Here is a 57,671-nt window from a genome sequence, read left to right on the forward strand (position 1 = left end):
TGACAAAGAAGCGCTTTTTGCTTCTGCCGGCGGAGTTGAAGTTTCGGAGTTTCTAGGAGGCGACACTAGACAAGCGGCTCGAGGCGCTAGGCGCTGGAGCTGGATTAAGAAAACCTGGATAGTTATCCACATTGAAAATATTTTATAATTTCCTATTAAACAAAAAATACCATGCATCCGCATGGTATTTGATTACGTATGTAGGAAGAGTCCCAATCGTGCCGTCGTGTTGGTTGCCTTCGTCTTGAACCCGCTCTCAGCAGGTGGGTGTCCTGTCCCGGGTTTCTGTAAGTCCTCTAGCCAGAGGCATTTACGCGGCCCAGAAACGCGAACTCCCGAAGGATAGATGTTAGGTCAAAACTTCAGGTTAAACAACGAACACATCAGGACTCTTCATCTCTTGTTATTATATTACCACACGCCTGAATGAACTTCAAGGATCTGGCTAATGGATATTACTGGTCTTTTTTAATATTTAATGACAAATGCAGTTCATCGAGCTGCGCTCCGCTTACCTTGCCAGGAGCGTCTGTGAGCAGGTCGCTTGCGCTTGCCGTTTTCGGGAAGGCAATCGTATCGCGAAGATTAGTTCTGCCAGCAAGGAGCATGACCATTCTGTCAAGGCCCAGGGCGATTCCGCCATGTGGAGGCGTTCCATATTCAAATGCCTCAAGAAGGAATCCAAACTGCTCGACTGCCTGTTCCTTTGTAAAGCCAAGCACTGAGAACATTTTTTCCTGGACATCTCTTTCGAAAATCCTTAGAGATCCGCCACCTAGCTCATAGCCGTTGAGAACAAGGTCATATGCCTGTGCCTTAACACTTGTTGGATTGCTCTCCAGCTTAGCAAGATCTTCGCGCGCCGGCATCGTGAATGGATGGTGTGCCGCGAAATAACGGTCTGCTTCCTCGTCGAACTCCAATAGTGGCCAATCTGTAATCCACAGGAAGCTGAATTTGCTCTGGTCAATCAATCCGAGCTCTTTTCCAAGCTTCAAGCGCAACGCTCCTAGCGCATTTGCTACAACAGACTTCTTATCGGCAACGAACAGAATGAGGTCACCAGCTGAAACTTCTAACTTCGCCTGAATTGCTGCCTGTTCTTCTTCTCCAAAGAACTTCGAGATTGGCCCTTTCAAGCCGTCCTCTTCCGATTTCAACCATGCAAGCCCTTTGGCACCGTAAACAGAAACAAACTCAGTCAAACCATCAATATCCTTGCGTGAATAGTTTGTTGCGGCACCTTTTACATTGATTGCTTTCACCTGGCCGCCGTTTGCTACTGCAGAAGCAAATACCTTGAAGCCAGAATCTTTAACCGTTTCTGAAAGATCGACAAGTTCCATTCCAAAACGAGTGTCCGGTTTATCTGAACCAAAGCGGCTCATTGCTTCTTCATAGCTCATGCGAGGAAACGGCTCAGACACATCCATGCCTTTAACATCCTTCATGACCTTTTGCATCATTTTTTCAATCAAGCCCATGATCTCTTCCTGGCTCATGAAACTTGTTTCAATATCGATTTGCGTGAATTCCGGCTGTCTGTCAGCTCGGAGGTCCTCATCGCGGAAGCAGCGGGCAATCTGGTAATAGCGTTCAAAGCCGCCAACCATCATCAGTTGTTTAAAAATCTGCGGCGATTGAGGAAGAGCGTAGAATTCACCTGGATGAACACGGCTTGGCACCAGATAGTCACGTGCTCCCTCAGGTGTGCTCTTTGTTAAAATCGGAGTTTCTACATCAAGGAAGCCTTCGCCATCAAGGAAGTCACGAATCGCTTTTGTTACCTGATGTCTCATCTTAAAAGTTTCGAACATTACCGGACGACGGAGGTCGAGATAACGATATTTCAAACGAACATCTTCTGATACATCTGTTTTGTCAGCAATCACGAAAGGTGTCGTTTTCGCTTCATTGATGATTGTCAGTTCCTCAGCCTGGACTTCAATCCTTCCAGTCTTAAGATTTTCATTGATGCTTCCTTCACTGCGGCCGATGACTGTCCCTTTCACATCCAGAACGTATTCAGTACGGACTTTTTCAGCGAGCGAAAGCGCTTCTGTTGAAACGTCAGGATTGAAAACAATCTGGACAAGGCCTGTCCTGTCGCGCAGGTCAATAAAAATCAGGCCACCCAGGTCACGACGCTTCTGGACCCAGCCTTTAAGCGTTACCTTTTCACCAATTGCTTCTTCTGTTACTTCACCGCAAAAATATGATCTCCCAAACATCTAAACTCCCCCTCTACTTACAAATCTCCTTGAATTTTTCAATAAAACTCTCTAGCGGCAGTTCTGTTTGTTCCCCGTCCGCCATTGATTTCAGGTTGATTTTATTAGCTTTTAATTCATCTTCACCCAGCACTGCCACATATCTAGCATTCATCCGGTCAGCAGCCTTGAATTGGGCTTTGATTTTACGTTCCTGATAATCTCTTTCCGCAGAGAATCCGGCCATTCTCAGATTGTGGAGCAAGCCAACAGTATAATCTTTGGCTTCATCCCCTAATGAAACGAGGTAGCAATCAATTCCTTCATTGACTGGAAGCTCAACTCCCTCTGCTTCCAATGCTGCAAGCAATCTTTCAATGCTTAATGCAAATCCGATACCAGGTGTTTCGGGTCCGCCGATTTCTTCGACAAGGCCATTGTATCTGCCTCCGCCGCAAAGAGTGGTGATGGCTCCAAAGCCTTCAGCATCACTCATGATTTCAAAGGCTGTGTGATTATAATAATCCAATCCGCGCACCAGATTGGCGTCAACTTTGTATTCAATCCCTAAATCAGTCAAATACTTAGTCACTTTACTAAAATATTGAGCTGAATCATCTGTCAGATAATCGATGATCGATGGTGCGGACTTCATCAATTCGTGTTCACGGTCTGCTTTGCAATCCAGGATTCGCAGTGGATTTTTTTCAAGACGGTTCTGGCAGTCGCTGCAGAATTCCCCGATCCGGGGCTGGAAGTGGCTAACTAAAGCATCCCTGTGAGCTTTTCTGCTTTTCTTATCACCCAGGCTGTTCACAACAAGCTTGAGCTTTTTCAATCCAAGCTCCTTATAAAGTGACATGGCAAGGGAAATCACTTCGGCATCAATCGCAGGGTCTGCACTTCCCATTGCCTCAACACCAACTGCACAAACTGGCGGAAACGGCCTGCCTGCGGGCGTTCATAACGGAACATCGGTCCCATGTAGTAAAGTTTCACTGGCTGATTAGGACTTCCAAACATTTTATTTTCGACAAACGAGCGAACAGCCGCTGCTGTGCCCTCAGGACGAAGCGTCAGGCTGCGGTCACCCCTGTCAGTGAAGGTGTACATTTCTTTTTGGACTATATCTGTTGTGTCACCAACGCTTCGTTTAAACAGATTTGTATGCTCGAAAATCGGAGTTCTTAATTCCCGATATTGATATCTTTCACAAAGTTCTCTCGCCTTCGCCTCGATGAGCTGCCATTTCTCTGTCTGGCCTGGCAAAATGTCCTGTGTTCCGCGAGGGATATTGATTTGATTAGCCACAGTTCATCCTCCTCCATTCATTTAAAATCATTTAATAAGCTCTTACTTATAACTGGCCCTGGAACATCGCAAATCTAACAACATTCCGATGAAAAGCTAGCCTTATGAAAAAAAGAATACAAAAAAGCCCCCAATCCCTTGCTATAATAACAAGGGACGAGAGCTTTGAATTCCCGTGGTGCCACCCTAATTGAAGCGCATGAATGCACTTCCTCTTTAACAGTTAACGCCTGAATACGTCATCTCCTAATGATGGAATTACCCATGTTCAGAGAAAATCCTACGGAGTGTTCATTCACCAGGTCATCATGCAGAAATGCTTTCAGCCACGGCATTTCCTCTCTTTTCACGTGTATCAAGGCTACTATGCTCCATCAACGGTATGTTTTCTATATAACATTTTATTTATATTATAATACGGAGTAGAAATGGCAATGTCAAGCACTATTCAGGAACGTTCAATCTGTTTTTTCAGTTTTCTTACATCACGGAGAGACAGCCCAAATTCTGAAGCTAATTCTACAGTGTTTGTGCTTTGTTCCTTTTGGATAAAATCGTGGAAATCCACTCCGAATAATTGATTCTCCCCAAATGAAGCAGATCTTCCTTTATCACTGAACCGCATGGTATCACCTTCCAATGTTTTATTGCTTACTATTCTTCCCAGTCCATATGATAATTTTTCATGAATTTACGATATTCTTTTTACACTTGAATTTTCTCGTTCTATACCGATATAAGAGAAAAGTCCTCGTGATTTTACCGGAAAAATCCGGTAATATATTTTTATAGAGATTAAGAGAGGGAGGGAGATCATTGCCCCAAAACAGAATGGTTCCTATCATCCTTTGCTTGATGCTTATTTTTGGGAGCCTTCCAGCTTTAGAATCAGCTCGGGCAGATAATGGAAGTGTCTCGATAACTGCAACAAGTTTGAATGTAAGGACTGGACCGGGACTAAGTTACCCGATATCAGGTTCAGTTAAAAAGGGGGAAAAGTTTTCAATCGTCAAGGAGGAAGGCGATTGGATCCAGATTAGCTTAGGAGGCAGCAAAAAAGGATGGGTAGCGCAATGGTTTACTGCCAAGGAAGCTGCAAAAACAGCTGTTTCACCAATTGTCTCGCCAAATGCCCAATCCTCAGGCAGTGTCACAGTGAATGGTTTGAGGGTAAGGAAAGGACCGGGCACCAACCACCAGGTAATAGGGTCGTTTAACAGTGGACAAGCTGTCGAAGTCCTTAGCTCCAATGGTAATTGGGCAGAAGTGCGTACGAAAGACTTACGAGGCTGGGTCTCAAAGGAATACATAACTTCAAAAGAGAGCAAGGAAAAGGATACTCCGCCTGTCATTACCAAAACAAGCGGAACGGTCAACGCTACTTCCTTGAATGTCAGGGAAAAGCCATCATTGAACTCTGGCAAAGTTGGTCAATTAAGTTATGGATCTGCAGTTACAGTCCATTCCCAGTCAAATGGCTGGGCGGAGATATCTTACGCAGGGAAAAGCGCCTGGGTAAGCGCTGAATATTTGAAAATCGGTGAAAAACCAGCGGCTGACAGTGGAAAGTCTCCTGCGCCGGTTGATCAATTCACTGGCACAGTAACCGCTTCCCAGCTGAATGTCCGGGACAAGTATTCACTGGATGGCCGCGTCATTGGTTCTGTATCAAAGGGACAAAGCTTTAAAATCCTTGATGAACAAAATAATTGGGTCAAGGTTGAATTCCAGCCTGGCAAAACAGGTTGGGCTGCAGGGTGGTTTTTCGTTAAAAAGAAAAACGGGCCAGTCGCTGCACCTAGCCAGTCTGTGAAAAACAGCAGTGTCTCCATGCTTCATAACGGCACAAACATACGTAAAGGTCCAAGCACCGGCACAGCCGTCATTTTTCGTGCCAATCAGGGGGACAGCTTTGAAATCATAAGCGTCGAAAAAGATTGGTATAAAATCGCACTTCCAAACGATGCTAGCGGATTTGTAGCTGGATGGATTGTTTCTGTACAGGGAACTGCCCCGCAAATAGAGCGGCCGGGAGCAGAAAAGCATACAAAAAATAAAACAGTCGTCATCGATCCAGGACACGGCGGCAGAGATAATGGGACAACTGGTGTAAGAGGAACATTGGAAAAATCACTCACCCTGAAAACAGCCCAGCTTTTATATGACAAGCTAAGAGCCGCAGGAACAAACGTTATCCTGACAAGAAACAATGATCAATACATTTCACTAGGATCAAGGGTCAGCAGCTCCCACTACCATAATGCCGATGCGTTTATCAGCATTCATTACGACAGCATTAATGATAGGACTGTCAGGGGGATGACGACTTACTATTACAATTCAAAACAAAAGCCATTGGGTGAACAAATCCATTCTTCGGCTGTAAGCAAAACAATGTTGAAGGATCGGGGCACTCGGTTTGGAGACTATCATGTCATCAGGGAAAACAAACGAGCAGCCGTCCTCCTGGAACTAGGTTATCTGAGTAATCCCGCGGAAGAGATGCTTGTTAATACACCTCAATATCAGGAAGCGGCAGCTAACGGGATCTTTGAAGGACTTGCCCGATATTTTAAAAATAATTAAGCAGACCATTAATACTTTTGAAAATTCCCGACTGAAGACAGTGCAACTGTCTTCGGTCTTTTTTCTTGTAAAAGTACCCTTATAGCCTCGAAGACTGACGTATAAGGGTGTCTTTCTTCACGAAAGGTACCCTTATCTCCTCGCAAACTAACACATAAGGGTGTCTTTCTTCGCGAAAGGTACCCTTATCTCCTCGCAAACTAATGCATAATGGTGTCTTTCTCCACGAAAGGTACCCTTATGTCATTGAATCCCTCCCCAAAAGGGTATCTATAGGCACAACAAGTGCTCTTATACTAAAAAGAAGGTATCCACAATGGGATACCTTCTTTACATTCGGCTTATTTACTATCGATTATCAATGTAACTGGCCCGTCATTTGTCAATTGAACGTCCATCATGCGCCAAATACACCGGTTTCAACCTTAATTCCTTTTTCAGCAAGGAAGCTGTTGAATGCTTCATAGACAGTTTCTGCATGGTCTGGTTTCGCTGCATCCATAAAGTTCGGGCGTCGCCCTTTGCGGCAGTCACCAAACAGGGTAAACTGCGAAACGGAAAGAATCTCTCCTTTTACATCGAGAAGGGACAAGTTCATCTTTCCTGTTTCATCTTCGAATACCCTGAGATTCGCTGCCTTCTCGGCAAGAAAGGCAGCATCTTTTTCTGTATCATCATGGGTAACGCCCACAAGGATGACAAATCCCTTGTTAATGGAGCCTGTTATCTTTCCATCGACTGTCACTTTAGCTTCTTTGCTTCTCTGTATCACTAAACGCATCGCGAATCTCCTTACACACTATCTCTTAGTGGTTCATTGAAATCAGCCTAACTCATTACCCTTCTGACAGCATAGATGTCCGGGATTTGCTTGATCCGATCCACGACCTTTTGCAAGTGGCTGACATTATGGATGGCGATTGACATATTGATGGTCGCCATCTTATTTTTGTCGGATTTCCCGGATACCGCGGTAATGTTTGTCTTCGTTTCATTTACGGCCTGCAGTACTTCGTTCAGCAATCCCCTGCGGTCATAGCCGCTGATTTCAATATCAACATTGTATTCTTTGCGGTCATTCAAGGCAGTTTCCCATTCTACCGGAATCAGCCTTGCCTGCGCATCCTCTGTATGGATATTCGTGCAATCAGAACGGTGAACAGATACTCCCCTGCCTTTTGTGATAAAGCCAACAATATCGTCTCCAGGTACAGGGTTACAGCAACGGGATAGCCTGATCAGCAAATTATCAATACCAGACACCCGGACGCCAGACTCACGCTTCTTGGCAGGTGAAAATGATTTAAGCTCGGAAACAGCATTTGAAATGTCCTTTTCCTGTTCCATGTCACGCTGCTTGCGCAATTTTTCTGTCAGTCTGTTCGCGACCTGCAGCGCTGTTATACCGTTATAGCCGATTGAAGCAAACAGATCTTCCTCATTGGTGAAATTATACTTCTCCGCAACCTTTTTCAGGTTCTCAGATGTCAAAATTTCTTTAACATCAAAATCCATATTGCGGATTTCTTTTTCGAGAAGTTCACGGCCCTTTTCAACATTTTCGTCTTTCTGCTGCTTCTTGAAGAAATGGCGAATCTTGTTTTTAGCCTGGGAGGTCTGGGCAAGCTTTAACCAGTCTTTGCTCGGTCCATAAGAATGTTTTGAAGTTAGGATTTCTATGATATCCCCCGTTTTCAGCTGGTAATCCAGCGTCACCATCTTGCCATTGACCTTGGCGCCAATCGTCTTATTGCCGATTTCAGAGTGGATCCGGTAAGCGAAATCGATTGGAACTGAACCTGAAGGCAATTCGATGACATCGCCTTTTGGGGTGAAAATAAATACCATATCCGAGAAAAGATCAATTTTTAGAGATTCCATGAACTCTTCTGCATTCGCAGTATCATTTTGGAATTCAAGGATTTCACGGAACCATGATAGCTTCGTTTCAAAATTGGAGGCGTCAGTTGGTTTGCCCTCTTTATATGCCCAGTGGGCTGCAACCCCGAATTCTGCGATCCTGTGCATTTCATCAGTCCTTATCTGGACTTCCAGCGGATCGCCTTTAGGCCGATTACTGTAGTGTGCAGTGACTGATACATATTAGGCTTTGGCATCGCGATATAGTCCTTGAATCTGCCTGGCATAGGTTTCCAGCATGTATGGATAATCCCCAGGATTGCGTAGCAGTCTTTGATGCTGTTGACGACGATCCGGACAGCCAGCAAATCATAAATTTCATTGAACTGCTTGTTTTGCATAACCATTTTACGATAGATGCTGTATATGTGCTTCGGCCTTCCGGAAATTTCAGCCTTGATTGAAACTTCACTCAGCCTTTCCTTCACTTCGTCAATAACTTCAACAAGATATTGCTCACGTTCCGCTCTTTTCTTTTTCATCAGGTTGACGATACGGTAATACTGCTGCGGATTCAGATAGCGTAAAGCTGTATCTTCAAGTTCCCATTTGATTTTTGAAATACCGAGCCTGTGAGCCAGCGGCGCGAAAATTTCAAGCGTTTCATTCGATATCCTGCGCTGTTTTTCACTCGGCAGATGCTTCAAAGTCCTCATGTTATGAAGGCGGTCAGCCAGCTTGATCAAGATGACACGGATATCCTGCGCCATCGCAACAAACATCTTCCGGTGATTTTCGGCCTGTTGCTCTTCATGCGACTTGTACTTTATTTTGCCAAGCTTCGTGACACCGTCAACAAGCATTGCCACTTCGTCATTGAAGGCCTCTCTTATGTCATCAAGAGTCACATCCGTGTCCTCGACGACATCATGAAGAAAACCTGCTGCAACCGTAGCCGGGTCCATCTCAAGGTCAGCCAGGATCCCTGCCACCTGGATTGGGTGGATGATGTACGGTTCACCAGATTTCCTGAATTGGTCATGATGAGCCTGTCTGGCGAACTCATATGCCTCTCTTACCATTTCAACATGTTCATTATTCAAATATGATTTTGTACAGTCAATGACTTGTTCTGCGGTCATTACCTGGTCATTCGCCATAGGATCACCTAATTTAAATTTCTTTATATTAACCCGCATTTTCTCTCCAGCGGGAACCAAGGAAAGAGTCGACTAAAAATGAAAATCCTTATATACAATAATTATTCTTATAAAGGATTGTTACTATTATCAAAGAAAAAATCGAAGATGTAAAGAGAAAGGAAGAGATTTTACAGCAGAATTCAAAAAAATTGTCGAAAGATATTTTATTTCATTAAAATAAAGTGTTATTTTTGCAAACCTGGATGCCTTCGAATGAATTTGCTGATTATAAGAAAAGGGCACTTCACAATGAAGCACCCGGTCAAATTTAATATTGCATCAAGGTTAAAATATCATAGCCATCCAGCTTTTTGCGGCCATCTAGATAAGTAAGTTCAATCAGGAAGGCGATACCTGCCACGATTCCTCCTAGTTCTTCAACCAGCTTGATCGTTGCATCAATCGTTCCGCCAGTTGCCAGCAAGTCATCGGTAATCAGGACTCTTTGTCCTGGCTTGATCGCGTCTTTATGGATTGTTAAAACGTCACTGCCATATTCAAGTCCGTAATTGACCTTGATTGTTTCGCGCGGAAGCTTTCCTTCCTTCCTGACAGGAGCGAAACCTACGCCATGTGCATAGGCAACCGGACAACCGATGATGAAGCCGCGAGCTTCTGGACCGACTACAAGGTCAATTTGCTTTTCACGGGCATAGGCTACGATTTGGTCCGTTGCATATCTATAAGCCTCGCCATTGTCCATTAAGGTTGTGATGTCCTTAAATTTAATGCCGGGCTTTGGCCAATCGGGAACGATTGTTACAAATTGTTTCAAATCCATTGAATAATTGCCTCCTCATTTTTCACCGACTCTTGAATGAATTGATCAAACCAATTCTTCAATTGCTCATACGATGAATAGAGCAATTCGTTTTCAAGAGCGAATGCATGCACCTTGTGCTGATATGTTTTGGATTCAGTTAAATCCCTTTTCGGGACATCTTTTTCTAGTGAAATAAACCCATTGTTTATTTTAACAAAATCTAGTTCAAAAAACACCTGCGACATGAAATCTATTGTTTCTTTTGTCCACCCTCTGTGCTTGGCCAATTCGCCGCCATAACGTTTAAGATCGAATGGCCCTTTCTTTGCGAGGAAAGCGTAAAACCATTTGAAATGCTCCCTGGTTGGCATAGTCGTGAAGAAATCGCTGTTTTCTTTGTAAAAATGCACATAAATCCTTCCTGGATTTTTCCGGCAAATAATTTCTCCAGAATATCTTTGGAAGGCGGCAGATCCATCAGCACGACATAGGATTGGTCTAACTCGATTTGCTCAGCTTTCTCATCTGTGGATACCAGTTCCAATGAGTCTCCGAGAATAGGAGAAAACTTATTTTTCAAATCGGAATTAAAGAGGATCCACTTAATATTACTCCCTGGAATCATTTCTGGAAGCTTTTCCAATCTTTTAAGCCCGCGGAAATCGAATAGCTGCCAGGACTTGACGGCTATGTCCCTGAGAAAAATCTGCGGCTTCTTGATATTGTTCCATTCATTGATCGACAGTTCGCCGATGACCGAAATCTTCGAGCTCGGCGAGATATGGTCATGGAGATGTCCAAAGCCGAATCCGATTCCATCTATCACAGTACCTTCCTCTTCAAGTGCCAGCTTAAGATGTGACTGATCTGCACCTATCTTTCTCAGGGTTGAAATATTAGCTCCATCAATCAGCACTTTCGGTTTAGGATTGCTCACACCATAAGGAGAAAGCATTCCGAGTTCATTTATCGTTTCAATGGTAATCTCTTTAAGTTCAATCCTGGCATCGATATGGGACACAGGAATCAAATCTTCTCCTTTAAGTTGTTCTTTCGCCAAGGCATTCAACCTTGACCTTAATTCGTCAACATCATTAAGATTTAATGTCATGCCCGCTGCCATTGGATGGCCGCCAAAGTGCGGAAGGATATCTCTGCAGGTTGATAGATTCTTAAAAAGATCGAACCCAGCGATACTGCGTGCAGAACCCTTCGCAAGCCCCTTCTCTTTATCAAAACTAAGCACAATCGTTGGACGATAATATTTTTCAACGAGCTTGGAGGCTACGATACCAATGACTCCTGCGTTCCAGCCTTCTTTGCCGACGACAAGGACAGAATTATCTTCTATTGGATAATACATTTCCACTTCTGCAACTGCTTCTTCGGCAATTTGTGAAACAATGTTCTGGCGTTCTTTATTGACTGAATCAATCTCTTCCGCAAGCATCATTGCCTCTTCCGGATCATGAGTCATCATCAATTGAACGGCAGGGTCAGCGCTGCCGAGTCGTCCGGCTGCATTAACCCTCGGGCCAATCATAAAGCCGATTGTTTCTTCATCAATGGCTGTCCTGTCTGTTTTAGCCAGTTTAAGCAGTGCATTCAAACCAGGCGTCTGGGTCGACTTCAATTTCTCAATTCCCCTAAGAGCAATCAGCCTGTTCTCTCCCATTAGAGGTACAAGATCAGCAATTGTCCCGATAGCCGCAAACTCCAACAAATGCTCCGGTACTCTCCCAAGCAAAGCGTGCGCAAACTTAAAAGCGACACCTACACCAGCTAAATCCTTGAAAGGGTATACACTATCGTCCAGCTTTGGGTGGATGATAGCAAATGCATCCGGCAGGACTGGACCTGGTTCATGATGGTCCGTTATGATCAGGTCGACACCTAGGTCTTTGGCAACCTTTGCTTCATGAATAGCTGAAATGCCCGTATCGACAGTAATGATCAAGCCAACTCCGCTGTCTGCGGCACTCCGAAATGCTTTCCCATTAGGACCGTACCCTTCTGTGAAACGGTTCGGTATGTAATAGTCGGCGTTCGCTCCGAGTTCAACCAGGGCTTTCATCAGGACCGTCGTACTGCTTACACCATCTGCATCATAATCGCCAAATACCAAAATCGGCTCTTGCGTTTCTATTGCCTTATTGATCCGCCCAACTGCCTTATCCATATCTTTAAGCAAAAACGGATCGTGAAATTCACTTTTTTGCCCAAATAAAAAATACCGGGCATCTTCCACGGTATCCAGTCCGCGATTGACTAACAAGGAAGCAGTCAGATGATTTATGTTCAGATCTTTAGCGAGTGAATCTATTATTGTCTGGTCAGATTTTTTAACAATCCACCTTGATTTTGGCTTTAACATACGTTCACCTCTCAGCTTTTTCATTATACAAAAGCAAAGAGTCCGTTTCAATGACAATGAATGCTAATAAGGGGCTTTTAATTTAAGAAAAGTAAAGATTTATACAAATAAAGTAAAATGGCAGCATATTTTTATGCTGCATTTTACGGTTTAATGAATATCTTCTATTTCATGCTGGGGTGCTGTTTCCTCCGGAAGAGTTTCCTTTTGGGCCAGCTGAGCTTCTAGTGAATTGTTTTTCTTCTTCAAAGTCTTTACTTCCCTTTGAAGCACAAACATCCTGAATAGACCGACAGAGCCAACAATGATTCCGCCCATCAATACTGAGCCTAAAATGACCAAAATTAACGGCCATTCTGATTCCCCAAATAAATAGTTCACTGTTACTGGATCGACATTTATGACTGCAAAAACAGCGACAATCAATGCAAATGCAAGTCCCAGCAGCAATGTCCATTGAAACTTCACGCTATCTCCCCCCTGAGGCTTATTGAATATCTACGTCATCTTCAGTACTTCCACTTCCACTGTATGGGTTTATATGGACCAGAACGTTTTGGACATTTTTGTTTTCCATCAGTTTCTTTTTCACGGTTTTTCCAATCCGATGGCCCTGTTCTACGGTAATATGTGGATCAACAGATATCTTCAAATCAATGATAACATAGTGGCCGTGCTCTCTGGCATGTAATTCATCCAACTTTTTCACTTCTGGTATGGACTGTACCACCGTCCTGAATTCCTTAGTATCCTCTTCATGAAGCACATGGTCAAGTGTGTTGTGGATTGATTCCTTGCCAAGCTTCCATGCCATCCTGATGACCAGCAATGCTACAAGCAGTCCGGTCACCGGGTCGGCATATTCCAGCCAGCCTATTCCAAAGATGCCGCCCAGCACGGCAGCGCTGATCCCTATAAGTGCTGCTATGGAAGAATAAACATCCGATCTATGCTCATACGCATTGACGATCAGCGCATCACTTTTCAATTGCTTACCTAATTTGTATTTGTACCTGAACATTCCCTCTTTAACTATAATTGAAACGACAACCGCCACAATCGCGATTGATTTGGGAGGTTCAATAGGATGAAAGAACGCCTCGAACGATGACCTGCCGATTTCGACACCCACTAGCATCAATAAGACTGCAACAATGATTGCTGCAATTGATTCGGCCTTTCCATGGCCGTAAGGATGGTCTTCATCCGGCGGAGCTTTCGCTGCCTTGAGGCCTATGTACACTGCTAAAGACCCGACCACATCAGAGGCAGAATGCACAGCATCCGCTACAAGCGCTTTACTGTTCGCATAAATGCCTACTCCCCACTTTAATCCTGCAAGTAAAATATTTCCAACAACGCCGACCATTGCCGCAAACTCAGCTTTCTTAAATCGATCATCTTTTTCCAATAGCAAAATCCCTCCCTGTACAAAGCTTTTATCCGCATTCTGTTTTTTCCACCATATTTAGTCTGTCGGCATTCCTTTTATTTTATCCTGAAAAATGGCTTTTCTAACCATAGACGAAAAAATACCACGGGGTAACCCCGTGGTATTTTAATTATGCTTTTATGAAATTAAACTTGCGGCTCATCTGAGTAAACTTTCTTTTCCTTGTAAGTCTTGATTGTGCCTTTTTTCTTAAGCTCTTTATTTTTCCATACATACCAAAGCTGTGCTGCAATGAAAATGGAAGAATAAGTACCGGCAATCAGGCCAATAAGAAGGGCGAAAGAGAAATTCCAGATTGATGTACTTCCGAAGATCAACAGAGCCACAACTGTTATGACAACAGTCAGGATTGTGTTAACCGAGCGGCCAAGTGTCTGGCGAAGAGCAGAGTTCACTACATCCGCAATATCTTCAGGTGTCTTCAAGCGTTTCTTCTTCACCATATTCTCACGCATCCTGTCGAAAGTAACAATCGTATCATTGATTGAATAACCGACAATTGTCAGGACGGCTGCGATGAAGGTAATATCACTTCGAGCCTTGTCAGACTGAATAGAACGATAATAAAGAAAGCATCATGAAGCAGTGCGATTATAGCGGCCAGCGCCATGTATATCTCGAATCGGATCGTTACATAGATAATGATCCAACTGAGGCAATGGCAATAGCAATCATGGCATTTTTAGCCAGTTCCTTACCGATTGTAGGTGAAACTGTACCGACGTTTGGTTCAGCTCCGAACTCTTCTTTAAAGTGGGATTTCAGTTCGGAAATTTTGTCCTTTGTTAAAACCGTTTTAAATCTTGCAACGCCAATTTCTCCATTATCACCAGAAATGACAATATCGTTTGTTTCAAGATCAACTTGCTTAAGTTCTTCCTTCAATTGTGCCGCAGTAAGTTTGCTGTCAGACATGACCTCTACCCTTGTCCCAGCCGCAAAATCAATTCCAAGATTCAGGCGGAACACTAGTAGGGTAATCAAGCCTATGCCGATTAAAACTGCTGAAGCAATAAAGAATTTATTGCGACCTTTGATGAAATCAAAACGGTCAAATTTAGTTTTTAAATCCATTGAATCCAAGCCTTCAGAAATATCATGTACTTCACTTTGCTTAACACCGAATAAGCCTGGTTTATTTTTGAACAAACCGCTATTCACAAGCAGGCCAAGGAAAAGTCGTGCTCCGAAAACTGCCGTGATGAAGCTTGCCAGGATACTGATGATCAGCATGGTCGCAAAGCCTTTTACAGAGCTTGTACCATATGCGAATAATACGATTGCCGCTAGCAAAGTCGTGATGTTGGCATCAAAGATCGTAGACAGTGAGCCTTTGCTGCCCGCGTCAAACGCCGCTTTGATATTGCGGCCAACCTTCAATTCTTCTTTAATCCGTTCATACGTGATGATATTCGCATCCACTGCCATACCAACACCGAGGATCAACGCCGCGATACCAGGCAGTGTAAGTACCCCATTCATCCAGTCAAATACAAGCAGGATGAGGTAAACGTAAATTGATAACGTAATGACTGCGACTATACCCGGGATACGATATAAAGCAAGCATAAATAAGAAAACAGCAAGAATGCCGATGATTCCAGCAAAAACTGTTTCATTTAAAGCCTGTTCACCGAACTTGGCTCCAACCGAAGTAGAGTAGGTTTCTTCAAGATTAACCGGTAACGAACCTGCATTAAGCAGGGAAGCTAGCTGTTGGGCTTCTTCAATTGTAAAGGTGCCTGTGATTTCAACATTTTTTTGATTTAAAATCTTATCAACATTTGGATTGGAGAGGAACCTAGGTTCAGGCTTCATCCTTTCTTCCTTATAGGAATCCTTGCCTTCCTCGAAATCCAGCCAGATAATCAGCTGATTCTCCGGATACATATCACGGATTTCCTTTGTGATCTCCCCGAATTGGTCCCCATCTTTAAGAGTAATCGATATGCTTGGCTTGTTTTGCGGGTCGAAGCTTTGCTTCGCTCCGTTTTCCTCCAAGTCACTTCCATCCATCATGACGCGGTCGTTTACGTCACGGAAGGTAAGATTCGCTTCGGTAGATAGAATCTCACGCGCTTTGTTCTGGTCTTTTACGCCAGCGAGCTGAACGCGAATGCGGTCATCTCCTTCAATTTGAATATTCGGTTCACTGACACCAAGGACGTTGACCCTTCGTTCAAGCGCTTCAGCAGTGCTCTTTAAAGTTTCACGGTCAACTTTCTCGCCCTCTTTTCCATTTAAAGGTGTGACTTCATAAAGAACCTCAAAACCACCCTGCAGGTCAAGGCCAAGTTTGATATCTTTCAATATATTCTGGGTTGTTGCACCCATGGCACTTCCGATTAAAATAACCAGCAAAAAGAAGGCCAAGATGCGGCTGCGTTTTACCATTATGTATAAATCCTCCTTATTCTTTGCACACAACATGCTGCCAGACAAATAAAACATTAGACTAAGAAAATAAACAGTAGCCAATTTATAGCATTCTAATTATGTAACAGTTTAAAAAAACTGTCAATTAAGCTTTTTCCGTTAACTGAATAAAGAAAGTCTCTCACTTGAAAAATCCGGTTTGTGGCTTTTTCGGATATTATCTCGAAAAAGCCCTTAAGGTAAGATTCAGAGGAAATGCCCTTTATTCTCAAACTTACCTTCATTTAAAAAGTTCTTTCCGTTCTTCTTCATTATCAAGGGCAAAATCTCCTATTTTGAAGGCTTCAACGGTGGTGAAATTCATTACTTCCCCAATTTTTGCTGATAAAATATCAGCCACGATTTCATACATTTGTACTTCTTCTTTCGGTTTCTTCCACTTTTTCTTCGTAAGATAATCCCATAATTCTTTTTCTTTAACCTGTTCATAACCGAATATTCCGAATTCTTCGACTTTACTTTCCAATGCCGGCTTCACTTGCCTGTAAAACCGTCCGTATTGATGGCTTGGATTCATCCACTGGCCCCCTCGTCCAATTTTCTAGTCTGAATGTTCTAACCTTGTCATGCTTTGTCCACTTTCTCGCATATAGTTAATTGTATATGAAATATGCATTTTTGAGAAGGCAGGGAGCGGAATGTCGAAGTTTTTAAAAGGAACCTTTATTTTGTTAATGGCCGGGCTCGTCACAAGAGTGCTTGGTTTCATAAATCGAATCGTCATTGCCCGCTTCATTGGTGAAGAAGGTGTTGGTCTTTACATGATGGCCTTCCCTACTTTGGTGCTTGTCGTGACGATTACACAGCTGGGTCTCCCGGTTGCGATTTCAAAAAATGTGGCTGAAGCCGAGGCAAGAGGCGACTTCCGAAAAATCAAGAAAATCCTTGTCGTTTCGCTTGCATCCACTATATCTCTATCTATTGTCTTTACACCGGCTCTTATTTTCCTTGCCCCATACTTGTCTGAAACATTGTTCACGGATTCCAGGACGCAATGGCCGCTGCTTGCCATCGCTCCGATCGTACCAATCGTTGCGATATCATCGGTGCTCCGCGGCTACTTCCAGGGAAGGCAGAACATGAAGCCTTCAGCCACTTCGCAGGTTATTGAACAGCTTGTACGGATAACCTTGATTGCCGTACTGACAAAGGCCTTCATGCCATACGGTATAGAATATGCTGCTGCCGGCGCAATGATTGCTTCTGTAATTGGGGAGCTCGTTTCATTAATTTATTTAATGACCACCTTTAAGCTTAGGAAGAAGTTCCCTCTGCGGAAAAACTTTTTTCAATTCGTCAACTCTGGAAAATCGACCTTTAATGATCTGATGAAAATCGCATTGCCAACAACTGGTTCGAGAATGATCGGCTCGGTTTCATGGTTCTTTGAACCGATTGTTGTTGCGCACAGCCTGGCAATCGCTGGCGTTGCGGCCGTTGCGGCAACAAAGCAATATGGAGCATTGACTGGCTTCGCCATGCCATTATTGTTACTGCCATCATTTATCACCTATTCCCTGTCGACCTCTCTCGTCCCGGCAATCAGTGAAGCAAACTCTAAGAAAAATACAAAAGTAATCGAACACCTTTTACAGCAGTCTCTTCGCTTTTCACTTTTAACAGGCGGCCTTGCTGTCGTCGTCCTTTACATACTGGCCGAACCGTTAATGACGTTAATGTATGGATCTTCAAATGGTGCACATTTTATAAAGCTAATGGCACCCTTCTTCCTTTTTTATTACTTTCAAGGGCCACTGCAGGCAGCATTGCAGGCTCTTGACTTAGCAAGGGCCGCAATGATTAACAGCCTGATCGGGAATCTTGCCAAGACTGCTCTCATTTTCCTGCTGGCAAGTCAGCCTGCGTTTGGCATCAATGGTGTAGCACTTGGGATGGTAATGGGAATTGTTCTAATCACGCTTCTTCACTTCGCTACAATGCTTAAGGCTGTTTCCTTCACCTTTTATATAAAGGATTACATTAAGATGTTCGCGCTTATCATACTTTCAGGTTCTCTCGGATTCCTTCTCTGGGGCTGGTTGGATGCAAGCCTTGGACTTACTGTCAAAGTATTGGCAAGTACAGTCTTGATGGGGGGAGTATATATTGTTCTCGCTATTGCTCTTGGCTTGATCAGGAAGAATGAACTTCTCCGCATCCGGTCTGTCATATCTTCTTTTTTCAAGAAAACTCATATGTAAAAGGCTGAAACTGCTAATTTAAAACAACACCACATAAAAACGTGGAATTCATGTCCACGTTTTTATCTGTCTTTCATATCAATATAGAATTCACCGTTCTGGAAACTGCAAAAAGAAATGTCCTTAGTTTCCTCATATCCATTTTTCTTTAATTCCTGAAGCAGCCAAACTCTTGATTTGTCAATCATATCAAGATTGTCTTCCTGTATTTCTCCGTCAACGATTAATGGCAGGGCCAGACTTCCATTGTCCTCTTGTCCATCCTTGTTCCCCTGACTTTTTTGGAAAATAGAAAGTGTCCCTGATGGCTCAAGGATTGCATATTTCACATCAGCTATATTCCCTACATCCTTTTCACGCAATTGAAGTAGCAAATCATCAAAGTTATACCTTTGAGATCTCATCGCCTTCTCGTCTATTTTCCCATTATTAATGATTATTGTCGGCTTTCCATCCACGATATCCCTGAATTTTTTGCTTTTAAGCGAAAGGATTGCCAGTGTAATTTGAATGATGACAAGTATACTGATTGGGAGAAGAGTGTCGACCAAGGGATCTTTCGTATTTTCTATGGCCATGGATGCCATCTCAGCAATCATGATATAGACAACCAAATCCAGGATACTCAATTCACCGATTTCCCTTTTTCCCATTAAACGAAAAATCAAAAGGATCAATAAATAAAGGAGAACTGTCCTAAAAAGGATGATGAAATATTGTTCCACTTTCCCCCCGCCCTTCACACTGCATTCCTCTTTAGTCTTTTACGCAGAACTAAATTAATACTTATTGTTTCAGGAATTTTTTAATAAGTTCCTGAATAAAAACTGATTCTATTTGTCCATTTTCATGAATATGCTTGTACTAGGCAATTCCCGTTTAGAGGAAATAGATTAGAGAGGAGAGGGGTTAATGGAATCCAAAAGTTTAGGCAGGGCCGTCCTGTACGGGGTGATTGCAATATTCCTATTGGCAATCATGAGCAGTTTGATATTTTCTCTTCTTTTAAGGTTCACTTCCGTCCAAGAGTCTTCGCTTCAATACATCATGACATCTATATCTTTTTTATCCATTTTCATCGGCGGCTTTATCACTGGCGGGAACGGAAAAGAAAAAGGCTGGATGATCGGAGGAACTACGGGGCTGGCTTATTCTCTGATAATTTTTCTGTTCCAATACCTGGGTTATGACAGTTTATTCACACTTGAACAAGTTATCTACCATATTTGCTATATACTTACGGCAATGATGGGAGGTATCCTCGGGGTAAACATCGTCGGCGGTCCATCGAAGGCATAAAAAGAAGCGAACAGAGTTCGCTTCTTTTTTCGTTAGATAAGAACGTTTATTTCACTTCGATAACTTTCTAGCTCCAGCGCCTAGCCCCTCGAGTCGTTTCGGTCCGCCCAATGAAGTCAAAGAACGACTTCACCGGTCGGCCCTCCAACGCTTGTCGGGGCTGGACAAGGCGCTTTCGCTTTTAGTTATATTCCTGCTGATTCCTTGACATCGCGAATCGCCGCGCGGTCATATGTAAGACGGCTTCCGTCTCCACATTTGATGACAACAGTGCCTTCATCAAGTGCATCAACAAATCCATGCAAACCGCCTATTGTTACTACCTTATCACCTTTTTGCAAGTCGCGTTGCATTTGCTGAACCGCTTTTTGCCTCTTTTGTTGAGGGCGGATCAGTAAAAAGTAGAACAATACAAACATCAGCAATAGCGGGAATACTGTACCTAATAATCCTTCCATTCATTTTTCACTCCTTTCATTGGTTGGCATTGTCCGCATAGCGAAACAGCCTTATTAAAAGCAGTTTATTTAGAAGTTTTTGGCATTCGGCTTATTGTAGCCATATTGCTCAAAGAACTCTTCTCTAAAATCCCCCAGACGGTCTTCACGGATTGCCTGTCTGACCTGCTCCATTAATTTTAACAGAAAATAGAGATTATGGTAAGAAGTAAGTCGAATTCCAAACGATTCATCCGTTTTAATCAAGTGGCGGATGTACGCCCTGCTGTAATTCTTGCACGTGTAGCAATCGCAGTTCGGATCTAATGGTCCAAAATCACGCGCGAATTTCGCGTTCTTGACGACCAATCTTCCCTCGCTCGTCATCAATGTGCCATTCCTGGCAATACGAGTTGGCAGCACACAATCAAACATATCAATTCCGCGGATGGCACCATCAATCAATGAATCTGGTGAACCTACCCCCATTAGATAGCGCGGCTTATCCGTTGGCAGCCATGGTGTGGTGAATTCCAGCACTCTGTCCATGACATCCTTCGGTTCGCCGACTGAAAGGCCCCCGACAGCATAGCCAGGGAAGTCCATTGAAACAAGGTCCTTCGCACTCTGCTTTCTTAATTCCTCATATTCTCCGCCCTGGACGATTCCAAATAAACCCTGGTCCTGTGGACGCTGGTGCGCTGTCAGGCAGCGCTCTGCCCAGCGAGAGGTCCGTTCTACCGACTTTTTCATATAATCATATTCAGCAGGGTATGGCGGGCACTCATCGAATGCCATCATGATATCTGACCCGAGGGCGTTCTGGATTTCCATTGCTTTTTCGGGAGAAAGGAAAAGCTTGTCCCCGTTCAAATGGTTGCGGAAGTGGACGCCTTCCTCTTCGATTTTCCTGAACTCGCTCAAAGAGAACACCTGGAATCCGCCTGAATCTGTAAGGATGGCTCGGTCCCAGTTCATGAATTTATGCAGGCCGCCTGCCTCCTTGACTATTTCATGGCCTGGCCTTAACCAAAGATGGTAAGTGTTACTCAGGATGATTCCTGCACCCATCTGGACCAATTCTTCAGGTGACATTGTTTTAACGGTAGCCAATGTGCCTACCGGCATGAAGACAGGAGTTTCAAAGGACCCATGAGGCGTATGTACACGCCCGAGCCTTGCTCCTGTTTGCTTACAGGTCTTAATTAATTCGTAACGGATTGCGGACAATGTTTAAGCTCCTTCCAGAAGTACAAATTCACTATATGTTTCTATTTTACGAAAAGCTGTTTTCGTAAAGATTGTTGTTAAAATCCTAAAGCCGATTTTAACGTAATGCATACCCATTTTGCAGGTCGTTATTAAGTTTGCATGTTCTTTTCTCAAAAGAACCGTCAACTTTACGAAGGAATATAGGTAATTCAATTCAATTTTATATTTAATATCAACAAAGTTTGAGAAAAGAGCGTTACGAAAAGCATGAGAAAACTATAATATCAACATTGCATCGCCGAAGCTGAAAAAGCGATACCTTTCCTCTACTGCATTATTATAGGCATTAAGGACATTATCGCGTCCAGCCAAAGCACTCACAAGCATGATTAACGTCGATTTGGGAAGATGGAAGTTGGTAATCATCCCATCAATTGCTTTGAACTCATATCCAGGATAAATAAAGATATTGGTCCAGCCAGTTTCAGCGACAAATTTACCATCATTGGCAGTGGCAATGGTTTCAAGCGTACGCGTTGAGGTTGTTCCCACGGTAATGATACGTCCGCCCTGCTCGCGTACAGAGTTCAACAGCAATGCCGTTCCTTCTGTCACCTGGTAAAACTCTGAATGCATGTCATGCTCTTCGATCGAATCAACACTGACAGGCCTGAATGTTCCCAAACCCACGTGAAGAGTGATAAAGCAATATGGATGCCCATTTCCTTAATTTCCTCAAGCAGTTCCTCCGTAAAATGCAAGCCAGCCGTCGGTGCCGCTGCAGAACCTCTTTCCCTTGCGAAAACTGTCTGGTATCTGTCCTTATCCTCCAGCTGCTCCTTGATATAAGGAGGCAGAGGCATTTCACCAAGCTGTTCCAGCACTTCATAGAAAATACCGTCATATGAAAATTTCAGATTCCTGCCGCCATGTTCAGCTTCCCCTGTGCATTCTGCGGTCAATAATCCGTCTCCAAAGACGATTTTTGTGCCTTCCTTCACTCTCTTCGCCGGCTTGATAAGCGTTTCCCACTCATCTCCATCTAGCTGTTTCAGGAGTAGGACCTCAATTTTTGCTCCCGTGTCTTCTTTCATGCCAAAAAGCCTTGCCGGAAGAACTTTTGTGTCATTCAGGACGAGGCAGTCACCCGGATTGAGATAGTTTTTGATGTTCTTGAAAACATCATGTTCTATTTTGCCCGATTCTTTATTTAAGATCATCAGCCTGCTTTCCGCTCTTTGTTCAAGCGGAGTCTGGGCAATTAGTTCCTCTGGCAAATGGAAATCAAACAAGTCTACTTTCATGTTGTCACCCTTACTAAGTTTTCTTTATATTTTGTTGTTTTCATCTTAATCGTCCAATAAAGTAAAAGATCGCAGATAAGATAATGCTTGCCAGGATGGACGTCACGATTGGAAAGTAAAAGGTCGTGTTGCCTTTTTTAATGACGATGTCTCCTGGCAGCCTTCCAAAATTGACAAACTGCATGATGAACCCAATGATGAAAATGGCTGCTCCCGCGATCATCACGAATTTTGCCGCTCCTGTCATCGTTCAGGCACCTCCATTTGAAAATGTCGGTAAACTGCCTCCGTTACAATTCTTCCCCTTGGAGTTCTCTGCAAAAAACCGATCTGCAATAAATATGGTTCATACACATCTTCAATCGTCTGCGATTCCTCTCCAATGGTTGCAGAGATAGTCTCTAACCCGACGGGACCGCCGCGATATTTTTCGATGATGCCTTTGAGCAATTTATGGTCAATATGGTCTAGCCCCAAGCGGTCTACCTGCATCAGTTCCAATGCTTCCTGGGCAAGAGTTTCCTCTACGGCGCCATTGCCGCGCACCTGCGCAAAGTCGCGTACTCGCTTCAATAGGCGGTTGGCGATCCTCGGTGTCCCTCGGGATCTCCTTGCTAGCTCCTGAGCAGCCGGCCAGTCGATGTCAGTTTCCAGAAGCTCAGCTGTCCTGACGACAATATCAGTAAGCTGTTTCTCATTATAGTATTCCAAACGGCTCAAAACTCCAAACCTGTCTCTTAATGGAGCTGACAGCGAACCAGCTCGGGTTGTCGCACCAACAAGCGTGAACGGGGGAAGGTCAAGCCTGACAGATCTGGCACTTGGCCCTTTCCCAATGACGATATCAAGGCAAAAGTCTTCCATGGCAGGATAGAGTACTTCCTCGATCGTTCTAGGAAGCCTGTGAATTTCATCAATGAACAGGACATCGCCAGGTTCCAATGCCGTCAGGATGGCTGCCAGGTCACCAGGCCTTTCGATCGCAGGTCCGGATGTGGTCCTGAGGCTGACGCCCATTTCGTTGGCGATAATTGCCGCCAGCGTTGTCTTACCCAAACCAGGCGGTCCATAAAGCAGCACATGGTCCAGTGTTTCACGCCTCATTTTAGCCGCTTCGATAAACACTTCAAGATTTGCTTTGACTTTATCCTGACCGATATATTGCCTCAGTGTCTGCGGTCGCAGGCTCTGCTCAAATGAAACATCCTGGTCGCCCGCTTCACTGCAGAGGATTCGTTCTTCCATCTGTTTCTCACCCTTCTAATAAGCTGGTTAACAGATCATTTTTAACACAGCGTTACTTTAATAGCTTCTGTAATGCTTTCTTGATATATTGGTCTGTCGTCAACTTTTCTTTCTTCAACTCTGGAGTGATTTTGCGAATTTCTTTTTCTGAGTAGCCAAGTGCCTTCAGTGCCAATACAGCTTCATCAAACTCGGTCGACTGGCTTATGGTGGCAGCAACCTCGTCCGAATTGAAAAGGTTAGGGAAATAATCCGGCACAAGATCATGCAGCTTTCCCTTTAAATCGAGGATCATTTGTCTTGCAGTCTTCTTCCCAACACCAGGGAACTTTACCAGGAAAGACTCATCTTCACTTTCAATAGCCTGAACCACTTGTCCTGGTTCTCCTGAGGCAAGGATGGCCAGTGCCCCTTTTGGACCGATTCCCGAGACATTCAAGAGTCTTGTGAAAAGTGCTTTTTCCTCACGATTTTTGAATCCATAGAGGGCCATCAGATCTTCTCTGACATAATGATATGTAAAAATACAAATCTCTTTACCTGCTTCTTTTGTGAATGCAAATGGATTTGGTGTCATGATTTGATACCCAATCCCGTTGTTTTCAATGACTATATATTCAGGACCGACGAAATCGACGGTACCTTTTATGAATTCATACAATACACTCGCCCCTCTGCTTTGCTGTAACTCATTTTAACATACTCTTTTAAAAGGTATGAATAAAAATATGCGGAAAAGCGAACGTATGATCATTTTTATAAGAAAAGGGCAAGCGCCTTGGTCAGCCCCGACAAACGTTGGAGGGCCGACCGGTGAAGTCGCTTTTTGACTTCATCTGGCGGACCGAAACGTCTTGAGGGGCTAGGCGCTGGAGCTAGACACTAATCAAAGTGGATAAATTTATACTTTCTTAAACAATAATAAAATCTCTCCGAAACCTTAAGGAAACACAAATAAGAGCCAGTCAGCCCGGCTCTTCACTGTTTTCCCTCACCGTATATGGTTTAAAAGTCTCCAATACATCTTCATAGCATTGTTTATTCCGGATTGGAATCCCTTTTTTCAATTGATCTCGTTTAATGCTTTCAAGTCTGCCAAGGTCGATTTGAAAGAACGATTGAATGATATTCGAACCATCAGGCCTTCCATTAAAAATAGTAAGTACCCCTTCATCTGACAATCCGAAATATCCGTTTGCTTTCAATAACGGCGATATATCATCATATTCCTGTTTGAACACAGCCTTATTCGCTTCCATATCTACTAGCTGCCATTCGTCATATTTGGCCCAAAAGTCTTCCATTGACCAAAACGTTTCTTCAATACGTTCCTCACTCATTTCACCATCAAGATAAACCCTTTGCAAAATGATTGTGACCTTAAGAGGTTCATGGATTGCATGGACTGCTTCTTCAGGCTTCTCAGCAAAAACCGGCTCTGTCTGAAGTACCAAACTGTATCCCGATAGACCCATTAGGAGTATAACAGCTGTACTGAACGTTTTTAATAATTTGATTGAAGCCATTGCTGTCCACCTCTCTTATTTGCTAAAATTTGTTCAATTTCTTTTCCACTAATAGTTTAGCCAAAATTATCTTATTTATCCTTTCTAGAAAAGGGCATAACAAAAAGCACAAGCCCCTCGTTCAGCCCCGACAAGCGCTGGAGGGCCGACCGGTGAAATCGTTCTTTGACTTCATTGGGCGGATCGAAATCGAAATGTGTAGCCGATTGTCCAGAAACGCAGAAACTGGAGACTCCGACAAAGAAGCGCTTTTTGCTTCTGCCGGCGGAGTTGAAGTTTCGGAGTTTCTAGGAGGCGCCACTAGACAAGCGACTCGAGGGGCTAGGCGCTGAAGCTGGATTAAGAAAACCATATATATTTATCAACAAAAAATTATTAAATAATTCTTTTAAGAATGAAAATAGAAGGCAAGATATGACTCTGCTTCTATCTGTGATTATGGGTTGAAGTTTATGCTTTCTCTCGGATTCCCATTCTTCCGGTCATAATCAATATTCCTTGATCTGCTGAAGGTTCCTTCATCCTCGATGATTCGCAGCTCTCTGCCTTCAATATATGGAAGAACTGCCTTCCTGATTTTCTTGTCTGTTTGTTTTTTCAATGACTTATCTTTATAAGTCACGGCAACTTCAACTTTCCGGCCAAACAAAACAGATCTCACTTTATCGACATTTTCGACGGACTCTGCAGCAATGCCTACTTTCCGAGCCAATTTGTTATCTTGTTCGGTATTATTGTAGATCCTTGCCTGGCCGCTTCCCCTGTGCTCGCTTAGATGTCCATGGTAATTCAAATCACCGCGGCTATATTTATTATCTCTTTGGAAAAAGTTATGGTCATGATCGGAGCGAGGGACGGTTGGATTCGGAGGGTTGCCATTTTCATCACGCGACTGGAGCATCCTCCGCTTCCGGTTTTCGGCAGCCATTCCCTCTTTCCCAAAATTATGGTCAAAAATTTCCGTGATCGCACCCTCTCGATCATCCATCACATCAATTTCATTTCCTCTTTCATTCGAGTAATAGCCAAGTGGCTGCGCACCATCGGCATTTTGGCTTTGAACAGCGGCATCATCATTTCCGTTACATGCTGTCAGCCCTAAGGTGAGCAAGGAAGCCAAAGGTACGAATAACATCCTTTTGTTCAATCGAAAAACCCCCATCCTAGCTAAAATGAGCACTTTTTTTCATGCTCATTATTAGAGTGTGGTTGGGGCTGGGTTTTCATTCTGACAGATACGTCCAAAAACCTAATCATTCAATCTTGATTTAACTTCTTCCTGGAATTGTTTCCTTTGCTGAAACTGACCGACAGTCATTTCAACGATTGGTGCCAGGCTATAAGGATGTGTCTGGTTTCTGTTCCTTAACAAGCGGTTCCATTCCCTTAAAATATCTGCAGGATACAATAGCCCGTATAAAAAGGCGTCAGAATCCAACCATTTATTCAAATAGGATATTTTTTCCAGTGATTCAAACTGCCAATCCAAATATGGCAGGATACGGTTTGCATACTGCAGCATATCATATCCTCTTGAACCAGAGCTGATCAAATCAAAATCAATTAAGTGCAACTTCCCTTCCTTTGATCGAAGAAAATTATGATGAGCAACATCTCCATGGAGGATAACTGGTAGCCCTGTTTCAAGCTCACTTTTCAATCTCACGAAATTCCCAAGTGAAAAATCCGCCCATTCGAGCACCTCTTCGATTATGGCTTTTTTTACATAGAAATTAACTCCTGAGAGGTTTTTTGCAAATTCGGTTTTTCGATGTCGCCATTTTCTCGCTAAATCTGTTTTCGGCAGCATCCCAGCATATGAAGGAACAAGAACAGAAGTATGGTCATGGAACCTATTCAGAAGTTCAACGCCTTTCTCTCTGTCAGCTTGGACACCGTAATCAAAACGCATTTCATTATGGTCTATATATTCAATACAACCATAGTATGAACCATGGAAATGAAGAGGATCTTTATTCTGATTATAAAATCGATAAGAATGGTCAAAACCGGTTTTTCGTAAAGATGAAACAAATGCTTCTTGAATCTTTAACTTCCGCAGATCTTTATACCCTTTTAGGATAAAATGCCTTTCCACTGTTTCAACGAGATAGACATTTCCTCTTAATTGAGTTATCTCTTTGATTTCAACTTCGAGTTCGCTTGTTAAATAAGAGAAGAGACGATTGAGAAAATAATCGTCTCCACCTCTCTTGATGTTAATATTCATTGCTCTCTTCATCTTCGTAACGCGGCCTCGGCATACCATATCCACCCATTGGACCTGCTCCATAAGGATTCATGAACCCCTGCGGGCCCATGCCCATCTGATGTGGGTGAAGCTGCATGCCTGGAGCCCCTTGATAAGCGTGATGCATGTGGTGTGGATGCATACCTGGAGCACCTGGATATCCATGATGCAGGTGGTGTGGATGATGCATACCCGCTCCCATCAAACCATAAGGATTGCCCATCTGACCTTCGCAGCCACAATCATAGCCGGCACCCTGCACTGCCTGCTTAGGCATCATTGGCTGCTTCATCATTCCGCCCACCTGTGGCATTTGATTATCCATCATTCCGCCTACCTGCGGCATCATCGGCATTTGATTATCCATCATTCCGCCTACCTGCGGCATCATCGGCATTTGATTATCCATCATTCCACCGACCTGCGGCATTTGATGCGGCATCTGGCCCTGCATCATTCCGCCTACCTGCGGCATTTGATGCGGCATCTGACCCTGCATCATCCCGCCTACCTGCGGCATTTGATGCGGCATCTGACCCTGCATCATCCCGCCTACCTGCGGCATTTGGTTACCCATCATGCCACCGACTTGTGGCATCTGCGGCATTGGCATTTCTGATGATTCATCATCCATCATGCCACCGACTTGTGGCATTGATTGATTATCCATCATTCCGCCCACCTGTGGCATGTGCTGATTATTCATCATTCCGCCAACTTGTGGCTGCATTGGCATCTGATCCTCCATCGCACCTGCTACCTGAGGCATGTATGGCATCTGTTGCGGATATCCCTGCTCATACGGCGGGCAGTAGCCTGGTCCAGGCATAACCGGCGAAATCGGCATACCATGGAAGACTGGACCTGTCATTTGTGGTGCAGCTTGATGAGGCATATTTTCTCCCATACCCGGCTCAAAGGCATCTGGGCAAAGATGATGATTCCATATCTTCGGCTGGCATTGCCATATTTGGCATCATTCCCGGGTACTGGGACATTCCCTGTACCTGAGGGTATGGCATTTGCTGTCCTGGATAGCCATATGCGGGACCAGTCATGGAAGGCGCACCTGGATAACAGTTATAAGGATAAGGGATCATCGGCTGCTGGTAACCTCCTTGAACGAATGGCATCATTGATGGTGATTCATCCATGAAATCATTCTTTTCAATTTTTATCTCGGGCTTAATTTCTGGTTTCACATTAGGTTTCATCTCAGCTTTTGGCAGCTGAGGCTTTACCTCTTGCTTAACCTGTGGTTTGACCTGCTGCTTGACTGGAGCCTTGACTTCAGGCTTTACCTCTGGTTTTACTTCCGGGAAGATATTGTCTGGCTTAGGCGGTAACTTCGGTTGTGGTTTTGGCTGTGGCTTTGGCTGCGGCGGCATCTGCATATTGGCCATATTCATCATATAGTAATTGTTGATATCAATCTCCGGTTTAATTTGCACTGGCATCTTAGGTTTATATGGTTTAACAGGCTCTTCCTTCTTAACCGGTTTAGGCATTTCCTTTTTCGGCTGTTCCTTAACTGGAGCCTCTTTCGGAACTTCTTTCTTCATTTCTGGCATTGGTTTCTCTTTGGCAATCGGCATTTCCTTTTTGCCACCCATATTGATTTTTGCTTGAGGCGTGCCACCTGCGATTGGAGCTTCTTTTTTTACTGTTCCTCCAGCAGTTGGAACTTTTATTTTCATACCGGGCATAATCATATCAGGGTTGCTGAGCTGCGCGTTCATCTTTTTCAGCTCTTCAAAGTTCACGCCGTACTTCTTAGCGATCTTCCAAAGAGTATCCCCTTTCTGTACGATATGGATTTTCACTCTGATTCCCTCCTATGGCATAAGTCCATATATTCTATGTTGGTGTGGGCAAATTGCTAACAATCTTCAAAAAAACTTATGCTTCTATGTAAATAAATATGTTTTTCAGCAGGAGATTAAGCTTTTCCCATAAAAAAATCCTCCCCGGCCTGGGAAGGATTCCAATTTAAGATTGCTCAAGCATGCGGTTTAGGGCAAGCTTCGCATTAAATGCTGTTTTTTCATCCACTTTTATAAGATTAGTTTCCTGCCCCTGGACAACTGAATCAAGGCTCCAGGCAAGATGCTGCAGGTCGATTCTATTCATTGTCAAGCATGGGCACATATGTGGGTTCAAAGAAATAATCTGCTTATCCGGGTGTTGTGAAATCAGGCGGTTAACCAGATTCATTTCTGTCCCGACCGCCCAGGATGAGCCGGCAGGAGAAGCTTCGATCTCTTCAATAATATAATTAGTTGAGCCTGCCATATCAGATAGAGCAACAACCTCACGAGTGCATTCAGGGTGGACAATGATCTTCATGTCCGGGTAAGCTTCACGGACATGAGCGATATTTTGCACTGTAAAATTCTCATGAACAGAGCAATGCCCTTTCCAGAGTATCACCTTCACTTTTTCAAGCGGGCCGTCATACTCAAGAATATTTTCATTCGGATTGTAAATAGCCATTTCATCAAGCCCAATCCCGATATTAAAAGCCGTATTCCTTCCTAAATGCTGATCTGGAAGGAAGAGCAAGCGTTCCTTTTTTGAAAAAGCCCAGCGGACCATCTTCTCAGCGTTGGAGGAGGTCACAGTTGCCCCGCCATTCGCTCCGACAAATGATTTGATTGCTGCTGTGGAGTTCACATACGTCAACGGCAAAATCGTGTCCCCAAACAGCACCTGCAGGAACTCCCAGGCTCTTTCTGTCTGGTAAATATCTGCATATCCGCCATCGAACAGCCCGCCCTCATATCTGGAAGGTAGACCTTCTGGCTTTCGGTTGTTAAAATATCTGCCGTCTCAGCCATGAAATGGACGCCGCAGAACACAATATGTTCCGCTTCCCTGTTCTCTGCCGACAGCTGGGCTAATTTCAATGAATCCCCTGTCGCATCGGCGAATTGAATGACTTCATCTTTTTGATAATGATGACCTGGGATAAAAAGTTTCTTCCCCATTTTCTCCTTAATACCCTTGATCATGTCCTCCAGTTCCTGTACCGACATATTTTTATACTTATCAGGAAGCATCTTAGATTTCGCTTCGAGCGCCTCCAATATATTCATATGCTACAGCCCCTTTCGTTTCAGCCATCACTTTTGCACTAATATCCAATGATTTTACAGAGTGCGTGAGGAATCCGAGAGAAATATAATCCACACCGCAATCTCTATAGCTATGGAGGTTATCGAGCGTAATGCCTCCAGATGCTTCTGTTAAAATCCCTGCTGGAACATTGCCGATCCATTCCTTGATTTGTTCAGGCGGCCTGTTATCGAACATGATGCAGTCAACTTTTGAGGCAATCGCTTCAAGAAGCTGATCCTTAGTTTCAATCTCAACCTCGACCTTCACCATATGCCCAAGATTGGACCTAACTGCTTCAACAGCATTGCTGATTGAGCCTGCGAATGAGATGTGGTTATCCTTGATCATCACAGCGTCATACAACCCGTAACGATGATTAAAGCCTCCGCCGCACCGAACTGCATACTTCTCAAGCATCCTCAGACCCGGCGTAGTTTTGCGTGTATCACAGATTCTCGTTTTTTCGCTGTTCAATACTTTGACAGCCTCATTCGTTTTCGTCGCAATCCCGCTCATTCGCTGTACAAGGTTTAGGACGACCCTTTCTGCTTTCAGCAAATCGGAAACCCTGCCGGTGACCAAGGCAAGTTCTTGCCACTTAACAACTTTCTCTCCATCTTTCACATTCAGGGTAATCTGACTGCTCTCATCAAGCAGCTTGAAGCCTGTATGGATGATTTGCTCACCACAGAAAATCCCTTCATCCTTGGCGATTAACACGAGACTGCCTATATTTTCTTTTCCGAAAATCAGTTCACTGGTGACATCGCGTTCACCAATATCTTCAATAAAAAATTGTTCAAGTAGCAAGCGCAGTTTGATTGAATTCATGCTTACCATCCTTTACGTTTTTTCGTTGATGGATGATTTGTTTCTTCATCCAATTGGCGTTATCTTCATGGGGAAAATCTCTCCGATAGTGCCCTCCCCTGCTTTCTGTCCTTTCCAAAGCCGCCTTTGTAATCAAAGATGCGGTGATATACATGAACAGCCTGTTTAGTTCAGAGGGCTCCAAGCTGTCCAGCCGAGCCTCTAGCCATTGGTCCAGGCTGAACTGGGCGAGCCAATCATCTTGTAAGGTCAGCAATTCCTTTGTACGGACAATCCCTGTCCGGTCCATCATTGTTTGTTTTAGGGAAGAAATATCTGGGAGCACGCCGCTGAATACGATTTGATTACGGCTTTCCAGCATGTTGTCTGCGGTTATAAGAGCTTGATTTTCTATAATACTTACTTCTTCTCGTTTGGCGTTTTGTTTATGGATGCCCGTAATCTTTGCTTCTTCTCGTTTGGCAAATTGATGGCTGTTGAGCCAATCAGCAAGATTTCCGCCAACAAACATGCCTTCTAACAAGGAGTTGCTCGCCAGTCTATTTGCTCCGTGGATTCCTGTACATGCCGCTTCACCAATCGCATACAGTCCGGGGATACTGGTTCGGCCCTGCAAATCGCTCTTTATCCCGCCCATGATAAAGTGGCTCCCAGGCACAACAGGGATCAGGCCTTTTCCAATAGCTATCCCATGCTTCGTACAAAGCTTGCTGATCGTTGGGAAGCGGCTGCTGAAATCAGGGATAGTTGTGATATCTAGATAGATTTGAATTCCTCTTCGCGAGTAGTCATAAATGGTTTGCGAGACAATATGCCGCGGTGCCAGGTCCTTCAACGGATGAATTCCTTCCATGATCCGCTTTCCTTCAGCGGTAACAAGAACGGCACCTTCACCTCTTACCGCTTCAGATATGAGGCCTCTCGTCTTTCCATCCACATAAAGAAGTGTAGGATGGAACTGAACAAATTCCATGTCGGCAAGCTCGGCACCTGCCTGTATGCCAGCGCCATTCCATCCCCGGTTGCCGTCTCGGCATTAGAGGTGAAGGCAAAGACCTGCCCGCAGCCGCCCGTAGCAAGAACAACGTGGGGAGCAAGATAAGTTTCATTCGTTCCATCCATGCGCTTAGATTTAACACCGATACAGCGAGTTGCATCACTGTCTAAAATCAGCTCATATACAAATGTGGATTGTTCAATTGAGATATTGGCATCCAGGTTCGAGAGCAAAAAGTCGACCATATGCTTACCGGTCGCATCGCCTCCGCTGTGGACAATCCTTTTTTCACTATGAGCCCCTTCCATCCCCAGAAGCAATTTTCCATCTCCGTCTTCATCAAAGCGGCAGCCTGATTCCCATAATCCTTTGATCAACTCCGGTGCTTTTTTGGTAATTTCAAGTACAGCTTCAGAGTTATTATGGTGAGCCCCCGCTTCAATTGTGTCGAGATAATGCAGGTAAGGATCGTCGCCCGGTGCAACCGCTGCAGCGACCCCACCCTGGGCAAGATAAGAATTCCCTGCTGTCAGCTCCTTCTTTGTGAGAATAATCACATTTAAACTCTTTGCTAATTTATTGGCCAATTGTAGTGCGGCAATCCCGCTGCCAACAATGATTACATCTAATTGTTTCATATAATGATAGCCTCCTGGTTTAACAGGTGTCTTGACATCTATATTTACACACATTTACACTGTTGACAAGAACTTTTATTTTGACAGGGAGAAACTGCACTGAGTCTCTGATTGTGACTGTAATAGGAGTGGAAGTCAGTTTTCGGGCACATGTTGGAACTTCATGTGACCGTAAACCAAGAACAATCAAATTTTCGGGCACAAGCAAGCTATGAATATTGAATAGGAGTGAACCCATGAAATATTTCGATTACGCGGCAACTTGTCCGCTTGACCAGGACGCGGCAGAAATTTTTATCCAGGCATCGACAAAGTATTTTGGGAATAGTCAGAGCCTCCATGAAGCAGGCAGTGCTTCTGCTAATCTATTGGAAGGCTGCAGACAGGAATTCTCGAGCTTGCTCGATGTTAAGGAGAACGGGATTTATTTTACAGGTGGAGGATCTGAAGCGAATTATCTCGGGATTATGGCGCTCCTCTCTGGTAAAAGAAAAACCGGCAATCATATTGTTACCGGAGCAGCTGAACATTCCTCCGTCTACAATCTAATGAAAAAACTTGAAGGAGAAGGATGGGAAATCACATTCCTCCCTTTGAACTCAAATGGCAGAATTGAGCTTACGAGTTTTATCGAAGCTGTCCGACCCGAAACTGTGCTCGTTTCGATTCAGCATGGCAACCCAGAAGTTGGAACAATCCAGCCGATCATCAATATAGCTGAATATTGCAGTTCAAATGGAATACTCATTCACACGGATTGTGTACAAACCTTCGGAAAAATTCCCGTTGCCCCACTGGCCGGCTGGGTAGATGCCCTTTCGATATCAGGCCATAAGTTTTACGGGCCAAAAGGAACTGGAGTGGCCTATGTCAATCCGAAACTTGCCTGGAAGCCTTACATTGATGGAACTGTACATGAAAAAGGCTTCAGGCCTGGCACGGTAAATGTCCCGGGAATCGCTGCAATGACAGCAGCGGCGCAAAAAGCATATTCCCTCATGGATACAGAAACGAAAGGAATTAATAAACTGAGGGAAGCTCTTATCGATTCCCTTTCAGAAGTCAGGGATTCAATCGAGATTTTTGGAACAGAGGGTGATGAACAGCTTGCAGGTATCATGGGAATGGCGATAAAGGGATTGGAAGGACAATATGTACTGCTTGAATGCAACCGTAAGGGCTTTGCGATTTCCACCGGAACTGCTTGCCATACAGGCATGCTGTCACCTGCGAAAACCATGACCGCAATGGGGATCAAAGGAAAACAGGCCAAGGAATTTTTCAGAATATCTTTCGGGAGGGAAACTCAGCAGGAAGATGCAGTTAATCTTGGGAAAATGCTTGCTGCAATCACCGCACAGGTGTCCGCCGTTTAACTTCAAGCTGATTTTATGGTAAAATTTTCGAATGAAGAAGTCGAAGGAGAGATCGGATTATGAAGGAACCTACGAAAATCCTCGGAGATGAACGCCGGGCCTATATCCTGAAAAGTCTGCAGGAAAGCAGTGAGCCCATCACCGGAGGCGAGCTTTCGGCGATAACGAATGTAAGCAGACAAGTCATTGTTGGCGATATTACCTTGCTTAAAGCCAAAAATGAACCAATCATAGCCACCAGCCAGGGATATCTATATATGCATGCATCTCGTCCTTCAGCAGCGGAAAGGATCATTGCCGTCTCCCACGGCCCTGAAAGGACAGAAGAAGAACTTCTGCTTCTTGTCGATCACGGAGTAACTGTTAAGGATGTAAAAATTGAGCATCCCGTGTATGGGGATTTAACAGCTTCCATCATGGTCTCAAATCGAAATGAAGTAAAGCAATTCATGGAAAAAATCAGGGCAACTAACGCTTCCTACTTATCTGAGTTAACGGACGGAATCCACTTGCACACAATCTCCGCTCCAAGTGAAAAAGCGCTGGATGAAGCAGAAGAAACGCTAAGAAAAGAAAAGTTACTTATTGACCTGGAATAGTGATATAAAAAAAATCCATCAATTGATGGATTTTTATATCTTATGGCTTGAATAGCTTCCAAGCAGTTTAACTGTGCATCCTAATGCCTCTAGTTCAGCAATGGCTCCGGGAATTAATACGTCATCCATTTTCAAATTAATATCGATAATGAAAAAGTATTTTCCTAAACCAGTTTTCATTGGGCGTGATTCAATTTTGGACAGATTGAGCTTCCGCCATGAGAAAGCAGATAAGACCTGGTGCAGTGCTCCTGCCCGATCCGAAGGCAGTGTAATCATCAAACTTATCTTGGACTCTTCGGTTGGAGCCATGTAAATGTCATGACCTTCCTTCGCGAGCACAGCAAATACGGTATGGTTATAGCTGTAATCATGGACATTTTGCTCAGCAAAGACTAATCCATACTCCTCCGCAGCAAGGCTATTCGCGATTGCCGCGATGTTCTGTTCCGGATGGTTTCGTACATGTTTAGCCGCTGCGGCTGTTGATGACATATATTCAAGAGGAATTCCTTTGAATTTCCTATGTAAAAATTTATGGCACTGTGCTAATGCGTGTGGATGGCTGCAAATCAATTCTGCTTCCTTCCAGTTTTTGATATTGTCCCGATGAACCAGCAAATGCTGCCTGATTGACACCACTGCTTCACCAACAATCTGAAGGTCTGTTTCATGGACTAAATAATCAATCGTGATATTTACTGAACCCTCAATGGAATTTTCCAATGGAACGATTGCTGCATCAATTTCACCTGCTGAAGCAGCATCCATGCATTCTGGTATACTCACAAATGGAATCCTCTTAGCCTCTTTAAACAATTGCCGGGCAGCATAGTCCGTAAATGTTGCTTCCGGTCCAAGGTAACCAATATTCAAGCCCATCTCCCCCTGCTACAAATCACTCTCTTTAAGCACCTGATCCCAGTACTTCCACTTTTTCTACGAATTCCAGTCTTTTCAGCCTTGCGAGCATCTCATCCATTTCGACTCTCATTTCGGTGACATTCAAGCTTAGCGTTACATTCGCCCTGCTTTGCAGAGGAATCGTCTGATGGATGGTCAGAACATTGCAGCCAGTAGCAGCAACTGTACTCAGCAGTTCAGAAAGCGTACCAGACCGATCTTCAAGCTGGAAAAACAGCGTAATGATCCGTTCCTTCACAACTGTATGGAACGGAAAGACCGTATCACGGTATTTGTAAAATGCACTCCGGCTCAAATCGACCCTTTGAACAGCATCCCAGACCGACTCAGCTTTACCACGTTCGATCATTTCCTTTGCCTCAAGCGTTTTCTTCATTGCCTCGGGCAGGACATCTTCACGAACAAGGTAAAACTTCCTATCTTGATTTTGCTTCATCTCCATCACCCCATCAGTTTGCCAGCTTTTTTTTGCTTTTAAAATTGCTGAAAACACCATTTTTAAAGAGGAAAGCCGATTAACCTGATGCTGGCTAATCGACCTTCTAAAATCATTTAAGCCTATTCCACAAATTCAAATTCATATTCAAGCAACTTGACTGTATCGCCATCTTTCGCGCCTCGTTCACGAAGAGCATCATCAATGCCCATGCCGCGCATCTGGCGGGCGAACCTTTGGACAGATTCATCCCTTGAGAAATCAGTCATCTTGAACAGCCTTTCAATACTGTCACCCGAAATGACAAATGTTCCATCCGATTCTCGGCTAATCTGGAATTCCTGTTCTGCTTTTTCATGCTTGTACATCACGCGGTTTTCATCTTTTTCTAATTCCTCTTCATCAATGAGAGGGAATTCCGGAGTCTTTTCAATCAGGTCAGCTACCGCGAACAATAATTCACGCAGACCTTCTCTCGTAACAGCTGAGATAGGGAAAACAGGGTGTTCGTCCCCCAGCTTTTCCTTGAACACTTGCAGATTTTCTTCCGCATCTGGCATGTCCATTTTATTGGCTACAATTACTTGTGGTCTCTCAGTCAGCCTCAAGTTATATTCTTTCAATTCATTGTTGATTGTTAAATAATCCTCATAGGGATTGCGGCCTTCTGTTGCAGCCATGTCGATTACATGGATGATTACTCGTGTGCGTTCGATATGGCGCAGGAACTGATGTCCAAGGCCGACACCTGAATGCGCACCTTCGATAAGACCTGGCAAGTCCGCAAGAACAAAGCTTCTGCCGTCTTCTGTTTCGACCATCCCCAGGTTCGGTGCAATCGTCGTGAAGTGGTATTCCGCGATTTTCGGTCTAGCTGCTGAAACAACAGACAACAACGTCGATTTCCCTACGCTTGGGAAGCCTACTAGTCCTACATCCGCAAGGAGTTTCAACTCCATGATGATTTCTCTTTCTTGCCCTGGTTCACCTTTTTCGGAAAGCTCTGGTGCCGGGTTAGCCGGTGTTGCGAAACGTGAGTTGCCACGTCCTCCGCGTCCGCCCTTTGCGATGACAGCCTTCTGCCCATGTTCTACCAGGTCAGCAATGATCGCGCCAGTCTCGGCATCGGATACAATTGTCCCTGGTGGAACCTTTACGACCATATCCTTTGAATTTTTACCATGCTGGTTTTTAGACATTCCGTGCTCGCCGCGCGGTGCCTTGAAGTGGCGCTGGTATCTGAAATCCATTAGCGTGCGCAGTCCCTCTTCCACCTGGAAGACTACATTTGCACCGTTACCGCCGTCGCCGCCAGCCGGGCCGCCCTTCGGAACATATTTTTCACGTCGGAACGCGACCATTCCATCGCCGCCGTCCCCGCCTTTTACATAAATCTTAACCTGATCGACAAACATTATGTCATTACCACCTGTCTGAAATTTGTTATCGCTTCTATTTTTCCCTAGAGTGATTCCAAGAAAACTTCTATCGTCAATTCCCCGTCGACCACGCCATCCGATATGACTTTCATATTGTAACCGTGTTGCTGGTCAAGGAACCTCATCAAGCAATTTTTATCATTTATTATTCCGCTAAAATCAAAAAAGAACCCGATTCCTTTCTCCTGCGGTTCAATTGTGATGGAGAGATGGTTTTCCTGATATGGTTCAATCGAAGAATTCAATGCATCAAAAAGCTGCTCTGTCCAGCGAGTCAACAGCTGGTCATCTAATCTGTGGAAGTTCTGGGAGTCCATTACTTCATATTCCAATTGGAAATGATGATTCTCCCAATTGCAGGTTAACAATGTAGAGGCAAACTGAGGAAGATGTAAATTAGATAGCTTTGCATCCTGCCTGGCTTCCATGATAATTTCTTCAATGATCTCTTTAGCCCGGTCCACTTTATTCAGCGATATATTCCCTTTAATTAGTTGAAGCTGATTCATCCAATCATGGCGTGCATGGCGCAAAACCTCGATTGTATCCCAATCTTTTTTCATACACATACTCCTACTCATAAGACTGCTTGGTGTAAGTATAACAAAAAAGCCATTCTGCGTAAGCTAATTATGTATATTGTTTAGTATTGAAATAAGTTTAATTATCAAGAGAAGGCCATAAAATACAAGAAAACCCTAACCGCAGTGGTTAGGGTTTCTCTTTGGCTTACGCTTCTTGAGCTGCAGGATAAACACTTACTTGCTTGCGGTCACGGCCAAGACGTTCGAATTTAACGACGCCGTCAACCTTAGCGAATAGAGTGTCATCTCCACCTTTACCCACGTTTACACCTGGGTAGATTTTAGTTCCACGCTGACGATATAGGATAGAACCACCAGTTACGAATTGACCGTCTGCACGCTTAGCGCCAAGACGCTTAGAGATTGAGTCACGTCCGTTCTTAGTAGAACCTACACCCTTCTTAGAAGCGAAGAATTGAAGATCTAATCTTAACATTTTGTTCCACCTCCTACTTTTTGAAGGTTAATTTTATGTGCTTTCCGTACTCTTTTTCCATCGATTGCAATGTAATGACCATGCTTTCAAGGAGTAATTGGATTTTCTCCTGTGTATCCTCAGGCAAATTGTCCGGAATTTCACAGCGGAGAAAACCATCAGCGCCTTGTTCAATGTCCGGGGTGACCCCTGTCAATCCAATGATGGAATTGACTGTCCCAATTGTAATGGCGGAAACACCTGCACAGACAATGTCACTGCCATGGGCAGCGAATCCAGCGTGGCCGCTAATTGTAAACGATCGGATGCTTCCGGATTTTGTACGATTAATCGTTGCACGAATCATGGTAATCCGCCTTAATTAAGCGTTAATCTTTTCGATAACAACTTTAGTGTAAGGCTGACGATGACCTTGCTTCTTACGATTGTTCTTTTTCGCTTTGTATTTGAAAACGATGATTTTCTTTTGACGGCCATTCTTTTCAACTTTAGCTGTAACAGTTGCGCCTTCAACTACTGGGCTACCAACTTTAACGTTATCGCCACCTACAAAAAGAACCTTGTCAAAAGTTACAGTTTCGCCTTCAGCTGCGTTTAGCTTTTCAATGTAGATTGCTTGTCCTTCTTCTACCTTTACTTGCTTGCCGCCAGTTTCGATAATTGCGTACATTCCATTGCACCTCCTCATTAGACTCAGACTCGCCATCAGCAGGCGTTGCAAAAAAAGCAAATCTTAAATACCTGATGCGTGCGGTTGTAGCACGGGTGCTACAAACAATAACATTAAAATACTATCATATGCCGAGCAAAAGTGTCAACATATTAATCAATGTTCTTTTAATGGCCAGCTTTGGTTCAACCGAGTTCTGTCGAAGCACCAACCTTAAGGATTTCATAGAAAGGTTTCGCCGCGTCTAACACCGAGAATTTTATCTTAAATCCTAATGCTTTTTCAAGCCTCAATTTATGGATATCAGCTTCACCGGAAAAATGGCGGATGACCTCATTCGTCGCGGCTATATGAATTTCTTCGTAATCGGAGTTTTTGAACTCCCAAAGCGCGCGCTCTAGTCTGTATGCGACGGATTCCGTGCTCAGTACCTGTCCTGTACCTCCGCATGTCCAGCATTTTTCAGTCAAAGTCTCGGTCAGCGACTGCTTCGTCTTCTTTCTTGTCAGCTGGAGGATGCCAAGCTCGGTAAAGCCGATGATCCGTGTCGTGCGCTCATCCAAGTGCAGCTCTTTTTGAATGAGTTTCAGCACCTTGTTCCGTTCACTATCAGTCTTCATATCAATAAAATCGATCAGAATGATGCCTGCAAGATCCCTGAGCCTGATTTGCCTGGCAGCTTCTACTGCCGCATTCATGTTGGTCTTCATGACAGTGTCACGCAAATCGGTTTTGCCGGAAAACTTGCCTGTATTCACATCGATCATCGTAAGTGCTCTCCCTGGTCAATGACCATATAGGCTCCTTTTTCCAGCCAAACGACCCTTTTAAGCAGCCGCTCGATTTCCTGTTCGATTTTATAAAATGAAAAAATATCATCTTTCCCATTATAAAACTCTATCTCTATACCTTCTTTGATATAGTGCTCCATTCTTTTCTTAAAATCGAGGCAATCCGTAATCACTTCTCCATTTGTAAAAGAAAGAAGCACTGCCACAGCCTGCTCAAAAAAATAATCACGTCTGTGAACGATTCCGGGCTTCTTCATTCCCGACATGGTCTTTTTTAATTGAGCGTATTGAACGCGCTGGTGCTCAAGCTCACGCATGATTGCTTCCTCGGTCTGGTTCAGGCTTTCGGTCCTGAAAATGAGACCTTCCTCGGGCGTTTTGACCTGGCTGGCGAATTCTCTCCATTTATTCCTGATCTCTGGTGATTCAGCCTTTTTAGTAACAGCTATGTATTTTCCCTGCGGCATATAGACAAGATTCTCACCCTGCAATTCAATGACTCCCGTCAGCCTCGCCCCTTTTGTCACGGCTGCATCTTTTTCAACCTGGACTAGCAGCTTTTCACCTTGATGGACATACGAAGAGATCGAGCGATTTGCTTTATCTTCGTCGTCAGATTTGACATAGGATGCCAGCTTATCTTTTTGAAGAAAGCCGCTTAATTCTTCGCCGAAATTGATGAATGCTGCATTCATCCCTGGTATCACTTTTTCAACGATCCCAAGATAAATATTCCCGACCAGTGATTGCTGGCCTGGCTGTTCAATATATATTTTTTCGACTTCGCCATTTTTGAGCAAAGCGAAGCGCTTCTCTCTCGAATTTGCGTTGATAATTAACTGGTTCATTGTTTCTCCTTAACCACTAGAAATGCGCAAGCGCTTGATCAGCCCCGCCAAGCGCTGGAGGGCCGACCAGTGAAGTCGCTCTTTGACTTCATTGGGCGGACCGAAGCGACCTCGAGGGGCTAGGCGCTGGAGCTAGACACTAATCTTAGTGCAAAAGATTAATACTTATAAAGTAATAAAAAATGCAGCGCAATGGTTTCTGCGCTGCATTCATTATCCTATTTTAGAAGGTGTAAAGCAAATCTCCTATTTTCGCCGATAATAACTTCTCACTGAAAAATGCATGTAGCAATTCATTCTCGTCCATGACCATTTCCTTGCCGTTCTGCTGCTTGACGATGATTGGATGCTTGCAGCCACGCTGGAACTTTTCAAGGACCTGGCCGACCATTTCATTCTCGGTCGCATTGATCGGCTTGAGCTCTCGCAAATCTACCTGTTTTCCATAATGCCTTTCCATCAAAAAACGCATGAAGATAAACCGCCGCTGCTTCCATTCATAGTAAAGCGAAAACGCCAGGAAGCCGATGATGACCCAGACATTCAAGGTCGACGGGGCGATGATGATAAGGACCGCCGAAAAGATAATCAATGTTCCGGCTGAAACATATATCGTCCGCAAGTGGGCTTCCTGAAAGGATTTTTTCATTGATAACAAAATGAACACCAGCTTGCCTCCATCCAATGGCCAGATCGGGATAAGATTGAACAGGAGGATCATCATATTATATTGAATGAACAGCATATGCCATTTTTCCGGAAGGACCCCTGCGATAAACAGGATATAGGATAGTGTTATCATCCAAACATGCTGAAGGGGCCCAGACAGAACAACAATCAGCTCTTCTTTTAACGGCCTGTTCCCGTGCTCATCCATTTCAGCGACTCCGCCGAAGGGAAGCAGGGCGATTTTCTTGATTCTCCACGAAAAAAAAGAAGCTGCAGCACCATGTCCCATTTCATGAACAAAAATAATCAGCAGCACCATCATCAGCTCTATAAAATGCGCGGTCGCAACAGCAAGGGCGATGATCACCCACAACAAAGGATGGATGTGTATTTTTCGCAATAACGCAATGGCTTTATTCAAACTTGATCACCTGGACGGGATCTACGAAGTCATCCCCTTTTTTAATGGCGAAATAAAATGAACCTTTTATTCCATCCGTACTATCCATTGCCGTACCCACCTTCGCTCCTTTAGAAATATACTCATAGAGGCTCACTTCGATTTCATCGAGGTTTCCATACCATGTTTCACTCTTGTCCGCATGCTGCACAATGACCGTTTTACCGAACCCTTCTTTCATGCCGACAAAGTGCACTAGCCCTTCATCCATGGCTTCCACGCCGGCACCTTTGCCGGTTTCAATCTGAATTCTCTGGCCATTGTCACCAAAATCTTCAAGGATCCTTCCTGAGGCAGGGAGTGCATACTGGTTGTCTGGAGCCAGATCCTGTTTGTTTTCTTCATCAACACTTTTTTTGGCAGGAAGCAATGCCAGCGGTTTGCCAAATTGGTTTTCATACCAGTCCGAAACGGCGGCAAACTGAAATTCCTGCTCCATCGTCTGATTCACATATTGTTGGATCGTTTCTGCTTTTTCAGAGGGACTCCGGTAAATGATCGCAATGATCAAAACAAGGCAAGCGGAAGCAAGTACCTTGAACAGGAATACTTCCTTTTTGAATAAAGGATGTCCGCCTTCCCCTGGACCCATGTCATAAGATGAAATCCTGTCAAAACCATGCCGTTCTTCCTCCGTCGAGAAAAAGCGGTTATGGCTCATTTTCTCCATTCTTTCCCGCTCTCTTTTCCTTTTCATCACCCTTCTGCGTATATCATCAGCTCTCGAGTTCATCCAATCCCCACCATTCCCCTTGTACTCTAAGTTAGTACAAGTCTATGACCTGTCCCACAAGAGTATGACAATTTCACTTATTTGAAAGTGAGGATTAAATAGAAAAGGCATCTGTCCTCGTATAAACGAGAAGTAGATGCCTTTTAATCAGCGAACTCCGAAGAACTTCTTAATCTTTGAAAATACGCCTTTATTATCGTTGTCTAATTGCTGCAATGGAACTGACTCGCCGAGAATCCTCCTGGCGATGTTCCTGTATGCAATGGATGCTTTGCTATTTGGATTCAGTGCGATTGGCTCACCATGGTTTGATGCTTTGATGACTTCATCATCATCGGCAACAATCCCGATTAAGTCGATCGAAAGATGTGTCGTGATTTCATCCACATCCAGCATGTCGCCATTTTTCATCATATGGGTGCGGATCCGGTTGATGACAAGTTTTGGTGATTCAACGTTTTCTTCTTTTTCGAGCAGGCCAATAATCCTGTCAGCATCCCTGACTGCGGATACTTCTGGTGTTGTCACGACAATCGCCTTGTCCGCACCGGCAACAGCGTTTTTATAACCCTGCTCGATTCCAGCCGGGCAATCAATGATGATATAATCATAATCCTGCTTCAGCTCATTCACCAATTTCCTCATTTGTTCGGGCTGAACGGCAGTTTTATCGCTCGTCTGGGCAGCTGGGAGCAAATAAAGGTGGTCATCGAAGCGCTTATCTTTTACAAGTGCCTGATGAATCTTGCATCTTCCTTCGATTACATCGACAAGATCATATATAATGCGATTTTCGAGCCCCATTACAACGTCCAGGTTACGCAAGCCGATATCTGTATCTATCAGGCAGACTCTTTTGCCTTGAAGGGCCAAAGCTGTACCTATATTAGCAGAAGTTGTCGTTTTGCCAACTCCGCCTTTTCCGGATGTAACTACTATCGCTTCTCCCACTTTAGAGGCCTCCTTCGAATCTAGTTAAACTAGGTCTTTTCTTCATTAAAACTTGCAATCTATCAACAACAATCTGTTGACTGTCAGATATGTAAGCACATTCCATCACGCGGCTTTCTTCTTCAGGGACATGGTCTGGAGCCCGGTTGATGCAATCGCTGATCCTGAGCTGCGAGGGCTTCATAACAGATGCAGCAATGACCGCTTCGATATTTCCTTCCGTACCGGCATGTGCAAGCCCTTTCAAAGCACCCATGATAAAAATATTTCCTGTTGCCTTGACTGTTCCTCCTGGATTGACATCTCCAATGAGCAGCAAGTCCCCTGTTATCTCAAGAACCTGGCCTGAACGAATCACTTTGGCAACAGGAACGATTTCTGTTTCCTGACGAAGCCTTTCAGCTTCCTCCCTCGTGATCACATTCGTCTCAAGGCCCTCAACGATTAAGTTCCTCTTCTGGCGGATCAGGTCTTTCAGCTCTTCCTCCTGAGCTTCGTAAGGTACCTATTTCCTACCTTCACCTTTACCGAAAGCAGCTGTTGCTCCTCCAGGACACGAGTTGAATTCGAAAGCTTTCGATCGAGTTCCTTCTTTAATTCATCGTAGGAACAAGTATCGTCCAAATGGAGCGTAAGTCCATCTTTTGTTCCTTTTATTGTCACATTTTGTGTTTTCTTCATACTGGATGTTCACCTCATACGAAAAGCGCAAGCGCCTTGGTCAGACCCGACAAGCGTTACCCGCCTATAACGCCACATCGTGTGGCTGGCGGGTCTGGCACGTCCTGTGCTTCAGAGTGCCTGACAGTTAAGTCGTTCTTTGACTTCATTGACAGGAACGAAACGTCTCGAGGGGCTAGGCGCTGGAGCTAGACACTAATCTAAGTGTAAAAGTCTTATTTCATAAAAAAGCGCAAGACAATTGTCTGTTATAAAGTAATTTCTTATATCACCTGAAAGAAATTCGACAAGTGTCCGCTGAATTCCTTTATTTGAATAGCCTACATCAATATTTTCTCTTCACCGCTGCTTTCATCGATTTTTCGGGGTGCCTTCCAAAATACAACCAGATAATCAGTCATTAAGTCTGTCTGCAGCATTTTCGAACTGTTTTTTTAATGGATAGCAGCAAGATGATAAAAGCAAGATTTAAGATCAAAGTCGGGACTAGTCTTATTTTAACATAGGTGGAAAAGTCCAGGTCAGTAATTTTTATCAGCAGCATCAACTCGTATACTCCTGCTTCCAAAAGCGCAATGCCAAGAAGTGAAAGGATTGAAACGATCAAAATATTGGTCTGCAGGATTCTCATCATATTTGCGGTCAAATAGGCGATGAACGGAAACAAAAATAGATAAATCCCGATAATTTCAGTGTAGATGACATCAAAAAGCAGTCCAAAGATAATGCCATAAAGAATTCCATGTTTTGGACTCAGGTAAGCCGTCAAAAATAAAATTCCTGCCATGAGGAAATGAGGAACAAGAATCCGGTCACTGTTGAATAATTCCGCAGGCAGAAGTTCGACAAACAAACTTTCCAGGATGAATAACAAAGCAAAAAGTGCCGGGAGCAGGAAACGGATCAATTGCCTTCCTCCTCTCCTTCACTACCTTCCAAGCTTTCTTCAAGGTCTACTGAGACCATTGATTTCTTGACAACCATGACATGTTCCAAATCATATAGATTTGCTTCCGGCTTAATATATGCCGTTTGATTCAGGCCAAATTGGTCCGGGACAACTGTGACAACTTTGCCGATTGGAAGGTCTTTAGGGAAGATTCCACCCATACCAGTCGTGACGACATTCTGCCCTTTTTCAATTTCCGCATCATACGGCAGCCCTTTTAACAATAAAAGCTCTTTCTTCTTGTCATACCCTTCGATTGTGCCGTAAAGCGGTTTTTCTGCCTGGAGAATCGCAGAAATTCTGTTGGTTGGGTCAATAGAGCTGATCAGCTGCACGGTTGCCGAAAATGGTGTCGTGCTCTTAACCTTGCCGATTAACCCTTTTGCAGTGATAACGGCCATGTTTTTTTCCACGCCATTAGAAGCACCTTTATTAATGATTATCAGTTCATTCCAGCGTTCAGGACTTCTGGCAATCCTGACTGCCTGGATTGGTTCATAGTCTGCTAGTGATTCTTTCTTATCTAAAATTTCCTGAAGTTCCTCGTTTTCTTTTTCAAGGGAGTATACTTTCGCTTCAAGGCGGGCCATATCATCAACTCGTTTCTTCAACTCTTTGTTTTCCTGATATGTATTTTGCAAGTCTTGAAGGTTTTCGATTAAACCGGCAATATAATTGGCAGGCCTTGAGACAACGGACTGCACCCAGCTTGTAGAGTCTTTGACAAACTGCTCTGGCCATGTCAATTCTTCTCTTTCCCTTAAAGAAAATCCAATCAATGCCACGAGGACTATAATGCTAACAAGCAGCATTATCAGGCGTTTATTAAAGAAGAACTGTGGCATGATTTACACCTCTAATCTAAAAAAATGGATTACAGAAGAGGAGGGAAGTGGATTTCCCCGCTTCCCTTCTTCCTATTACCTGGATTCTTTTGCCTTGGTCTTGAATAAATCTATATGATCCAATGCCTTGCCTGTACCAATTGCAACACAGTCAAGCGGGTCTTCAGCAATCAAGACCGGCATCTTTGTTTCTTCACTGATAACCTTGTCCAAATTACGCAGCAATGCGCCTCCGCCTGTAAGGACAATTCCTCGGTCCATGATATCAGAAGCAAGTTCTGGCGGCGTTTTTTTCAAGCGTCAGCTTAACAGCATCAACAATGGCGTATACTGTGTCACGCAGTGCTTTGGCAATTTCTTCAGCAGTGATTTCAATTGTCTTAGGCAATCCTGTCAGCAAGTCGCGGCCGCGGATTTCCATATTTTCTATTCCCTCGGCGTCACCTGCTGAACCAACTTCCATTTTAATCGCTTCTGCTGTTCTCTCACCGATCATCAGATTGTAAGTTTTACGAATATAATTAATGATTGCGCCATCCATCTCATCACCAGCAATACGGACAGATTGAGATGTAACGATTCCGCCAAGAGAAATGATCGCGACTTCAGTCGTACCCCCGCCAATGTCAACAACCATGCTGCCAGTTGGCTCCCATACAGGAAGGTTTGCCCCAATCGCTGCTGCAAACGGTTCCTCAATCGTAAAGGCATCTCTTGCGCCTGCCTGGCGGGTTGCGTCAATAACCGCACGCTCCTCAACACCTGTTATCCCAGAGGGAACACATACCATTACATACGGCTTGCCGGTAAACCAGCCTTTATTCTTCGTTGCCTGTTTAATATAGTATTTCATCATTGAAGCGGTTGTCTCGTAATCAGCAATGACGCCATCCTTCATCGGCCTTAATGCAACGACATTGCCTGGTGTACGGCCGATCATATTTTTCGCATCATTACCGACAGCAACGATATTTTTTGTATCTGTCTGAATTGCCACAACGGACGGCTCTCTTAAAACAATTCCTTTTCCTTTAACATAAACAAGTGTATTAGCAGTACCAAGGTCAATTCCTAGGTCTCTTGTTCCAATCCCAAACATATTTGTATCTCCCTTTCTTAACAAAAAATGCAATAAAAGAACAGGCAATCTATAACAAAATTAGTTGAATGTTCATAGGCGGATTTCCTGACAAAATTTTAACTTTATCCGCAAAAATCATAAATTATATTATATCTCAACATCAATCAAAATCCTAGTATCATACATACCCTTTTTCCTTCAAACTAACATATTTATTTTCCCCAATGATCAAATGATCTAACAATTCAATTCCGACAATTTTCCCAGACTCAGCAAGTCTTTTCGTCACTTCTATATCTTCTCTGCTTGGGGTAGGATCTCCTGATGGATGATTGTGGACGCAAATGACAGACGCTGCAGACCGGCGCACGGCTTCTTTGTACACCTCTCTTGGGTGGACAATTGAAGCGTTAAGACTGCCGATAAATATCGTCTGTCTGTGGATCACCTGGTTTTTCGTATTCAGGTACAGGCAGACAAAATGCTCCTGTGTCAGGAAGCGCATATCATTCATTAAATATTTCGCACCGTCTTCCGGTGAGCGTATTACATAGCGTTCATCTAGGGTATGGTTGGCGATGCGCCTGCCGATTTCAACTGCTGCGAGGACATGGATCGCTTTTGCTTTTCCGATTCCTTTTATTTGGGTTAACTCTTCCAGTGTAGCATCTTTTAGAAGGCGGAGGCCCTCAAACTGGGCAAGCATTCGGTTTGCAAGCTGGAGGACTGATTCCTCCCTAGATCCCGTACCTAACAACAGGGCAAGCAATTCGTGATTGGAAAGGCTTTGGGGGCCATTCTGGACAAATCGCTCCCGCGGCCGCTCATTTTGCGGATAATCTCTGATCATTAATGAATTTGTAGACAATCGATTTTCCTCCCGGTCATTGATTATGACGAGGGAAGTGTAGAAGAAGTTTCTGTGGATTTCTTTTAATAAGGAAGGTTGTAACCGATTTTTCTTAACTCCCTGATCAACCTGGATACAGGCAGTCCAACAACTGTGTAATAATCCCCACTGATTTCTTTGACAAGCATGCTGCCGAATCCCTGGATTCCGTAACCGCCTGCCTTATCGAATGGTTCACCGCTCTTTATATAGGTGTCGATTTCTTCATCTGACAAATCCCAGAACGTCACATCTGTTTTTTCATAGAAACGCGTTTCCTTCTCAGGGGAGATGATCGATACTCCTGTGTAGACTGAATGGGTGTTCCCAGACAGCTTTTTGAGCATCTGTAAGGCTTCTTGTCCGCTTTCAGGCTTCCCAAGGATTGTTCCATCGTGAACCACGACAGTATCCGATCCAATCAGGAAACAATCTGGATAATCATGAGCCACAGTTTCCGACTTTCTGGAAGCAAGCTCCATTACCACTTCAGCAGGACTGAGGGTTTCACTGAAACTTTCGTCTGCATCACTGCTCGAGATTTCAAATTTCAAGCGGAGGCTTTCAAGAAGTTCTTTTCGCCGTGGAGAAGAAGAGGCTAAAATGAGGCGTTGCATAAAATCACCTTTCTTTTCTATTTGCATCAAAGGGAGATACAAGCTAATACTATCAAAGTTCACCATTTCAAACAATCCAAAGTCCTTATTCTGGCAAAAAAATCAGAGCCTGGCGCATTTTGCCGAAGGCTCTGTTAATTTGTACAATTTCCCGGAAAATATTCTTTCTCCCTTCTGCCAATTAATGATTGAGGCAGAGATTATTTGCCAATGGATTGATAGGCTGACAGGAATGCCAGGAGGCTTTTCTCCATTTCAGCCAGCTGGTTGGCATCCTTACCTTTTTGGTAACTTATAAAAGCAGCACCCGCCCTTTCCATGCTCGCCTTAGCCTTCAGGACAGTTGGATTCTTTATACTCTTGTCTTCAATCTTGCTTATCATTGACTGGAAGTCCTCTGCTTTCTTCACTTCATCTGGTGCAGCTGCTGTTCCGCTCATCAGGATTGGATAGATTTCTGGTGTCTGCTGGAGGAATTCCGATTCAGCTGCTGTTAAGCCAGCTGCCGTTCCACCTGGAATTTCGAATGATTTTGCGTATACCTCCTCCACCCCTTTTGCCTTGAATGCTTCTGCCTGTTGTTTGGCAGACTCAATGCTTCCAGCAGTTCCTAAATAGACGGCGAACTGGCCATTTACAGGAAATAACTCAGCTGTGACTCCCTGGCCAGCAAGGAGGTTCACCCTTTCCTTGGCAGCAGCCTCTGTTGTGAAAATACCGTTCTGGATAATGAAGACAGGAATTGATTTTAATTCAAGCGACTCCTTTCCGCCTGCAGGACTTTCTTCTGCCTGCCAGGCTTTTGGCGTGGTGATGGCTGGCGCAGCCGTATCTGGTTCTGATGGCAAGAATTTAAGGAATGTCACGCCAAATGCAGTCCCGAGCAAAACGGCAAAAAGGACATTCATAATAATAGTCGTATAAAGACGATTGTTCTTTTTAGACTTAGTATTCCAAACCGAAATGCCTAAGCTTTTCTTTTTCTGTTTTTTTTCCTGCTTCGGAGCTATTTTGTATTCTTTGATGATTTCCTCTTCGACAGGATCAGGCAAGATCCAGTCAAAGCTCTCCTCGGCTTTTTCCTGGGCGGCCGCTGTCTCCTTCAACGCTGCATCATTGTCCAGCGGATACTCCTTGCTTCGGTCTCCACGGATCTCGTTGATCTGGTAACTGCTGCTTTTTTCTTTATCATATTTAGGTTTTTCTTCTTGGTTAGGTTTCTGTATGGTTCCATTACCCTTAATTTTTTTGTCTGCCTGAACCGGACGGTCCTTGCCATTAATCTTGATAGTGATCGTCTTTCCATGCTTGTCCAATGCTTGTACCTCCCCCTGCCCGTTCCTATTTTGCTCCATCCTATCATAGTGGCAAAAAAATAACAAGACTTTTGTCGTCTTGTTATAGAATGCTTTCGTCAATTTTTTTACTAGATTAATTTTCGGCTGCTTCCTCGGTTTCATCAGCTTCTGACTGCTTTTGTTCGATAAGATTTTCCTCTGAATAATCGGCGAACGTTGGGAATGGGTTGCGTTTGTTGGCAGGGGCAGGGGTTTGGATTTTAGGATTATATTCCTTTAATTCCCCTAGCTCCGGAAAATAGAAGGCATTGATTGTTAGCGCCATTTCTATCGGCAATTCTTCATCTGATAGAGTGAAGATTTCTGGCGGTCCGCTAAAAGAGATAGATTCTACTACAACTATTCGCCTAAGAGATTCTAGTGCTGAAATGAATTTCTCGAGGCTAAAGTAATTATCCGCTTTAACTTTGATTTGTGCTGTTGTTTTCACCAGTCCGTCCGGCATCTCTGATTGTGAATTCATTACTTCCGCCTCAGAATCTGAAGGATTATCCTGATTCTCAGCCTCATCGGTTATTTGATCTAACTGTTCTGATGATGATGTTTCCGGTGGTATTGTAGTAGCAGCCTGCTGGCTAACATTGAATTCAATCGACGTTACGAAGCTGTTTGAAATGACCTCTGCTTTTTCAATGTCAAGGACCATCTGCTCAACCATCGGGTCAACAGGAAGCCTTTTTTGCAACTCAGCTGTGCTGCTGAAATCTGTTTCATTGACTGAAGCAAGCCTTTCTTCCAATGTGGAATTAAGCTGCTGCTCCATTTTTAATTGGCTTTCCTTTAACGACAAACTATTATTCATTGGAGCTAAATAAAGATAGAATGCAGCTATATAAATTAATGCAGTCACGATTGCTGCAGCCAGAAGGATTAAGTAATGTTTCTTTTCTAATCGGAGGTTCATGATCCATCTCCTCCTTTAACAGCTGCCGGTTTAAACAAATCAGGATGGAATACAATCTTATAGGCTGCACTATATCGCGGCAGTGTTTTTCCTTCAGAATCATTGCTTGATCCAGGCTCATCTTCAATCTCAGCGGCTACAACATTCAACAATTCAGCTTCTCTGACCCATTCCGATTGTTTAAGGGAGCCTAAGTAAAAGGCAGCGTCTCTTGCAGCATCATATTGAATCGTGACAAGGATAGAATCCATGTTGCTGTATTCAAAGCTTTGTATGAATCCGCGCTCGGGCAGCAAGGAAATGATGTTCTGCATTATTGGCACTGTTTGCACAGGGTATCGCTCTATCCATTCAACAGCTTCCTGCAGTTTGATCACTGAATTTCCAGCGTTTTCTTCAGCGAGTTTTTCCTGCTGGGCATTATTCAAATTTTGCAGAGTCGTGATTTTTTTATCGACAAGCTCCATCTTATTTTCATAGCTTCTGCCATGAAAATATATAACGGAAATAGTTATCGCAATTAAAAGGAAGACTATAGCGGCGATAATAAGCTGTGATGACTTTCTATGTTCTTTTTTGGTAAAAGATTAATTTCAACCAGCATTATTACACCTCTTTCAAGCCAAGCCCGAGAGCAAGGTTAAACGCAGCTGTAAATCCATCCGAGTTGGAGCCCATTGCGTTCATATTAATAGTCGATACAGTCATACCGAACCGATCTTTCATATCAGCAATAGCGCGGTCCTGCATCGGATGATCACCATTTACTAAGATTCGCGTTACCTCTTTTTCTCCCTGTGTCAGAGAAAATCGATAAAAATCCATCAGTTTCGCTATATCCCGATAAATTTCCTCAAGCTGGAATATTATATCTGAAACTTCACCATCATAAACGAGTTCCGGACTTGAATGATCCTCTCGGTGTCGGGTTAGCTTCCAGTTATCCTTAAGGTCACCAGGGATATGGCGCATAAAAACAGGGATTTGCTCTTCAAAAATACACAAACTGACAACATCAAGGTCAAATTGGACAGTCAGCAATACTTCGTTTTTCACAGCCATGTCATAATGGTGATAGAGTCGATAGATTGCTAGTGGTGAAATATCAGCGGCAACCGGCTTAAGCCGGACACTTTTAAATAAGTCTTCATACTCAAGTATGTATTTTTCCGGTGCTGCAAATAAGAGAATCTCTTTCTTGTTATTCTCAGTTCCCACCGTGATTGTGTCGAATACCGGGTCTTCAAAAGGCAAATGGATGGTTGAACCCAGCTCCAAATATAAATATCCCTCGATTTCATCTTCGTTGATATCAGCAGGAATTGTTACCTTCCTGATAATGACAAGGGAATCTGGTACGATGAAGCGGATTTCCCTTTTGGCGATTTTCCACTCAGCAGTGCACTCATCCAGTATATTAGATAAAGTGGCATAATCAAGGATTTTACCATCTGATATGATTCCTGGCGGTAAATATCTCTCTCCATAATGATTCACTATAATTGGATTCTTCTGCTTTAACTCCACAAAACGAATTGAATGGTCATTGAGCACGATATTGGCGATTTTGTTACTGCTGGAAAATAAGGAAAATGCCATAATTGAAACTCCTTAATGTATGACTGTACTTAAACTGATGTTAATTCTTGTATTTTAATTTGCTGTCTATATAAGTCAGAATCCAAGCATGAAAAATTGAAGATACCATCCTAAAATTTCTTCACCGAAGAAATAGGCTGTTAGGGTACCAATGGCAATGAACGGACCAAACGGAATGGCTTGCTTTCTTTTCACAAATCCGAACAGCATGGCAGCAATGCCGAAAAAAGCGCCATAAAAGGTAGCAAAAAAGAAGGATAGAAGCATAGTCTTAAAGCCAACTGCGAAGCCAATCAACGCAAAAAGCTTGATATCGCCGCCGCCCATCCCCCCCTTGCTGATGAGGGCAATAAATAAGAGAATCATGAATCCTGCAACTGCTCCAGCGACTGAGTCCCACCAGGGAGAGAGAGGAAGAAATATACGCTCAACAATAAAAACACCCGCAAAAACAAGAAGCACCTTATCGGGAATAATCATGTAAGCAAGGTCGGAAACCGTAATGATGATGAACAATGAAATCAAAGTCAGGGCGATGACCAATTCACCGCTCCATCCAAGCAAAAGATAGGCAGCACCAAACAGCAGACCTGTCAATAGCTCAAAAAAAGGATAAACGGGCGAAATGCCGACCTTGCACTGGCGGCACTTCCCCCTTTGAATTAAATATGAGATTACCGGAATCAGTTCAATTGCCTGCAGCTGGTGCCCACACTTCGGGCATGAAGACCGCGGTGCGATGATTGATTTGCCTTCTGGGACACGCAGGCCTACTACGTTGTAGAAGGAGCCTAGGGTGAGGCCGTAGATAAAGAGAATAGCACTAAATAACATTTCATTAACCATGATATAACTTTATTAATATTCAGTTTCAGCTGCAATGTCATTAACAGAGCTTCTGTTAAGATCTGAAATAGCTACTGGATTACTAGAATTGTGTACACCTCTTTTAGAGTTAATCAGTTTTACTGATGTAACTTTTCCTTTATTTACAATTACATAAGAGACATCTGCTGGCTGGTTTTTCAATATATCCTTCGCATTTCCTTTTTTATAGTCACCTTTGTCTGGATTTTTAATCTCATCTAAATATCTCTCAGTTATAAGGTAATTAAGCGTTAAGTATTTATCGCCTTCTTCTAGTAAACTTTGATCAGCTGTAACAGCCAATTTCGCAGCATTCACCATCTGTTGGGCATTAGCAACATGTGCATCTTTCTTTGAGTTATCAATTAATCCACCAATACTCGGCACAGCAATCGCACTAATAATCCCCAAAATAACAACTACAGCCAAAAGTTCAACTAGCGTCAAACCTCTTTGATCTTTCATTTTTTTCTTGATTGCTTTCAACATAATAATCTTCTCCTTTTAGTTAAATTCACCTATGACTATTGGAATATATATCTAGTCATATTATAAATGATAGGTTATAAATTTCATATAAAGAATGTGTAGAGAATTGTCTCTTTTTGGTCAAAATCAATTTACGTGATTGAATATGTCGAACATTGGAATCATGATGGAGGTAACGATGGTTCCGACAAGTCCGGCGAGTATGACGATCATGATTGGTTCAATCAATGATTTTAGTTGGTCTGTACTGGTCTCAACTTCTTTTTCGTAGAAGTCGGCTACTTTTCCAAGCATTGCGTCCAATGACCCTGTTTCTTCACCGATTGCAATCATCTGTGTGACTAGCGGAGGGAAAGCCCAGTGTTTCTTCATTGGTCCTGTCATTGATTGTCCAATCTCGAGAGCATCACGAGATTCCCTGACGACTCTACCGACCACTTCATTTTCTACAACATTTTCAACAATCGACAACGCCTGTAAGATTGGGACAGAACTGGAAAAGAGTGAGCTTAGCGTTCTTGTCATTCGGGCAAGGACTGCTTTTTGCATCATTTTTCCGAAAATCGGCATTCGAAGAATAGCGAAATCCAGATAATATTTTGTCTGTTTATTTTTCTTCATTGCCGATAGACCTGCAACAACCCCCAGCAGTAAAAGTAGAATCAGCCACCAAAAAGATTGCATGAACTGACTCGCTCCAAGAACAAATTTGGTGATGGCCGGCAGTTCACCGCCAAAATCCTCGAACATGACGACAAATGTAGGTACAATCAAAACTAATAAAAAGATGACAACGAATATTGCAAGTACTGCGATGACGGCTGGATAACTGACTGCGGCGATGACCTTCTGCCGGGTATTATGCTGCTTTTCATAATGGTCAGCGAGGCGCTCCAGCGTCTCATCCATATTTCCGCCTGCTTCTCCTGCCTTCACCATATTAATATACATGGATGAAAAGATCTTACTGTGCTTGGCTGTTGCTTCTGACAGCTGGACCCCTTCTCGCAAGTCTGCTTCAATGTCCATTAGTGCCTTCTTCAATGATTTACTATCCGTTTGCTTCGCTAAAATTTTTTTGGATTCCACCACCGAAACTCCCGCTTTTAACAAAGTAGCAAACTGGCGAAGATAGATGACTAAATGCTGCAGCTTAACAGGATTTCCGATGGTAATATCTTTTGTAAGCCAAGTTTCAGGCACTTCGATGATCTCCGTTGTCCTGATTCCTTCCTCACGAAGCTTTTCAAGTGCTTCACGTTTGGAACCGGCCGTGATCGTGCCTGAGCGTTTTTTTGTCCGGTCGCGTCCGGAATATTTAAATCGTGCCATATCAAATCATCTTCTCCGACAAGTATGGTTCAGCGGTTTCCTTGGAGATGATTCCTCTCTGGACAAGCTCCTTGATGTCCATCTCGAGTGTATGCATGCCATGAATTCTTGAAGTCTGCATGATACTGATAATTTGATGGATTTTTTCATTCCTGATTAAATTCGCCACGGCTGCATTATTAATCAAAATCTCCGTTGCGCTTCTGCGCCCTTTTTTATCGACAGTAGGAAACAACCTCTGGGAAATGACTGAAACAAGGACAGATGCAAGCTGAATTCGAATCTGTGCCTGCTGCCCCGGCGGAAACACATCTATTATTCTATTGATTGTAGCGGGGCGCTTGATGTATGGAGTGTACCCAGTACCAGATGCCCTGTTTCAGCAGCAGTAATCGCTGTCTGTATCGTATCAAGTCACGCATTTCCCCGACCAGGATGACATCGGGATCCTGTCGAAGGGCCGCTCGTAATCCATTAGAGAAATTATTCGTGTCGAGACCAATTTCACGCTGGTCAATAATGCTGTTTCCATGCTTATGCAAATATTCAATCGGGTCCTCTAAGGTGACAATATGCTTCCGCATTGTCGTGTTCATATACTGGATCAATGACGCCAGCGTCGTAGACTTCCCGCTTCCTGTCGGTCCTGTCACGAGCACCAGTCCCTGTGGTTTCTCGGCAATTCTTTTAAGGATTTCAGGAAGCTCAAGCTCCTCTAATGTCGGGATTCGTGTAGGAACGATCCTGACTGCAAGGGAAACGCAGCCCCTTTGATGGTAGGCGTTCACCCTGAACCTGGAGATACCTGCAATTCCATATGAAAAATCCAACTCACCTTTCGACTTGAACAGACCCCATGAATTTTCGGGCACGATGGCTTTTGCCATTTCTTCTATTTCATCCGGTGTAATCGTATCTGTCCCAAATCTTCTTAAGTCCCCATTGATTCTCATTACTGGGGGAATACCAACAGTTACGTGAATATCTGAAGCCTTAAGTTCAAAGCCTGACCTCAGCAAAAGTTCTATTTTTTCTTTCATGCTAACTCCCCGCTTATTCTGTTATGGCTACCCTTAAAACTTCCTCAGTAGTGGTGAGTCCCTGTTTAATCTTCAGCAGTCCGTCGTCAATCAGGAAAATCGTCTTATTTCTGACAGCAATTTCCCTTAATACCATAACAGGCTCTTCATTCATAATCGCTCTGCGAAGTTCATTGTCCACCGCAAGCACCTCATGGATGGCCAGCCGGCCGCGATATCCTGTCATATTGCACGAAGAACAGCCTCTTCCCTTCCATACAGTCTCAATCGAAATTCCTCTTTTTAAAAAAATACCCATTTCGCGTTTTGTAGGCTCATGAGCCTCTGCGCAGTCCCTGCATACCCTTCTGACGAGCCTTTGGGCGACAACTCCGCTTAACGAAGATGCGACAAGGAAAGGTTCAACACCCATGTCAAGCATTCTTGTTACAGAGCTCAGTGCGTCATTTGTGTGCATCGTGCTGAGTACCAGGTGTCCGGTCAAAGAAGCTCTCACTGCCACTTCCACTGTCTCTTTATCCCTTATTTCCCCAACCATTATGATGTTCGGATCCTGTCGGAGGATTGATCTCAATCCTGCCGCGAATGTCATGCCAACATTCGGATTCACCTGGATTTGATTAATCCCCTCAATCTGGTATTCTACCGGATCCTCAATCGTAATGATGTTAACCTCTTCACTATTCAGCTTGTTCAACGCGGCATAAAGGGTAGAAGATTTCCCGGAACCGGTAGGACCAGTAATTAAAACAATCCCATTAGGTTTTGAAATCATGTTCGTAAATCGTGTGAAATTGTGCTGATTGAAGCCTAGCTTTTCGATGTCATTCAATGTGCTGCCCATATCAAGT

The 57,671-nt window shown here is 43.8% G+C and carries 47 protein-coding genes, 1 other RNA gene, 13 pseudogenes and 2 other annotated features (1 of these 63 running past the window's edge); of the genes and pseudogenes, 7 read left to right on the plus strand and 54 right to left on the minus strand.

Annotated features, from left to right (window positions below):
- Positions 1–205: 205 nt before the first annotated feature.
- The 4 genes and pseudogenes from ssrS to JCM21738_RS24685 all read right to left on the minus strand — a co-directional run bounded on the left by ssrS (position 206) and on the right by JCM21738_RS24685 (position 4,146).
- Positions 206–393: non-coding RNA, 6S RNA (gene ssrS / locus JCM21738_RS22930), on the minus strand.
- A gap of 62 nt (positions 394–455) precedes the next feature.
- Positions 456–2,231, minus strand: a complete 1,776-nt coding sequence (gene aspS / locus JCM21738_RS02195) for an aspartate--tRNA ligase (RefSeq protein WP_023627184.1) — start codon at positions 2,229–2,231, stop codon at positions 456–458.
- Positions 2,232–2,244: 13 nt separating this feature from the next.
- A pseudogene (gene hisS / locus JCM21738_RS02200) lies at positions 2,245–3,509 on the minus strand (histidine--tRNA ligase).
- 161 nt (positions 3,510–3,670) lie between these two features.
- Positions 3,671–3,908: a binding site (T-box leader), on the minus strand.
- A 61-nt stretch (positions 3,909–3,969) separates the two neighbouring features.
- Entirely contained in the window at positions 3,970–4,146 is a 177-nt protein-coding gene (locus JCM21738_RS24685) for a hypothetical protein (protein ID WP_023627182.1), read from the minus strand.
- A gap of 191 nt (positions 4,147–4,337) precedes the next feature.
- Between JCM21738_RS24685 and JCM21738_RS02210 the strand changes: the two genes are divergently transcribed.
- Positions 4,338–6,107, plus strand: a complete 1,770-nt coding sequence (locus JCM21738_RS02210; protein WP_023627181.1) for an N-acetylmuramoyl-L-alanine amidase family protein — start codon at positions 4,338–4,340, stop codon at positions 6,105–6,107.
- A gap of 341 nt (positions 6,108–6,448) precedes the next feature.
- On the opposite strand, the pseudogene dtd reads toward JCM21738_RS02210, so the two are convergent.
- From dtd to JCM21738_RS02250, 8 genes and pseudogenes are all read right to left on the minus strand, one after another.
- Positions 6,449–6,888 (minus strand): annotated as a pseudogene (gene dtd / locus JCM21738_RS02215) (D-aminoacyl-tRNA deacylase).
- A 47-nt stretch (positions 6,889–6,935) separates the two neighbouring features.
- Positions 6,936–9,127 (minus strand): annotated as a pseudogene (locus JCM21738_RS02220) (RelA/SpoT family protein).
- A gap of 310 nt (positions 9,128–9,437) precedes the next feature.
- Positions 9,438–9,950 carry an adenine phosphoribosyltransferase gene (locus tag JCM21738_RS02225; protein WP_023627178.1) on the minus strand — a complete coding sequence of 171 codons (513 nt, stop codon included), beginning with the start codon at positions 9,948–9,950 and terminating at the stop codon, positions 9,438–9,440.
- Positions 9,941–12,330 (minus strand): annotated as a pseudogene (gene recJ, locus JCM21738_RS02230) (single-stranded-DNA-specific exonuclease RecJ). Before recJ ends, JCM21738_RS02225 begins: the two are co-directional and overlap by 10 nt.
- A 126-nt stretch (positions 12,331–12,456) precedes the next feature.
- Positions 12,457–12,774 carry a LapA family protein gene (locus JCM21738_RS02235; RefSeq protein ID WP_023627176.1) on the minus strand — a complete coding sequence of 106 codons (318 nt, stop codon included), beginning with the start codon at positions 12,772–12,774 and terminating at the stop codon, positions 12,457–12,459.
- Positions 12,775–12,793: 19 nt separating this feature from the next.
- Positions 12,794–13,675, minus strand: coding sequence for a cation diffusion facilitator family transporter (locus JCM21738_RS02240; protein WP_500778539.1), 882 nt, complete (start codon positions 13,673–13,675; stop codon positions 12,794–12,796).
- 209 nt (positions 13,676–13,884) lie between these two features.
- Positions 13,885–16,153: pseudogene (gene secDF / locus JCM21738_RS02245) on the minus strand (protein translocase subunit SecDF).
- A 262-nt stretch (positions 16,154–16,415) separates the two neighbouring features.
- Positions 16,416–16,712: a post-transcriptional regulator gene (locus JCM21738_RS02250; RefSeq protein ID WP_023627173.1), complete on the minus strand. Its 297-nt coding sequence runs from the start codon at positions 16,710–16,712 to the stop codon at positions 16,416–16,418.
- 121 nt (positions 16,713–16,833) lie between these two features.
- Between JCM21738_RS02250 and spoVB the strand changes: the two genes are divergently transcribed.
- Entirely contained in the window at positions 16,834–18,396 is a 1,563-nt protein-coding gene (gene spoVB / locus JCM21738_RS02255; RefSeq protein ID WP_023627172.1) for a stage V sporulation protein B, read from the plus strand.
- A 62-nt stretch (positions 18,397–18,458) separates the two neighbouring features.
- On the opposite strand, the gene JCM21738_RS02260 is transcribed toward spoVB, so the two are convergent.
- Positions 18,459–19,121 (minus strand): DUF421 domain-containing protein, encoded by a 663-nt coding sequence (locus tag JCM21738_RS02260; protein ID WP_031308353.1) that lies wholly within the window; start codon positions 19,119–19,121, stop codon positions 18,459–18,461.
- A 187-nt stretch (positions 19,122–19,308) separates the two neighbouring features.
- Between JCM21738_RS02260 and JCM21738_RS02265 the strand changes: the two genes are divergently transcribed.
- Positions 19,309–19,695, plus strand: a complete 387-nt coding sequence (locus JCM21738_RS02265; protein ID WP_023627170.1) for a TIGR04086 family membrane protein — start codon at positions 19,309–19,311, stop codon at positions 19,693–19,695.
- A 185-nt stretch (positions 19,696–19,880) separates the two neighbouring features.
- On the opposite strand, the gene yajC is transcribed toward JCM21738_RS02265, so the two are convergent.
- The 7 genes and pseudogenes from yajC to JCM21738_RS02300 form a co-directional block, all read right to left on the minus strand.
- Positions 19,881–20,153 carry a preprotein translocase subunit YajC gene (yajC, locus tag JCM21738_RS02270; protein WP_023627169.1) on the minus strand — a complete coding sequence of 91 codons (273 nt, stop codon included), beginning with the start codon at positions 20,151–20,153 and terminating at the stop codon, positions 19,881–19,883.
- Positions 20,154–20,222: 69 nt separating this feature from the next.
- Positions 20,223–21,362: a tRNA guanosine(34) transglycosylase Tgt gene (gene tgt, locus JCM21738_RS02275; protein ID WP_023627168.1), complete on the minus strand. Its 1,140-nt coding sequence runs from the start codon at positions 21,360–21,362 to the stop codon at positions 20,223–20,225.
- A gap of 258 nt (positions 21,363–21,620) precedes the next feature.
- Positions 21,621–22,648 (minus strand): annotated as a pseudogene (gene queA, locus JCM21738_RS02280) (tRNA preQ1(34) S-adenosylmethionine ribosyltransferase-isomerase QueA).
- Between the two features lie 40 nt (positions 22,649–22,688).
- Positions 22,689–22,895 (minus strand): DUF2905 domain-containing protein, encoded by a 207-nt coding sequence (locus tag JCM21738_RS02285; RefSeq protein WP_023627166.1) that lies wholly within the window; start codon positions 22,893–22,895, stop codon positions 22,689–22,691.
- Positions 22,892–23,893, minus strand: a complete 1,002-nt coding sequence (gene ruvB / locus JCM21738_RS02290) for a Holliday junction branch migration DNA helicase RuvB (protein WP_023627165.1) — start codon at positions 23,891–23,893, stop codon at positions 22,892–22,894. Before ruvB ends, JCM21738_RS02285 begins: the two co-directional genes overlap by 4 nt.
- Before the next feature lie 52 nt (positions 23,894–23,945).
- Complete coding sequence (gene ruvA / locus JCM21738_RS02295; RefSeq protein ID WP_023627164.1) at positions 23,946–24,554, minus strand: Holliday junction branch migration protein RuvA; 609 nt, start codon at positions 24,552–24,554, stop codon at positions 23,946–23,948.
- Between the two features lie 304 nt (positions 24,555–24,858).
- Positions 24,859–25,419: an intercompartmental signaling factor BofC gene (locus JCM21738_RS02300; protein ID WP_023627163.1), complete on the minus strand. Its 561-nt coding sequence runs from the start codon at positions 25,417–25,419 to the stop codon at positions 24,859–24,861.
- Positions 25,420–25,571: 152 nt separating this feature from the next.
- Here JCM21738_RS02300 and JCM21738_RS02305 point away from each other — a divergent pair, with 152 nt between their 5' ends.
- Positions 25,572–25,751: a hypothetical protein gene (locus JCM21738_RS02305; protein ID WP_023627162.1), complete on the plus strand. Its 180-nt coding sequence runs from the start codon at positions 25,572–25,574 to the stop codon at positions 25,749–25,751.
- A gap of 104 nt (positions 25,752–25,855) precedes the next feature.
- Here JCM21738_RS02305 and JCM21738_RS02310 read toward each other — a convergent pair whose 3' ends face one another.
- From JCM21738_RS02310 to JCM21738_RS26980, 8 genes and pseudogenes are all read right to left on the minus strand, one after another.
- Positions 25,856–26,566 (minus strand): YhcN/YlaJ family sporulation lipoprotein, encoded by a 711-nt coding sequence (locus tag JCM21738_RS02310; RefSeq protein WP_023627161.1) that lies wholly within the window; start codon positions 26,564–26,566, stop codon positions 25,856–25,858.
- A gap of 102 nt (positions 26,567–26,668) precedes the next feature.
- Positions 26,669–27,688: a phosphotransferase gene (locus JCM21738_RS02315; RefSeq protein ID WP_232215934.1), complete on the minus strand. Its 1,020-nt coding sequence runs from the start codon at positions 27,686–27,688 to the stop codon at positions 26,669–26,671.
- A complete protein-coding gene (locus JCM21738_RS22100; protein WP_052019539.1) occupies positions 27,639–28,565 on the minus strand; it encodes a polyadenylate binding domain-containing protein in 927 nt (308 codons plus the stop codon). Before JCM21738_RS22100 ends, JCM21738_RS02315 begins: the two co-directional genes overlap by 50 nt.
- Before the next feature lie 19 nt (positions 28,566–28,584).
- A complete protein-coding gene (gene safA, locus JCM21738_RS26525) occupies positions 28,585–29,493 on the minus strand; it encodes a SafA/ExsA family spore coat assembly protein (RefSeq protein WP_052019540.1) in 909 nt (302 codons plus the stop codon).
- Positions 29,494–29,659: 166 nt separating this feature from the next.
- Positions 29,660–30,765, minus strand: a pseudogene (gene nadA / locus JCM21738_RS02330) (quinolinate synthase NadA).
- Positions 30,731–31,618 (minus strand): carboxylating nicotinate-nucleotide diphosphorylase, encoded by an 888-nt coding sequence (nadC, locus tag JCM21738_RS02335; RefSeq protein WP_023627157.1) that lies wholly within the window; start codon positions 31,616–31,618, stop codon positions 30,731–30,733. Before nadC ends, nadA begins: the two are co-directional and overlap by 35 nt.
- Positions 31,587–32,129 (minus strand): hypothetical protein, encoded by a 543-nt coding sequence (locus tag JCM21738_RS26975; protein WP_369385602.1) that lies wholly within the window; start codon positions 32,127–32,129, stop codon positions 31,587–31,589. The genes nadC and JCM21738_RS26975 overlap by 32 nt, the downstream gene beginning before the upstream one ends.
- 69 nt (positions 32,130–32,198) lie before the next feature.
- Positions 32,199–33,307, minus strand: a pseudogene (locus JCM21738_RS26980) (FAD-binding protein); the annotation flags it as partial.
- 182 nt (positions 33,308–33,489) lie between these two features.
- Between JCM21738_RS26980 and JCM21738_RS02345 the strand changes: the two are divergent.
- Both JCM21738_RS02345 and JCM21738_RS02350 read left to right on the plus strand, forming a co-directional pair.
- A complete protein-coding gene (locus JCM21738_RS02345; RefSeq protein ID WP_023627155.1) occupies positions 33,490–34,629 on the plus strand; it encodes an IscS subfamily cysteine desulfurase in 1,140 nt (379 codons plus the stop codon).
- 59 nt (positions 34,630–34,688) lie between these two features.
- On the plus strand, positions 34,689–35,228 hold the full coding sequence (locus JCM21738_RS02350) for a transcription repressor NadR (RefSeq protein WP_023627154.1): 540 nt from the start codon (positions 34,689–34,691) through the stop codon (positions 35,226–35,228).
- 33 nt (positions 35,229–35,261) lie between these two features.
- On the opposite strand, the gene pheA is transcribed toward JCM21738_RS02350, so the two are convergent.
- From pheA to minC, 12 genes and pseudogenes are all read right to left on the minus strand, one after another.
- On the minus strand, positions 35,262–36,104 hold the full coding sequence (gene pheA, locus JCM21738_RS02355) for a prephenate dehydratase (protein ID WP_023627153.1): 843 nt from the start codon (positions 36,102–36,104) through the stop codon (positions 35,262–35,264).
- A 31-nt stretch (positions 36,105–36,135) separates the two neighbouring features.
- Positions 36,136–36,588 carry a transcriptional regulator ThrR gene (thrR, locus tag JCM21738_RS02360; protein ID WP_023627152.1) on the minus strand — a complete coding sequence of 151 codons (453 nt, stop codon included), beginning with the start codon at positions 36,586–36,588 and terminating at the stop codon, positions 36,136–36,138.
- A 122-nt stretch (positions 36,589–36,710) separates the two neighbouring features.
- The gene (gene obgE / locus JCM21738_RS02365; protein WP_023627151.1) at positions 36,711–38,003 is read right to left on the minus strand and encodes a GTPase ObgE; all 1,293 of its coding nucleotides are present in this window, start codon (positions 38,001–38,003) and stop codon (positions 36,711–36,713) included.
- Positions 38,004–38,050: 47 nt separating this feature from the next.
- Complete coding sequence (locus tag JCM21738_RS02370) at positions 38,051–38,590, minus strand: Spo0B C-terminal domain-containing protein (protein WP_023627150.1); 540 nt, start codon at positions 38,588–38,590, stop codon at positions 38,051–38,053.
- A 166-nt stretch (positions 38,591–38,756) separates the two neighbouring features.
- Positions 38,757–39,047 carry a 50S ribosomal protein L27 gene (rpmA, locus tag JCM21738_RS02375; protein ID WP_023627149.1) on the minus strand — a complete coding sequence of 97 codons (291 nt, stop codon included), beginning with the start codon at positions 39,045–39,047 and terminating at the stop codon, positions 38,757–38,759.
- Positions 39,048–39,060: 13 nt separating this feature from the next.
- Positions 39,061–39,393: a ribosomal-processing cysteine protease Prp gene (locus JCM21738_RS02380; RefSeq protein WP_023627148.1), complete on the minus strand. Its 333-nt coding sequence runs from the start codon at positions 39,391–39,393 to the stop codon at positions 39,061–39,063.
- A gap of 15 nt (positions 39,394–39,408) precedes the next feature.
- Positions 39,409–39,717, minus strand: coding sequence for a 50S ribosomal protein L21 (gene rplU, locus JCM21738_RS02385; protein ID WP_023627147.1), 309 nt, complete (start codon positions 39,715–39,717; stop codon positions 39,409–39,411).
- A 15-nt stretch (positions 39,718–39,732) separates the two neighbouring features.
- Positions 39,733–39,813 (minus strand) — a sequence feature (ribosomal protein L21 leader region).
- Between the two features lie 89 nt (positions 39,814–39,902).
- A pseudogene (locus JCM21738_RS02390) lies at positions 39,903–41,356 on the minus strand (Rne/Rng family ribonuclease).
- Positions 41,357–41,579: 223 nt separating this feature from the next.
- Positions 41,580–42,446: a M50 family metallopeptidase gene (locus tag JCM21738_RS02395; RefSeq protein WP_023627145.1), complete on the minus strand. Its 867-nt coding sequence runs from the start codon at positions 42,444–42,446 to the stop codon at positions 41,580–41,582.
- Positions 42,439–43,218, minus strand: coding sequence for a M23 family metallopeptidase (locus tag JCM21738_RS02400; RefSeq protein ID WP_023627144.1), 780 nt, complete (start codon positions 43,216–43,218; stop codon positions 42,439–42,441). The genes JCM21738_RS02395 and JCM21738_RS02400 overlap by 8 nt, the downstream gene beginning before the upstream one ends.
- 147 nt (positions 43,219–43,365) lie before the next feature.
- Entirely contained in the window at positions 43,366–44,169 is an 804-nt protein-coding gene (minD, locus tag JCM21738_RS02405; RefSeq protein ID WP_023627143.1) for a septum site-determining protein MinD, read from the minus strand.
- A gap of 1 nt (position 44,170) precedes the next feature.
- Positions 44,171–44,850: pseudogene (gene minC / locus JCM21738_RS02410) on the minus strand (septum site-determining protein MinC).
- Positions 44,851–44,886: 36 nt separating this feature from the next.
- Between minC and JCM21738_RS24115 the strand changes: the two are divergent.
- The gene (locus tag JCM21738_RS24115; RefSeq protein ID WP_156315496.1) at positions 44,887–45,042 is read left to right on the plus strand and encodes a hypothetical protein; all 156 of its coding nucleotides are present in this window, start codon (positions 44,887–44,889) and stop codon (positions 45,040–45,042) included.
- Between the two features lie 208 nt (positions 45,043–45,250).
- Here the strand turns inward: JCM21738_RS24115 and mreD are convergent, their stop codons facing one another.
- The 14 genes and pseudogenes from mreD to JCM21738_RS02480 all read right to left on the minus strand — a co-directional run.
- Positions 45,251–45,757 (minus strand): rod shape-determining protein MreD, encoded by a 507-nt coding sequence (mreD, locus tag JCM21738_RS02415; RefSeq protein WP_243462854.1) that lies wholly within the window; start codon positions 45,755–45,757, stop codon positions 45,251–45,253.
- Entirely contained in the window at positions 45,754–46,644 is an 891-nt protein-coding gene (gene mreC / locus JCM21738_RS02420; protein WP_023627140.1) for a rod shape-determining protein MreC, read from the minus strand. Before mreC ends, mreD begins: the two co-directional genes overlap by 4 nt.
- Before the next feature lie 75 nt (positions 46,645–46,719).
- Positions 46,720–47,743, minus strand: a pseudogene (locus JCM21738_RS02425) (rod shape-determining protein).
- A 160-nt stretch (positions 47,744–47,903) separates the two neighbouring features.
- The gene (gene radC, locus JCM21738_RS02430) at positions 47,904–48,593 is read right to left on the minus strand and encodes a RadC family protein (protein WP_023627138.1); all 690 of its coding nucleotides are present in this window, start codon (positions 48,591–48,593) and stop codon (positions 47,904–47,906) included.
- 65 nt (positions 48,594–48,658) lie between these two features.
- A complete protein-coding gene (locus JCM21738_RS02435) occupies positions 48,659–49,231 on the minus strand; it encodes a Maf family protein (protein ID WP_031308345.1) in 573 nt (190 codons plus the stop codon).
- A 200-nt stretch (positions 49,232–49,431) separates the two neighbouring features.
- Positions 49,432–50,547, minus strand: a complete 1,116-nt coding sequence (locus tag JCM21738_RS02440) for an SPOR domain-containing protein (RefSeq protein ID WP_023627136.1) — start codon at positions 50,545–50,547, stop codon at positions 49,432–49,434.
- 115 nt (positions 50,548–50,662) lie between these two features.
- Positions 50,663–51,493, minus strand: a complete 831-nt coding sequence (locus tag JCM21738_RS22105; RefSeq protein ID WP_023627135.1) for a hypothetical protein — start codon at positions 51,491–51,493, stop codon at positions 50,663–50,665.
- The gene (locus JCM21738_RS02450) at positions 51,490–51,960 is read right to left on the minus strand and encodes a hypothetical protein (RefSeq protein ID WP_035208820.1); all 471 of its coding nucleotides are present in this window, start codon (positions 51,958–51,960) and stop codon (positions 51,490–51,492) included. Before JCM21738_RS02450 ends, JCM21738_RS22105 begins: the two co-directional genes overlap by 4 nt.
- A 139-nt stretch (positions 51,961–52,099) precedes the next feature.
- A complete protein-coding gene (gene pilM, locus JCM21738_RS02455; protein ID WP_023627133.1) occupies positions 52,100–53,092 on the minus strand; it encodes a type IV pilus biogenesis protein PilM in 993 nt (330 codons plus the stop codon).
- 75 nt (positions 53,093–53,167) lie between these two features.
- Positions 53,168–53,938 (minus strand): prepilin peptidase, encoded by a 771-nt coding sequence (locus tag JCM21738_RS02460; RefSeq protein WP_023627132.1) that lies wholly within the window; start codon positions 53,936–53,938, stop codon positions 53,168–53,170.
- 12 nt (positions 53,939–53,950) lie between these two features.
- Positions 53,951–54,448, minus strand: a complete 498-nt coding sequence (locus JCM21738_RS02465; protein ID WP_023627131.1) for a competence type IV pilus major pilin ComGC — start codon at positions 54,446–54,448, stop codon at positions 53,951–53,953.
- Between the two features lie 126 nt (positions 54,449–54,574).
- The gene (locus JCM21738_RS02470) at positions 54,575–55,780 is read right to left on the minus strand and encodes a type II secretion system F family protein (protein WP_023627130.1); all 1,206 of its coding nucleotides are present in this window, start codon (positions 55,778–55,780) and stop codon (positions 54,575–54,577) included.
- Position 55,781: 1 nt separating this feature from the next.
- Positions 55,782–56,820, minus strand: a pseudogene (locus tag JCM21738_RS02475) (type IV pilus twitching motility protein PilT).
- A gap of 13 nt (positions 56,821–56,833) precedes the next feature.
- Positions 56,834–57,671 (minus strand): annotated as a pseudogene (locus tag JCM21738_RS02480) (GspE/PulE family protein); it runs 826 nt beyond the window's last position.

This window comes from Mesobacillus boroniphilus JCM 21738 (genome assembly GCF_000517385.1).
Taxonomy (GTDB): domain Bacteria; phylum Bacillota; class Bacilli; order Bacillales; family Cytobacillaceae; genus Mesobacillus; species Mesobacillus boroniphilus.

Bases quoted from the DNA above. Each gene is read 5' to 3' on its own strand.
- JCM21738_RS22105 (WP_023627135.1), bottom strand. From the start codon at position 51,493: ATGAACCTCCGATTAGAAAAGAAACATTACTTAATCCTTCTGGCTGCA.
- JCM21738_RS02435 (WP_031308345.1), bottom strand. From the start codon at position 49,231: ATGCAACGCCTCATTTTAGCCTCTTCTTCTCCACGGCGAAAAGAACTT.
- JCM21738_RS02350 (WP_023627154.1), top strand. From the start codon at position 34,689: ATGAAGGAACCTACGAAAATCCTCGGAGATGAACGCCGGGCCTATATC.
- JCM21738_RS02240 (WP_500778539.1), bottom strand. From the start codon at position 13,675: ATGGTCGGCGTTGTTGGAAATATTTTACTTGCAGGATTAAAGTGGGGA.
- JCM21738_RS26975 (WP_369385602.1), bottom strand. From the start codon at position 32,129: ATGTTTGTTGGCGGAAATCTTGCTGATTGGCTCAACAGCCATCAATTT.
- JCM21738_RS02465 (WP_023627131.1), bottom strand. From the start codon at position 54,448: ATGTTGAAAGCAATCAAGAAAAAAATGAAAGATCAAAGAGGTTTGACG.
- JCM21738_RS02470 (WP_023627130.1), bottom strand. From the start codon at position 55,780: ATGGCACGATTTAAATATTCCGGACGCGACCGGACAAAAAAACGCTCA.
- JCM21738_RS02450 (WP_035208820.1), bottom strand. From the start codon at position 51,960: ATGGAGCTTGTCGATAAAAAAATCACGACTCTGCAAAATTTGAATAAT.
- JCM21738_RS24685 (WP_023627182.1), bottom strand. From the start codon at position 4,146: ATGCGGTTCAGTGATAAAGGAAGATCTGCTTCATTTGGGGAGAATCAA.
- JCM21738_RS02225 (WP_023627178.1), bottom strand. From the start codon at position 9,950: ATGGATTTGAAACAATTTGTAACAATCGTTCCCGATTGGCCAAAGCCC.
- JCM21738_RS02265 (WP_023627170.1), top strand. From the start codon at position 19,309: ATGGAATCCAAAAGTTTAGGCAGGGCCGTCCTGTACGGGGTGATTGCA.
- JCM21738_RS22100 (WP_052019539.1), bottom strand. From the start codon at position 28,565: ATGCCTCATCAAGCTGCACCACAAATGACAGGTCCAGTCTTCCATGGT.
- rpmA (WP_023627149.1), bottom strand. From the start codon at position 39,047: ATGTTAAGATTAGATCTTCAATTCTTCGCTTCTAAGAAGGGTGTAGGT.
- JCM21738_RS02315 (WP_232215934.1), bottom strand. From the start codon at position 27,688: ATGGTATGCCGAGGCCGCGTTACGAAGATGAAGAGAGCAATGAATATT.
- JCM21738_RS02300 (WP_023627163.1), bottom strand. From the start codon at position 25,419: ATGGCTTCAATCAAATTATTAAAAACGTTCAGTACAGCTGTTATACTC.
- nadC (WP_023627157.1), bottom strand. From the start codon at position 31,618: ATGAATTCAATCAAACTGCGCTTGCTACTTGAACAATTTTTTATTGAA.
- JCM21738_RS02370 (WP_023627150.1), bottom strand. From the start codon at position 38,590: ATGAAAAAAGATTGGGATACAATCGAGGTTTTGCGCCATGCACGCCAT.
- JCM21738_RS02380 (WP_023627148.1), bottom strand. From the start codon at position 39,393: ATGATTCGTGCAACGATTAATCGTACAAAATCCGGAAGCATCCGATCG.
- JCM21738_RS02400 (WP_023627144.1), bottom strand. From the start codon at position 43,218: ATGAACTCGAGAGCTGATGATATACGCAGAAGGGTGATGAAAAGGAAA.
- mreC (WP_023627140.1), bottom strand. From the start codon at position 46,644: ATGCCACAGTTCTTCTTTAATAAACGCCTGATAATGCTGCTTGTTAGC.
- aspS (WP_023627184.1), bottom strand. From the start codon at position 2,231: ATGTTTGGGAGATCATATTTTTGCGGTGAAGTAACAGAAGAAGCAATT.
- rplU (WP_023627147.1), bottom strand. From the start codon at position 39,717: ATGTACGCAATTATCGAAACTGGCGGCAAGCAAGTAAAGGTAGAAGAA.
- obgE (WP_023627151.1), bottom strand. From the start codon at position 38,003: ATGTTTGTCGATCAGGTTAAGATTTATGTAAAAGGCGGGGACGGCGGC.
- pilM (WP_023627133.1), bottom strand. From the start codon at position 53,092: ATGGCATTTTCCTTATTTTCCAGCAGTAACAAAATCGCCAATATCGTG.
- yajC (WP_023627169.1), bottom strand. From the start codon at position 20,153: ATGGAAGGATTATTAGGTACAGTATTCCCGCTATTGCTGATGTTTGTA.
- JCM21738_RS02460 (WP_023627132.1), bottom strand. From the start codon at position 53,938: ATGGTTAATGAAATGTTATTTAGTGCTATTCTCTTTATCTACGGCCTC.
- JCM21738_RS02250 (WP_023627173.1), bottom strand. From the start codon at position 16,712: ATGAATCCAAGCCATCAATACGGACGGTTTTACAGGCAAGTGAAGCCG.
- JCM21738_RS02285 (WP_023627166.1), bottom strand. From the start codon at position 22,895: ATGACAGGAGCGGCAAAATTCGTGATGATCGCGGGAGCAGCCATTTTC.
- spoVB (WP_023627172.1), top strand. From the start codon at position 16,834: ATGTCGAAGTTTTTAAAAGGAACCTTTATTTTGTTAATGGCCGGGCTC.
- ruvB (WP_023627165.1), bottom strand. From the start codon at position 23,893: ATGGAAGAACGAATCCTCTGCAGTGAAGCGGGCGACCAGGATGTTTCA.
- JCM21738_RS02345 (WP_023627155.1), top strand. From the start codon at position 33,490: ATGAAATATTTCGATTACGCGGCAACTTGTCCGCTTGACCAGGACGCG.
- thrR (WP_023627152.1), bottom strand. From the start codon at position 36,588: ATGAAGCAAAATCAAGATAGGAAGTTTTACCTTGTTCGTGAAGATGTC.